General features: G+C 48.9%; 53 protein-coding genes and 3 tRNA genes (2 of these 56 running past the window's edge). 32 read left to right on the forward strand and 24 right to left on the reverse strand.

The annotated features are described in order from the left end of the window. The 19 genes from OEV59_04820 to pyrF form a co-directional block, all read left to right on the forward strand. A protein-coding gene (locus tag OEV59_04820) for a lipoprotein-releasing ABC transporter permease subunit (protein ID MDH4227061.1) crosses the window boundary here: on the forward strand, positions 1 to 388 show its 3' end. 887 nt of this gene lie to the left of the window's left edge; only the last 388 of its 1275 coding nucleotides appear in the window; its start codon lies off the left edge, out of view; its stop codon occupies positions 386 to 388. Between the two features lie 8 nt (positions 389 to 396). Beyond that, positions 397 to 1644, forward strand: a complete 1248-nt coding sequence (locus OEV59_04825) for a cyclic nucleotide-binding domain-containing protein (protein MDH4227062.1) — start codon at positions 397 to 399, stop codon at positions 1642 to 1644. Positions 1645 to 1647: 3 nt separating this feature from the next. After that, positions 1648 to 2337 (forward strand): ABC transporter ATP-binding protein, encoded by a 690-nt coding sequence (locus OEV59_04830; GenBank protein ID MDH4227063.1) that lies wholly within the window; start codon positions 1648 to 1650, stop codon positions 2335 to 2337. Between the two features lie 37 nt (positions 2338 to 2374). Then, positions 2375 to 5023, forward strand: a complete 2649-nt coding sequence (gene bamA / locus OEV59_04835) for an outer membrane protein assembly factor BamA (GenBank protein ID MDH4227064.1) — start codon at positions 2375 to 2377, stop codon at positions 5021 to 5023. Between the two features lie 23 nt (positions 5024 to 5046). Then, entirely contained in the window at positions 5047 to 5580 is a 534-nt protein-coding gene (locus OEV59_04840; protein MDH4227065.1) for an OmpH family outer membrane protein, read from the forward strand. 18 nt (positions 5581 to 5598) lie between these two features. Then, positions 5599 to 6621: a UDP-3-O-(3-hydroxymyristoyl)glucosamine N-acyltransferase gene (gene lpxD, locus OEV59_04845; protein MDH4227066.1), complete on the forward strand. Its 1023-nt coding sequence runs from the start codon at positions 5599 to 5601 to the stop codon at positions 6619 to 6621. A 46-nt stretch (positions 6622 to 6667) separates the two neighbouring features. Next, positions 6668 to 7126 carry a 3-hydroxyacyl-ACP dehydratase FabZ gene (gene fabZ, locus OEV59_04850; GenBank protein MDH4227067.1) on the forward strand — a complete coding sequence of 153 codons (459 nt, stop codon included), beginning with the start codon at positions 6668 to 6670 and terminating at the stop codon, positions 7124 to 7126. Next, positions 7123 to 7959: an acyl-ACP--UDP-N-acetylglucosamine O-acyltransferase gene (lpxA, locus tag OEV59_04855; GenBank protein MDH4227068.1), complete on the forward strand. Its 837-nt coding sequence runs from the start codon at positions 7123 to 7125 to the stop codon at positions 7957 to 7959. Before fabZ ends, lpxA begins: the two co-directional genes overlap by 4 nt. A gap of 6 nt (positions 7960 to 7965) precedes the next feature. Beyond that, a complete protein-coding gene (locus tag OEV59_04860) occupies positions 7966 to 8943 on the forward strand; it encodes a Gfo/Idh/MocA family oxidoreductase (GenBank protein MDH4227069.1) in 978 nt (325 codons plus the stop codon). 10 nt (positions 8944 to 8953) lie between these two features. Next, a complete protein-coding gene (gene lpxB, locus OEV59_04865) occupies positions 8954 to 10093 on the forward strand; it encodes a lipid-A-disaccharide synthase (GenBank protein MDH4227070.1) in 1140 nt (379 codons plus the stop codon). Positions 10094 to 10096: 3 nt separating this feature from the next. Continuing rightward, a complete protein-coding gene (locus tag OEV59_04870) occupies positions 10097 to 11863 on the forward strand; it encodes an ABC transporter transmembrane domain-containing protein (GenBank protein MDH4227071.1) in 1767 nt (588 codons plus the stop codon). 12 nt (positions 11864 to 11875) lie between these two features. Beyond that, positions 11876 to 12532: a lysophospholipid acyltransferase family protein gene (locus OEV59_04875; GenBank protein MDH4227072.1), complete on the forward strand. Its 657-nt coding sequence runs from the start codon at positions 11876 to 11878 to the stop codon at positions 12530 to 12532. A 12-nt stretch (positions 12533 to 12544) separates the two neighbouring features. Then, the gene (locus OEV59_04880) at positions 12545 to 13837 is read left to right on the forward strand and encodes a 3-deoxy-D-manno-octulosonic acid transferase (GenBank protein ID MDH4227073.1); all 1293 of its coding nucleotides are present in this window, start codon (positions 12545 to 12547) and stop codon (positions 13835 to 13837) included. Further along, positions 13827 to 14894 (forward strand): tetraacyldisaccharide 4'-kinase, encoded by a 1068-nt coding sequence (gene lpxK, locus OEV59_04885; protein ID MDH4227074.1) that lies wholly within the window; start codon positions 13827 to 13829, stop codon positions 14892 to 14894. Before OEV59_04880 ends, lpxK begins: the two co-directional genes overlap by 11 nt. An 83-nt stretch (positions 14895 to 14977) precedes the next feature. Continuing rightward, positions 14978 to 15074, forward strand: a tRNA-Sec gene (locus OEV59_04890). 204 nt (positions 15075 to 15278) lie between these two features. Continuing rightward, positions 15279 to 15557 carry a MerR family transcriptional regulator gene (locus tag OEV59_04895; protein ID MDH4227075.1) on the forward strand — a complete coding sequence of 93 codons (279 nt, stop codon included), beginning with the start codon at positions 15279 to 15281 and terminating at the stop codon, positions 15555 to 15557. Positions 15558 to 15567: 10 nt separating this feature from the next. After that, complete coding sequence (locus tag OEV59_04900) at positions 15568 to 16743, forward strand: KamA family radical SAM protein (GenBank protein ID MDH4227076.1); 1176 nt, start codon at positions 15568 to 15570, stop codon at positions 16741 to 16743. Between the two features lie 80 nt (positions 16744 to 16823). Next, entirely contained in the window at positions 16824 to 17393 is a 570-nt protein-coding gene (pyrE, locus tag OEV59_04905) for an orotate phosphoribosyltransferase (protein ID MDH4227077.1), read from the forward strand. A 1-nt stretch (position 17394) separates the two neighbouring features. Beyond that, the gene (gene pyrF, locus OEV59_04910) at positions 17395 to 18138 is read left to right on the forward strand and encodes an orotidine-5'-phosphate decarboxylase (protein ID MDH4227078.1); all 744 of its coding nucleotides are present in this window, start codon (positions 17395 to 17397) and stop codon (positions 18136 to 18138) included. Positions 18139 to 18145: 7 nt separating this feature from the next. Here the strand turns inward: pyrF and ubiG are convergent, their stop codons facing one another. The 11 genes from ubiG to OEV59_04965 all read right to left on the reverse strand — a co-directional run bounded on the left by ubiG (position 18146) and on the right by OEV59_04965 (position 29104). Beyond that, positions 18146 to 18841, reverse strand: coding sequence for a bifunctional 2-polyprenyl-6-hydroxyphenol methylase/3-demethylubiquinol 3-O-methyltransferase UbiG (ubiG, locus tag OEV59_04915; GenBank protein MDH4227079.1), 696 nt, complete (start codon positions 18839 to 18841; stop codon positions 18146 to 18148). Next, the gene (locus OEV59_04920; GenBank protein MDH4227080.1) at positions 18841 to 20307 is read right to left on the reverse strand and encodes a UbiD family decarboxylase; all 1467 of its coding nucleotides are present in this window, start codon (positions 20305 to 20307) and stop codon (positions 18841 to 18843) included. The genes ubiG and OEV59_04920 overlap by 1 nt, the downstream gene beginning before the upstream one ends. 12 nt (positions 20308 to 20319) lie before the next feature. After that, positions 20320 to 21198: a 4-hydroxybenzoate octaprenyltransferase gene (ubiA, locus tag OEV59_04925; protein MDH4227081.1), complete on the reverse strand. Its 879-nt coding sequence runs from the start codon at positions 21196 to 21198 to the stop codon at positions 20320 to 20322. 1 nt (position 21199) lies between these two features. Then, the gene (locus OEV59_04930) at positions 21200 to 21787 is read right to left on the reverse strand and encodes a chorismate pyruvate-lyase family protein (protein MDH4227082.1); all 588 of its coding nucleotides are present in this window, start codon (positions 21785 to 21787) and stop codon (positions 21200 to 21202) included. 67 nt (positions 21788 to 21854) lie between these two features. Continuing rightward, positions 21855 to 22325 carry a helix-turn-helix domain containing protein gene (locus tag OEV59_04935; protein ID MDH4227083.1) on the reverse strand — a complete coding sequence of 157 codons (471 nt, stop codon included), beginning with the start codon at positions 22323 to 22325 and terminating at the stop codon, positions 21855 to 21857. A 172-nt stretch (positions 22326 to 22497) separates the two neighbouring features. Next, positions 22498 to 23748 carry a phosphocholine cytidylyltransferase family protein gene (locus OEV59_04940; GenBank protein ID MDH4227084.1) on the reverse strand — a complete coding sequence of 417 codons (1251 nt, stop codon included), beginning with the start codon at positions 23746 to 23748 and terminating at the stop codon, positions 22498 to 22500. 27 nt (positions 23749 to 23775) lie between these two features. After that, entirely contained in the window at positions 23776 to 25521 is a 1746-nt protein-coding gene (locus tag OEV59_04945) for an ABC transporter ATP-binding protein/permease (GenBank protein ID MDH4227085.1), read from the reverse strand. A gap of 13 nt (positions 25522 to 25534) precedes the next feature. Beyond that, positions 25535 to 26698, reverse strand: coding sequence for a CDP-glycerol glycerophosphotransferase family protein (locus OEV59_04950; protein MDH4227086.1), 1164 nt, complete (start codon positions 26696 to 26698; stop codon positions 25535 to 25537). A gap of 33 nt (positions 26699 to 26731) precedes the next feature. Next, on the reverse strand, positions 26732 to 27967 hold the full coding sequence (locus OEV59_04955; protein MDH4227087.1) for a hypothetical protein: 1236 nt from the start codon (positions 27965 to 27967) through the stop codon (positions 26732 to 26734). A gap of 83 nt (positions 27968 to 28050) precedes the next feature. After that, positions 28051 to 28139 (reverse strand) — tRNA-Leu (locus tag OEV59_04960). A gap of 122 nt (positions 28140 to 28261) precedes the next feature. Continuing rightward, a complete protein-coding gene (locus OEV59_04965) occupies positions 28262 to 29104 on the reverse strand; it encodes a pirin family protein (GenBank protein MDH4227088.1) in 843 nt (280 codons plus the stop codon). 142 nt (positions 29105 to 29246) lie between these two features. Between OEV59_04965 and OEV59_04970 the strand changes: the two genes are divergently transcribed. From OEV59_04970 to OEV59_04985, 4 genes are read left to right on the forward strand one after another with little or no spacing between them, the layout of a single operon-like run. Further along, complete coding sequence (locus tag OEV59_04970; GenBank protein ID MDH4227089.1) at positions 29247 to 29906, forward strand: FmdE family protein; 660 nt, start codon at positions 29247 to 29249, stop codon at positions 29904 to 29906. A gap of 25 nt (positions 29907 to 29931) precedes the next feature. Further along, positions 29932 to 30912, forward strand: a complete 981-nt coding sequence (fbp, locus tag OEV59_04975) for a class 1 fructose-bisphosphatase (GenBank protein MDH4227090.1) — start codon at positions 29932 to 29934, stop codon at positions 30910 to 30912. Positions 30913 to 30956: 44 nt separating this feature from the next. Continuing rightward, a complete protein-coding gene (locus OEV59_04980; protein MDH4227091.1) occupies positions 30957 to 32699 on the forward strand; it encodes a hypothetical protein in 1743 nt (580 codons plus the stop codon). Between the two features lie 4 nt (positions 32700 to 32703). Next, positions 32704 to 33351 (forward strand): cation transporter, encoded by a 648-nt coding sequence (locus OEV59_04985; GenBank protein ID MDH4227092.1) that lies wholly within the window; start codon positions 32704 to 32706, stop codon positions 33349 to 33351. Between the two features lie 352 nt (positions 33352 to 33703). On the opposite strand, the gene OEV59_04990 is transcribed toward OEV59_04985, so the two are convergent. Beyond that, positions 33704 to 34045, reverse strand: a complete 342-nt coding sequence (locus OEV59_04990; GenBank protein MDH4227093.1) for a transcriptional regulator — start codon at positions 34043 to 34045, stop codon at positions 33704 to 33706. A 44-nt stretch (positions 34046 to 34089) separates the two neighbouring features. Here OEV59_04990 and deoC point away from each other — a divergent pair, with 44 nt between their 5' ends. The 3 genes from deoC (at position 34090) to OEV59_05005 (ending at position 38591) form a co-directional block, all read left to right on the forward strand. Further along, positions 34090 to 34770 carry a deoxyribose-phosphate aldolase gene (gene deoC, locus OEV59_04995; protein MDH4227094.1) on the forward strand — a complete coding sequence of 227 codons (681 nt, stop codon included), beginning with the start codon at positions 34090 to 34092 and terminating at the stop codon, positions 34768 to 34770. A gap of 834 nt (positions 34771 to 35604) precedes the next feature. Further along, positions 35605 to 37242, forward strand: a complete 1638-nt coding sequence (locus OEV59_05000; protein ID MDH4227095.1) for a DUF2339 domain-containing protein — start codon at positions 35605 to 35607, stop codon at positions 37240 to 37242. Further along, positions 37239 to 38591, forward strand: a complete 1353-nt coding sequence (locus OEV59_05005; GenBank protein MDH4227096.1) for a hypothetical protein — start codon at positions 37239 to 37241, stop codon at positions 38589 to 38591. The genes OEV59_05000 and OEV59_05005 overlap by 4 nt, the downstream gene beginning before the upstream one ends. Positions 38592 to 38612: 21 nt before the next feature. Here the strand turns inward: OEV59_05005 and mnmE are convergent, their stop codons facing one another. The 10 genes from mnmE to OEV59_05055 all read right to left on the reverse strand — a co-directional run bounded on the left by mnmE (position 38613) and on the right by OEV59_05055 (position 50537). Beyond that, entirely contained in the window at positions 38613 to 40022 is a 1410-nt protein-coding gene (mnmE, locus tag OEV59_05010; protein MDH4227097.1) for a tRNA uridine-5-carboxymethylaminomethyl(34) synthesis GTPase MnmE, read from the reverse strand. Positions 40023 to 40076: 54 nt separating this feature from the next. After that, positions 40077 to 41744, reverse strand: a complete 1668-nt coding sequence (yidC, locus tag OEV59_05015; GenBank protein MDH4227098.1) for a membrane protein insertase YidC — start codon at positions 41742 to 41744, stop codon at positions 40077 to 40079. A 47-nt stretch (positions 41745 to 41791) separates the two neighbouring features. Further along, positions 41792 to 42049, reverse strand: a complete 258-nt coding sequence (yidD, locus tag OEV59_05020; GenBank protein MDH4227099.1) for a membrane protein insertion efficiency factor YidD — start codon at positions 42047 to 42049, stop codon at positions 41792 to 41794. Positions 42050 to 42428: 379 nt separating this feature from the next. Continuing rightward, positions 42429 to 42581, reverse strand: a complete 153-nt coding sequence (gene rpmH, locus OEV59_05025) for a 50S ribosomal protein L34 (protein ID MDH4227100.1) — start codon at positions 42579 to 42581, stop codon at positions 42429 to 42431. 19 nt (positions 42582 to 42600) lie between these two features. Next, positions 42601 to 43701 (reverse strand): DNA polymerase III subunit beta, encoded by a 1101-nt coding sequence (gene dnaN / locus OEV59_05030; protein MDH4227101.1) that lies wholly within the window; start codon positions 43699 to 43701, stop codon positions 42601 to 42603. A gap of 235 nt (positions 43702 to 43936) precedes the next feature. Beyond that, a complete protein-coding gene (gene dnaA, locus OEV59_05035) occupies positions 43937 to 45274 on the reverse strand; it encodes a chromosomal replication initiator protein DnaA (protein ID MDH4227102.1) in 1338 nt (445 codons plus the stop codon). A 186-nt stretch (positions 45275 to 45460) separates the two neighbouring features. Further along, positions 45461 to 46711: a Glu/Leu/Phe/Val dehydrogenase gene (locus OEV59_05040; GenBank protein ID MDH4227103.1), complete on the reverse strand. Its 1251-nt coding sequence runs from the start codon at positions 46709 to 46711 to the stop codon at positions 45461 to 45463. An 80-nt stretch (positions 46712 to 46791) separates the two neighbouring features. Beyond that, positions 46792 to 49902: a bifunctional [glutamate--ammonia ligase]-adenylyl-L-tyrosine phosphorylase/[glutamate--ammonia-ligase] adenylyltransferase gene (glnE, locus tag OEV59_05045; protein ID MDH4227104.1), complete on the reverse strand. Its 3111-nt coding sequence runs from the start codon at positions 49900 to 49902 to the stop codon at positions 46792 to 46794. Positions 49903 to 50018: 116 nt separating this feature from the next. Beyond that, entirely contained in the window at positions 50019 to 50423 is a 405-nt protein-coding gene (locus OEV59_05050; GenBank protein ID MDH4227105.1) for a rhodanese-like domain-containing protein, read from the reverse strand. A 39-nt stretch (positions 50424 to 50462) separates the two neighbouring features. Beyond that, positions 50463 to 50537, reverse strand: a tRNA-Val gene (locus OEV59_05055). 96 nt (positions 50538 to 50633) lie between these two features. On the opposite strand from OEV59_05055, the gene ruvX reads away from it, so the two are divergent. Both ruvX and mltG read left to right on the forward strand, forming a co-directional pair. Next, positions 50634 to 51053: a Holliday junction resolvase RuvX gene (ruvX, locus tag OEV59_05060; GenBank protein ID MDH4227106.1), complete on the forward strand. Its 420-nt coding sequence runs from the start codon at positions 50634 to 50636 to the stop codon at positions 51051 to 51053. A gap of 42 nt (positions 51054 to 51095) precedes the next feature. Beyond that, entirely contained in the window at positions 51096 to 52151 is a 1056-nt protein-coding gene (gene mltG / locus OEV59_05065) for an endolytic transglycosylase MltG (protein MDH4227107.1), read from the forward strand. Between the two features lie 6 nt (positions 52152 to 52157). On the opposite strand, the gene OEV59_05070 is transcribed toward mltG, so the two are convergent. Together OEV59_05070 and OEV59_05075 are read right to left on the reverse strand one after the other, a co-directional pair. Continuing rightward, the gene (locus OEV59_05070) at positions 52158 to 53189 is read right to left on the reverse strand and encodes an FAD:protein FMN transferase (protein ID MDH4227108.1); all 1032 of its coding nucleotides are present in this window, start codon (positions 53187 to 53189) and stop codon (positions 52158 to 52160) included. A 38-nt stretch (positions 53190 to 53227) separates the two neighbouring features. Continuing rightward, positions 53228 to 53791: a TraR/DksA family transcriptional regulator gene (locus OEV59_05075; protein MDH4227109.1), complete on the reverse strand. Its 564-nt coding sequence runs from the start codon at positions 53789 to 53791 to the stop codon at positions 53228 to 53230. Positions 53792 to 53963: 172 nt separating this feature from the next. On the opposite strand from OEV59_05075, the gene mnmG reads away from it, so the two are divergent. The 4 genes from mnmG to OEV59_05095 all read left to right on the forward strand — a co-directional run. Further along, positions 53964 to 55853 carry a tRNA uridine-5-carboxymethylaminomethyl(34) synthesis enzyme MnmG gene (gene mnmG, locus OEV59_05080; protein MDH4227110.1) on the forward strand — a complete coding sequence of 630 codons (1890 nt, stop codon included), beginning with the start codon at positions 53964 to 53966 and terminating at the stop codon, positions 55851 to 55853. Position 55854: 1 nt separating this feature from the next. Further along, positions 55855 to 56511, forward strand: a complete 657-nt coding sequence (gene rsmG, locus OEV59_05085) for a 16S rRNA (guanine(527)-N(7))-methyltransferase RsmG (protein ID MDH4227111.1) — start codon at positions 55855 to 55857, stop codon at positions 56509 to 56511. A gap of 78 nt (positions 56512 to 56589) precedes the next feature. Continuing rightward, positions 56590 to 56970 (forward strand): hypothetical protein, encoded by a 381-nt coding sequence (locus tag OEV59_05090; protein MDH4227112.1) that lies wholly within the window; start codon positions 56590 to 56592, stop codon positions 56968 to 56970. Between the two features lie 338 nt (positions 56971 to 57308). Then, positions 57309 to 57671, forward strand: partial view of an AAA family ATPase gene (locus OEV59_05095; GenBank protein MDH4227113.1) — the 5' end (the start) only. It continues 411 nt past the right edge of the window; 363 of the gene's 774 nt are visible here — the first part of the coding sequence; it begins with the start codon at positions 57309 to 57311; its stop codon lies off the right edge, out of view.

The following is a 57671-nucleotide window of genomic DNA, read 5'->3' on the forward strand; positions in this document are numbered from 1 at the left end:
CATCATAAGCACGCTCATAATGACCGTTATGCAAAAGGGCAAGGAAATAGCCATACTCAAAAGCATAGGCGCTACATCAGGCGGGATAATGAAGATATTCATGATAGAAGGGGCGATAGTCGGCGTGATAGGGACGACTCTCGGGACGGTGCTCGGCATCCTTTGCGCAACGAACCTCGAGGCGATACTTCTCTTTCTAGAGAACACCTTCGGCTTTCGCATCCTGCAGCCAAGCGTATACTACATAGACCGGCTGCCGTCAAAGACCGAGCCGGAGTTTGTCATAGCAATAATCGCGATATCGCTCGCAATAAGCTTTCTCGCGACGATATATCCGTCATGGAAGGCATCCAGGCTTGACCCTGTCGAGGGACTAAGATACGAGTGAGGTGAATCATGACGCTTGATAACGACGCTCTTACAAAAATAAAAGACAAGGCCGAAAAGTATTTCTTGAAAGGCAACTTCAAGGACGCCTTCAAGACTTACGACGAAATCCGGACCTACGGCAAGAAAGACCCGCGAATACTGATACGCATCGCAGAGATAGCGAGAAAGATGGAAGATACCAAGGCAGCGGTCGCGGCGTACAAGGAAGCGGCCGACGCGTTCACCAAGCTCGGGTTCATAATCAAGGCCATAGCGGTATCGAAGATAATCATCCAGATAGACCCCTCGGACAAGGAAACGCAAAAACGCCTTGCCGAATCCTACGCCGAATCGACACATCCGGGAGGAAGCGAAATACCGCCGCCTGCCGCAGCTCCTGCCAGGCCGGCAGCCCCTGCAGCAGCGCCTGCGCCCAAACAGGAGATAAAACGCGAGTTCCCGAGAACCCCGCTATTCTCAGATTTCACGCGCGAGGAACTCACCGACGTTGTAAACAAAGTCAAGTTCCGTTCATTCAAAAAAGACGACGACGTAATAAAGTCCGGGGACGAAGGCTCTTCGATATTCATGATAGTGCAGGGCACGCTTGCCGTAATCGCCAAGGACTTTAGCGGCAACGAGATGACGGTCGCCACCCTCGATAAGGACAGCGCCTTCTTCGGCGAATTCGGGTTCTTCTCGAACGCGAAGAGAAAGAACACCGTCAGAGCGCTCGAAGACCTCGAACTCCTGGAGCTTACAAGGGCTGACCTCGACGCCATAATAGCCGCGCGTCCGCGCGTAAGCCAGGTGCTCTTCGACTTCTACAAGGAGCGCGTTGTCGAGAACCTCCTTGCCAGATCCCCGATATTCAATGTCGTAAACGAAAAGGACCGCAAGAGCTATTTAAAGGAACTCGAGCTCAGAAAATTCCACAACGGCGACTATGTCTGCAAGCAGGGCGAAAAAGGCGATGAAATGTTTTTGATAAAGAGCGGGCACGTCGGCGTGTGGATACAGGAAGGCAGTAACAAAAAAACGCTCGGCGAACTTTCCGAAGGCGACTTTATCGGAGAAATCGCGCTTGCGACCTCGAAGCCGCGCATCGCCAACGTCACGGCCATCGGCGAGGTCGAGGTACTGACCTTTACGCGTAACATCCTCAAATCCATGCTCGAAACATATCCGGCCATAAGAACCGCCTTTGAGGGCTTAATAAAAGAAAGGGTCACGGAGGCCATGAAGGCCAAGCAGGACGCCTCCGCAATGATATAGGGAATGCCGGGCATAAAGATAACCGGACTTAAAAAGACCTACGGAAACGGCAGAGAAGCGCTCGATGTCCTTAAGGGAATAGACGTGGAGTTTTTCGAGGCCGACACCGTTGCGCTGGTTGGCGCCTCGGGCGCTGGAAAATCCACGTTCTTAAACCTGCTCGGCGCTCTAGACAGACCATGCAGCGGCAAGGTCGAATACGGCGATACGGCTGTCTTCGATTTGAGCGACACAGCTCTTGCTGCATTTAGAAACTCGACCGTGGGCTTCGTGTTCCAATTCCACCATCTCCTGCCGGAATTCACGGCAATGGAGAACGTGATGCTGCCGGCACTTATAAACGGACAAAACAAGGCCGCGGCCAAAGAGCGCGCAAAAGAGCTTCTGGGCTCGGTCGGGCTTTCGAAAAGGCTCACGCACAGGCCGGGAGAGCTTTCGGGCGGGGAGCAGCAGCGCTGCTCCATAGTTAGGGCCCTCATGCAGCGCCCGAAGGTGGTGCTTGCCGACGAGCCTACCGGCAACCTGGACACCAGGACAGGCGACTCGGTCTTCGAAGTGCTTCTTAAGCTCAACGCGGCCGAGAAAACAACGCTCATCGTAGCAACGCATAACGAAGCGCTAGCTTCGAAGATGTCGAGGAAGCTGGAAATGATAGACGGAAAAATACACGAAAGGACGCTTTTAAAGGCTTAGCGTGTACATGTTCCGGTCTTTAGTTATCTTTGTTATTATGCTGGCGGCCCTGCTCTACGTAGCACAGGCCGTAGCCGACGACAAACGAGTATTCGGGGTGGTACTGATGCCGCTCGAAATGCACTCGACCACGGATATCTCCGGCGAACGAAGAGCGCTCATGGAGGCCGTTGCCAACGGGCTCTACGAGAACGGCGCCGAAATAAAAGGCCTTGATACCCTAAGGTCCATGTACGAGACCGGGCAGAAGACGTTTGACGAAGAGTCCGGTGTAACGCTTGCAAAATCCCAGGGGGCGGAGTTCGCCGTGGTCGGCGCTCTCGCGCTGCTTGGCAACACGTATACCGCAAACTGGAGGATAGTGGACGCAAAAAGCGGCACGCTCGTATATTTCTTCAACATAACCGCCGGCAGCGCCCAGGAGCTTTCCGAAAAGACCAAAGAGGCCTCGACCCTGATATTCGACAGAATGAAGGCCGCGCTGTACGCAAAACCCGCGGACAAAGAGGTCAATATCGCGCTAATTACCGTTTCCGGAAACGAGCGCGTCGACCAAACGGCCGTGCTGAAAAAGATAAAGAGCAAAACCGGCGCCCCGTACATGGAGGACGACGTGAACGACGACATACGCTCGATATACTCGATGGGCTATTTCGACGACATCGCCGTCGAACTAAGGCCGTCGCAAGGCGGACTCGAACTCGCCTTTCTCTTGAAGGAAAAACCGACGATAATCGGCATTAGCGTCTCAGGCAACAGCGAGATAAAAGACGAAAAAATGCAGGAACTGCTAACCGTCAAGCCTTCCTCCATACTGAACAAGACCGAGGTCAAGGAAACGGCCGAGAGAATAAAATACGCCTACGAGCAAAAAGGGTTTTATCTCACCGAGGTAACGCCGACAATCACGATAGAAGACAACGGCGCCCAGATAACCTTCAAGGTTAACGAAGGGCCGCAGGTAAAGGTGCGCAGCATTACATTCATCGGTAACGAGAAGTTTTCCGCAAGAAAACTCAAGAAGAAGATGAAAACCAAGAGAAAAGGGTTCTTCTCATTTATCACCGACTCGGGCAACTTCGACCACTTCACCTTCGACGAGGACATATACTCGCTTCAGAGTTTCTACCTCGACAACGGCCACATAAACAACGCCGTGCTCGGGCAAACCGTGCTGCTAAGCGAAGACAAACGCTGGTTCGACATCACCATCGTCGTTTCCGAAGGAGAGCGTTACTCGATTGGCGACATATCCTTTGCCGGCGACGTCATAACGACCTTCGAAGAGCTATTCGACAAACTCAAGATAGAAAAGGGCGACGTCTATAACCGCTCCAAGCTCACGCAGAGCATCGACGGGCTCGAAGACCTGTACGGCGACAAGGGCTATGCCTACGTGGACATATTCCCGAAGACCAAGATCAGCGAGGAAAACAAGAACGTAGACATAACCTTCGACATAACGAAGAACGAGCTTGTGTACATCGAAAGAGTGGACATACGCGGCAACACCAAGACCAAGGACAAGGTAATACGCCGCGAGGTGGAGCTTGCCGAAGGCGACCTTTACTCGTACACGGCGTTCAAGAGCAGCAAAAACAATCTGCGGCGCCTCGGGTACTTCGAGGACGTAAAGCTCGCCAAGAGCGAAGGCAGCGGCCCGAACAAAATGAAACTCGACGTAGAGGTAAAGGAACAGCCTACCGGACAGGTAACCTTCGGCCTCGGCTACAGTTCCTCGGACAAGCTCACGGCCACGGGTTCCATATCACAGGACAATTTCTACGGCACAGGCTTAAAGCTTGGGCTCTCGGCAACGCTTAGCGCAACGAGCTCTAACTACGTCTTTAGCGTGACCGAACCGTGGCTGTTTGACAAGCCCCTTAGCGCAGGCTTCGACGTCTACAACAGCTCGCGCGAATACGGCGACTTTAGCGAACATAAAAAAGGTTTCGACGTACGCCTTGGTTTTCCGCTCTACAAGCGCGTGCTTCGCGGATACGTCACCTACCGCCTGGAAGACGTCTGGATAAACGACGTCTCGCCAACGGCCTCGCAAAGCCTGCTTGGCATACTCGATGACTCGCGGCTTAGCAGCATGAACTTCACGGTGGCCTACGACACGCGCGACGATTTCTATTTTCCGCGCGAAGGCGCCAACGCATGGGCCTCGGTCGAAGTGGCCGGCGGGCCCCTTGGCGGCACGACCTACTTTACCAAATACGAGACCTCGGGTATCAAATACTTTCCCCTGCCGCTCGAGACAGCCGTATCCATACGCAGCACGTTCGGATACGTAGACGACTTCGGTGGCAAGGAAATTCCCATAAACGAACGGTATTTTCTCGGCGGCATGAACTCGGTGCGCGGATTCGAATCCAGCTCTCTTGGCCCGAAGGACCCGGTAACGGGCTACGAGTACGGCGGCATAACCAAGGCCGTTTTAAACATCGAATTCCTATTTCCGCTCATCACCGAACAGCGCGTAAAGGGCGTCTTGTTCTTCGATGCCGGAAACGCCTTCGACGGCCCGATAGACCTGGGGAACTTGAGAAAAGGCGCAGGCATAGGGCTTCGGTGGTTCTCTCCCATGGGCCCGCTAAGGCTCGAATGGGGACAAAACTTATTCAACAAAACGGGCGAGCGCAAATCAATGCTCGAATTTACCATAGGCGGAATGTTCTAAACACACAAAGGAGGAAATACAAAATGAAAAAAATGTCGGTATTCGTAATTGCTCTGTGCGCGGCGGTCTTTTTCTTTGCCGCAACACCGGGCACGGCAGATGCAAAGGAACCAAAGATAGCCATCGTAAACCTTGTAAAGGCCCTTAACGAAAGTGATGCCGGAATAAAGGCGAAAGAAGAGCTTAAGGGACAATACGATGCGAGAAACAAGGAACTCCAGAGCAAGGAAGAAGAACTCAAAAAGCTCAAGGAAGAGTACGACCAGAAGGCAAAGGTATGGAAAGCGGATGTCAAGGCTGCCAAAGAAAAAGAGCTTCGCGACAAGAGCATGGCCCTCGAAGAACAGCTTCGCAGATACAGCGACGAAATAAACAGAAGCAAGACCGAGCGCGAGAACGCCATTCTCATGGATATGAAGGAAGTCATCGAAAAGACCGCGAAGGAAGAAGGCTACGATTTCATATTCGATTCCTCGCTCGGCAATATTCCGTATTTCCAGAAATCGGCGGATATAACGGATAAGATAGTAAGCGACCTGAACAAAAAGAGGAAATAAGGCGCCGCACCCGATACGATGACGCTCAAGGAACTGGCAACAGCCATAGGTGCGCGGCTCCACGGCGACCCGGATACGAAGATACGCGGCGTTGCCGGCCTCGAAGAGGCTGGCAACGAAGAGATTTCGTTCGTCTCGAACCCGCGCTATCTAAGGCTCCTCGACTCGACCAAGGCGGCTGCCGCGATAGTTGCCGAAGGCACAGAGGCTTTGGCAGGGAAAAACCTGCTCTTTGCAAAAGACCCGTACCTTGCCTTTGCAAAAGCGCTCGCAGTGTTCAACCCCCCGTGCCATCCAAAGGCAGGCACGCACGAAAGCGCCGTAATAGATAAAGCCTCCGTCATCGGAAAGAACGTTTCAATCGGCGCGCACGTCGTAATAGAAGAAAACGTTTTCGTCGGCGACAACACGGTAATCTATCCAGGTGTATATATAGGAAGAAATTCAAATATCGGCGAATCCACGCTGATATATTCAAATGTCTCCGTACGCGAAGCATCCAAAATCGGCAAACGCGTCATCATACACTGCGGCAGCGTCATCGGAAGCGACGGCTTCGGCTTTGCAAAGGACTCAAAGGGCATGTTCAAGGTGCCACAGACAGGGAACGTGGTAATAGGCGACGACGTCGAGATAGGCGCGTGCGTTACAATAGACCGCGCAACCCTCGGCTCAACGGTCATAGGCAGCGGCACAAAGATAGACAACCTTGTGCAGATAGCGCACAACGTAAAAATAGGCGAAAACTCCATACTGGTTGCGCAGGTCGGCATATCGGGCTCGACAAAGATAGGCAACCGCGTCACCATAGCCGGGCAAAGCGGCGTTGCCGGCCATATATCCGTGGCAGACGACACGACTATCGGCGCAAAATCGGGCGTTACCGGCATTATAAAGGAAAAAGGCACCTACACCGGCTACCCGGCCATACCGCATAAGGAATGGCTCGTATTGCAGGGCACCATGGCGCGCCTTCCGGAACTGAAAAAGAAAATAAAAGAACTCGAGGCGCGGATAAAAGAGCTCGAAGGGAAAAAATAATTTCCGCCTTTTATAAAATTTTAAAAAAACAGCAAGGAGGTACAAGATGACTGAAGCAAAGCCCCCCTGTGTCGTGGACATAAACGAAATTCTAAAGATGCTGCCGCACCGCTACCCGTTTCTCCTGATAGACAAGATAATCGAGTTCGAGGCCGGGAAAAAAGCGGTCGGCGTAAAGAACGTGACCATAAACGAGCCGTTTTTCCAGGGACACTTCCCTGGGCATCCGATAATGCCGGGGGTCCTGATAATAGAGGCCATGGCGCAGGTCGGCGGCATACTGGCGTTCAAATCGGCAAACGTAGCCGACAAACTCGTGTACTTCATGGGCATAGACGGCGCAAGGTTTAGAAAGCCGGTGCTTCCGGGCGACGTGCTAACAATAACCCTTGAAGTCAAAAAATGCCGCGGCAACATCTGGACCTTCGGCGCCGAGGCGCACGTAGAGGGCAAGCTCGTTGCAAACGCGGAACTCATGGCAACCATAATGGAGAGAGAAAAATGAGCGGAAACAAAACCCAGGGCGTAACGATACATCCGACAGCTATAGTACACCCGTCCGCTGAATTCGACACAGGCGTTGAAATTGGCGCATACAGCATGGTCGGCGAGGACGTAAAGATAGGCAAAGATACCTGGATAGGGCCGCATGTGGTCATAGGCGACAGAACTACACTCGGCGCGAAATGCCGCGTGTTCCAGTTCGCATCGGTCGGCGCCCCGCCCCAGGACCTCGCGTACAAGGGCGAAAAAACTTCCACAATCATCGGCGACTCTAACACCATACGCGAGTTCGTCACCATACACAGGGGCACGGCAAAGGACAAGGGTTTGACAAGCTGCGGCAACAATAACCTCTTCATGAACTACGTGCACGTTGCGCACGATTGCATGGTAGGCAGTAACATCGTCTTTGCAAATGCCGCGACCCTTGCCGGCCACGTAAGCGTGGATAACCACGCCATAGTCGGCGGCCTCGTGGCCATACACCAGTTCGTGAGAATAGGCGCGTACTGCATAATCGGCGGCGCCTCTGCCGTGAGTAAGGACATCCCGCCCTATGTCATGGCAGTCGGCAACAGGGCCACACTCCACGGCTTGAATAAAATCGGGCTTCGCAGGCAAGGGTTCTCGAAAACAGAGATAGACGAGATAAAGAAGTCCTACGCAACCCTTTTTAAATCTTCTTTGCCGCTAAGGGAGGCCGTTACCAAACTCAAGGCCGAAATGCCCGACTCCGTGCACGCGAAACGCTACACGGACTTTATCGAAGGCTCGAAGCGCGGCGTTGCAAAGGAACGCTCCCATAAAGGCGCAGTAACCGAGATGGAGGATTAACCAACGATGTCCGGAAACAAAAAAATAAAGACCGGCGTTGTCGGCACAGGATATCTCGGCAGGTTCCACGCGCAAAAATATGCAGCGCTTGAGAACTCCGAGCTTATCGGCGTCTTCGATCTGGACAGTGAAAAGTGCGCTTCCGTTGCCGCAGAGACCAATTCCACCCCGCTCTCGGCTTATTCTGAGCTTTTTGGCAAGGCCGAGGCCGTAAGCATCGTAACGCCTACAAAAACGCACCATAAGGTGGCAAAGGAATTCCTCGAGCGCGGAATACACGTGCTGCTTGAAAAACCCATGACCGTCACGCTCGAAGAAGCGGACGATCTTATCGAGACGTCGAATAAATCAGGGGCAATTCTCCAGATAGGCCATCTCGAACGCTTCAACCCCGCGGTCCTTGCGCTAAAAGACCGGGTAACAGAACCTCTTTTCATAGAGGCGCACAGGCTTTCGCAATTTTCGCCGCGCGCCCTCGACGTGGACGTGGTGCTCGATCTGATGATACACGACATCGACATAATAATGAACTTTGTAAAGTCCGAAATCGAATCCGTGGAAGCGGCAGGCATACCGGTGATATCTGGCAAGGTCGACATAGCGAACGCTCGCATTACATTCAAGAACGGCTGTGTTGCCAATATCACGGCAAGCCGCATCTCCAAGGACAGAATGCGCAGAACCAGAATATTCCAGCGCGATACGTACATCGCAATCGACTACGCCACCCAGAAAATCGAGCTCCTCGCCTTAAAACGCGGCACCGGGCCGATGCCGGAAATAGTCGAAGAAAAACTCGACATCGAAAAAGGCGATTCACTCCTCGAGGAGATAAAGTCGTTTTTAAACTGTGTAGCCACAAAGACCGCGCCGCTTGTTGGCGCAAAAGACGGAAAGCGCGCGCTGCAGGTAGCAGCGCTTGTGCAAGAAAAAACAGAGCAGTCTCTTCAAAAAGCGGCGGGCCGCTTGAAAACGCTGTCTTAAACGGCAACTCATGGAGAAAAAACTCCTTATCGTAAGCGGCGAGGCCTCCGGCGATCTGCACGGAAGCGCGCTCATAAAGGAAATCAAGCGCCTGGCCCCGGATGCCGTCATAAAGGGCATGGGCGGCCCCAGGATGCTTGAGGCCGGGCTTTTGGGAATGGATTCGTCGAAAATAGCGGTCGTCGGGATATTCGAGGTATTAAAAAAATTCCCGGCCATAAAAAGCGCATTTAACGCGCTTGAACGCATGCTCGACTCCGAAAGGTTCGACTGCGTTGTTCTTATAGATTATCCCGACTTCAATCTGCGTTTCGCAAAGAAGGCGAAGAAACGCGGAATAAAGATAGTCTACTACATAAGCCCTCAGATCTGGGCCTGGCGCAAATCCAGGATTAACTATATCGCAAAGACAGTGGATAAAATGCTCGTGATTCTGCCGTTTGAAAAAGAACTGTATTCCAAGACCGGGCTTGATGTCGAGTACGTGGGACATCCGTTGACCGAAATAGCCGTATGCCGCCTTTCAAAGGAAGAAGCCAGGGAAGCGCTTGGCATTAAAAAAGACGAACTGCTTGTTACCCTGCTCCCAGGCAGCAGGACCGAGGAAATAGAACGGCTACTTGGGCCCATGAACGAGGCAATAAAAGTCCTCTCCAAAAGACTAGGCAGGCCCGTAAGGGCCGTACTTGCCGCGGCAGACAGTGTGTCGGATGAGCTTATAGACCGCGCGTCCGGCGAGACACGTAACTTTGTTGTCGTAAGAGGCAAAACATATGAGGCGCTGCGTGCAGCCGACTCGGCGGTGGTTGCCTCGGGCACGGCAACGCTCGAAACAGCGCTTCTTGGCACTCCAATGGTGATAGTATACAGGCTTTCGCCGCTCTCTTATCACATAGGTAAGCTCCTCATAGACTTAACGCATATCGGGCTGCCAAATATCATAGCTGGCGAAGAAGTGGTGCCGGAGCTTATACAAAACGCTGTAACGCCCGAAAACATCGCGCACGAACTGACGAGGCTCCTTACTGACAAGGCGGCGCAAAAACACGTTATGGACGGTTACGCAGCCATACGCAAAAAACTCGACAAGAGCTTTGCGCCGGAAAACGCGGCAAGGGCCGTCTTAAAAACAGCGGGCATGGCTATATAAATTATGAAACTCTATTTCAGGCTTTTACGCTACATATATCCCTACTGGCATGTCGTGCTCATAGCGATTTTGAGCATGCTCGCCTATGCAGGCATGAACAGCATGCTCGCCTTCCTTTTTGGCCCGGCAATAAAGGTGCTGTTTGTCCCTGATGCCAGCGACATCAAGCTTCTGCCCTTTGATATCGTCACCCTAAAGCCCGAGAACGCCATTTCGTTCGTAATCTGGAGCATCCTTATAGTTGCTGCCATAAAGGGTATAACCTCCTATATAAACAACTTCTGCCTTGGGTACGTAGCGCAAAGAATAATACACGACATAAGAAACGACCTTTTCCGCCATATTCTTAAACTTCCGCAGAGCTACTTCACGGCAAACGCCTCCGGCATTATAGCCTCGCGCGTTACCGGCGACGTTGCGCTCATCCAGAAGCTCGCGACCGACACGGTCATAACGTCGTTAAAGCACTTTTTTACGCTCTTTGCCCTTATCGGCGTGGTGTTCATGCTCGACTGGAAGCTCGCGCTTATTTCGTTCTTCGCCTTTCCGCTCACCATATTCCCGGCGATAGAGCTCGGCAAGCGCATACGCAGGTTCACGTACAAAGGCCAGGCCTCCATCGCCACGATGCTGTCTCTCTTGCACGAGGCGTTCTCGGGCATAAGGATAATAAAGGCCTTCGGCTCCTACAACTACGAAAGCAACCGCTTCGAAATAACGAACGCGCACTTCACAAAGCAGCTTTTAAAGACGGTGCGGATCCGCGCCCTGAACACGCCCCTTATGGAGACCATAGCCGCGTTTGCGATAGCAATCACCATATACTACGCGCATAACCGCATAACGGATAATTCCCTTGCGCCGGAGCACGTCATATCGTTTTTCGGCGCGCTTGTCATGCTCTACCAGCCGATAAAGGCCCTTAACGGAATAAACCTGAACATACAGCAGGGCATGGCAGCGGCGGAGCGCGTCTTCGAGGTCTTTGATACAAAGACAGAGCCCGATGGCGGCGAAGGAACAAAATCTCTCTCTGATTTCAGGAATTCGATAAAATTCGAAAATATAATTTTCTCTTATAACGAAAAACCCGTGCTAAACGGCGTGAACATCGAGGTAAAAAAGGGCGAAAAGGTAGCAATTGTCGGCTCGAGCGGTTCGGGCAAATCAACACTTGTGTCGCTTTTACCCAGGTTCTACGACCCGCAACGCGGCGCGATAATCATAGACGGCGTGGACACGCGCGAATACACCCTTGAATCCCTAAGATCCCGCATGGCCCTCATATCGCAGGACATCATACTTTTCGACGATTCTGTCGAGAGAAACATCGCCTACGGCGACACATCCAAAACCAAGGCCGAAATAGAAGCGGCGGCGGCAGCGGCCAATGCGCGCGAATTCATTGCCAGATTGCCGGACGGATATAATACCGTCATAGGAGAGCGCGGCATAAGGCTCTCTGGCGGAGAAAAACAGCGCATCTCGATTGCAAGGGCCATCCTGAAGGACGCGCCCATTCTTATAATGGACGAGGCAACGTCGTCGCTCGATACCGAGTCCGAACAGCTCGTGCAACGAGGCATCGACAATCTCATGACCGGAAGAACGGCCGTCATCATAGCCCACAGGCTCTCGACGGTGCAAAACGCCGACCGCATAGTGGTTCTAAAGAACGGAACTGTCGTAGAGAGCGGCCGCCACGAAGAGCTTCTTAAACTAAACGGCGAGTACTCGCGGCTTCACTCCGTACAGTTTAAAGACAGCTAAGGTGAGCGCCGGATGGCCGTTAAACTCAAACATCGCATTGCCGCAGCCGTTGTGCCGTTTGTCGCCGGTTTACTGATACGGTTTCTCCATCTCACGATGCGCATAGAGCGCGTGAATTTTTCGGGGCTTAAAGAACGCCTTGACTCCGGCGGCCAGATAATACTCGCCTTCTGGCACGGCAGGCTTCTCATGATGCCATACTCGTACCCGGGAAATAAAATTTCGGTCCTCGTAAGCCAGCACCGCGATGGAGAGCTTATCGCAAGAACAGTTGCGAAATTCGGCATCGGCTGCATACGGGGCTCGACGACCCGCGGGTGGATGGCAGGGGTAAAGGGTATTTTCAAGGCCATAAAGGACGGCCGCGACATAGCCATAACCCCGGACGGCCCAAAGGGGCCGCGCGCCAGAGTCCAGGCCGGCGTTGTTCATATCGCGGCAAAAACAGGGCTTCCAATATACCCGGTGACCTTCGATACGCACCAAAGAAAGGTCTTTAATACCTGGGACGGCTTTCTGCTGCCCTGGCCCTTTACAAAAGGTGTTTTTCTCTACGCAGACCCTATGACAATACCGAAAGACGCCGATGAAGATACCCTCGAGGAAAAGCGCCTTGAGCTTGAAAAGAAAATGAACGACCTGGACGAAGCCGTAAAAAAATATCTTTGATTGCCAGAATAAATGCTCCGGATACTCTACGACATACTGCTTCACGCGGCCTTTGTAGTCACGCTGCCCTACTTTACGTACAAGGCGTTCACCGCCGGCAAGTACAGACAGGGCATCAAGGAACGCTTCGGCTTTATAAGCGAAAAAAAACTCGGCGCCCTGCGTAACTCGAGGTTTGTCTGGATGCATGCGGTAAGTGTCGGAGAGACCAGGGCCGTGCTGCCGCTCCTGAAACTGTTCAAGGAGCGCCATCCGGAGTTTAAAATACTTTTTTCAACGGTCACGATGACCGGCAATGCCGTGGCAAAGACAGAGGGCGCGGCCATCATAGACGTTTTGATATATTATCCTTTTGATTTCTTCTGGGTAATATCGAGGGTGCTTGGCAAGGCGCGGCCCGAGGCCTTTATCGTGGCGGAAAAGGAAATATGGCCCAACATGATCGCCGCGCTAAAATGCCGCAATATACCAATAATGGTCATAAACGGCTCCATTTCGGAAAGGTCGTTTAAACGGTATAAATTTTTCGGATTCTTTTTAAGACGCGCATTCGAATCCCTCTCGCTATTTTCAGCGCAAACCGGGCTCGACGCGCAAAGGGCAATAGAACTTGGCGCCCCTCAAAAAAACACATTTGCCACCGGAAATATAAAGTTCGACATGAAACCAAAGGCCGCCAACCGGGCGCGTGAGGAAGAAATTATGCGCTCTCTTGGCATAGCTGCCGGCGATATCGTGCTTACGGCAGGCAGCACGCATCCGGGCGAGGAAAAACTGATATTGCAGGCCCACGAGACATTGAAGCGCGAATTCCCCGAGCTAAAGCTCATAATCGCGCCGCGCCATCCGGAGAGATTTTCAGAGGTAGCATCGCTCCTTAGCGCAGGCAAAATTCCTTTCGCACGGCGAAGCCGCGGCGTTGGCAGCGAAAAACCCTCTATTTCCCTGCTCGATACGCTTGGAGAGCTTGGGATTGTCTACAGCTTTTCAACAATCGCTTTTGTCGGCGGCTCGCTTGTAAACATCGGCGGACATAACCTGCTTGAGCCGGCGTTTTTTTCAAGACCGGTTATTTTCGGGCCGTACGTAAAAAGCTATAAACAGATGGCAGAGGAGCTTGCCGGCTCCGGCGGGGGCTTTCTTGTAAACACCATCGACGACCTTATTGCCATTGCCGGACAACTGCTTCGCGATAAAGCCCTTTACGACAAGGCCGGCAAGGCAGCACACGACTTTGTCGTTGCCAACTCAGGAACAGCGACAAAGACCCTTGACCTTATGGACAAACTGATAAATGGTAAGTAGGATAATAAAATACGTAGAAGCTTCCTTATATAAAACCAACATCAATCCGCTCTTTGGCGCGGTTTTGCGCGTCCTGTCGTTTTTCTACGGCCTTGGCGTAAGGCTTCGGCTTTTTCTCTATTCATCAGGGATATTAAAGAGCACGCGCGTACCTGTTCCCGTTATCTCCATAGGCAACTTAACGGTTGGCGGAAGCGGCAAAACGCCGCTTACAGTCTACATAGCCTCCCTTTTAAACGGCCGCGGGAAAAAGACCGCTATCCTCACGCGCGGCTACAAGCGAAAGAGCGGCGATATTTGCGTCATAAACAATGCGGACTTGAAAAATCATCTGAAGGAACCGGAACTCTACGGCGACGAACCGCTAACGCTTGCGCTAAGACTAAAGGACACACCTGTAATTATTTCGCCTGACCGCATCGCTAGCGCCAAGCTTGCCGTCAAAAAATATTCTCCGGATGTCTTGCTCTTAGACGACGGTTTTCAGCATCTAAGGCTCGCGCGTAACATTAACTTTGCTCTCTTCGATTCCGCAAGAGGCACAGGCAGCGGCGCTCTTCTTCCGCGCGGCCCGCTAAGGGAGCCTATGAGCTCGCTTCAAAGAGCTGATGCGATAATATTAAAAGGCAGCAGTGATGTGCCTGGCATCGGGTTTGCCGGAAAACCGGTATTTCGTTTTTCGCTAAACCCAACGGCGCTTAAAACCATTGACGGAAAAACTACGGCGCTCGATTACGCAAACGGCAAGCGCGCATTCGTGTTTTCGGCAATATCGAACCCAGCGTCCTTTAGAAAAACAGTTGAATCGCTTGGCGCTACCATCGTAACGTCTCTCTCATACACGGACCATCACTGGTTTAATGCCGAAGATCTTGCCGATATAAAACGCAACGCTTCTGAAGCCGACCTAACTCTCACGACCGAGAAAGACCTCGTGCGCCTTGGCGCGTACGACATTTCAGCGCTTAATATTTTCGCCGTCTCAGTTGACGCCGTGCCTGAAAACAAAACAGCGTTTGACGATTTCATATTCGCTCGTATTTGGCCCGGTAAATAATGTTGCGCCGTTGTTTTAGCCTGTGTTAAAATAACGGTTCTTTGCCGCTATTATCGCCAGGTAATACGCGGTCAAAACGATGCGGAGGGGTAAAGGGTCCGGTGGCCCTGCTGGTCTTCAAAACCGGTTGGCCGTCGCTTTGCGAGGGCTGGAGGGTTCGACTCCCTCACCCTTCCGCCATTTTTTACTGCTGTTGGTAACTCTGTTCCTTTCCTCTTAATTAAGCCGCCAAATTTTTTATTATCAGTAAGTTCCGGACTTATGCACAAAAACTCTTGACAAGTTTTATTTTAATGCTATTATAAATTTAAACTCATAACAAACTTATGCTGCCAATTTGCAACACATACGAGCACTCAAAGCCAGGATAAGAGCACGGCCAAAATGAGAACCCCCGAACTCTTAAGCAAAATAGATATTCCAAGACAAAAACTCTACTACCTTGAGCAAAAGGGGTACATAAATCCAAGCAAGACCGTAATCGGCGAAAAAGAATTCAGGGACTACAACGAAGAAGACATAAAGAAAATAGAGTGCATCTGGAAGTATCTGAAAAAAGGTTTCAAGTACAAGATAGCTTTTGAAAAGGCGATAGAGGAACTCTCGAACCCTCAAATGACGCTGATAAAGAACGATAGCGGCTCCACGAAAACTCAGCGATAGATTATTCATAATGCCGAGATCTTTGTCCTACATACACGAGAACCGAACGCCGGAAAGCGGCGCAGAGCAATTACCTTTAAATAAAATTCTGGACAACCCGCACTCCTTCCCCGATTTCCTCGATTGGAAGTGGCAGATAAAAAACCGCATCACCGACTTCGAAACACTTAGCAGCCTCATAAAGCTCACGCCGGCGGAAAAGGCCGGGTTCAAGAAATCGCAGGGGCGCCTGGCAATGGCCATCACGCCCTATTTTTTCAACTTAATCGACAAAACAAACCCCAACTGCCCAATCAGAAAACAGGCAATACCTAGAATAGAGGAATTCACCGTGTCCCCGGGCGAGCTCGTTGACCCGTGCGGCGAGGATGCACACTCCCCTGTGCCCGGGCTCGTGCACAGGTACCCGGACAGGGTGCTGCTTATCGTAACGGATTCCTGCGCAATGTATTGCCGCTACTGCACGAGAAACAGGATGGTTGGCGAGGAAAAGCCTCCGATGAGCCTCGAGAACTTCGAGGACGCATTCAGATACATCAAATCGCATAAGACCATACGCGACGTGCTCATTTCCGGCGGTGACCCTCTCATGATGACCACAAAGCACCTCGAGTATTATCTTGAGCGGCTAAGGTCCATCAACCACGTCGAGTTCCTAAGGATCGGCACGCGCGTTCCGGTAACGCTTCCCATGCGCGTTGACAAGACCCTCGTTGCCATGCTGAAAAAATACCACCCTCTCTACTTAAGCCTGCATTTCTCGCACCCAAAGGAGATAACCCCGGAGGTAAAGGCGGCCTGCACCCTGCTCGCGGATGCCGGCATACCGCTTGGCAGCCAGACGGTGCTACTTAAGGGCGTAAACGACAAGCCTTCCATAATGAAAAAGCTCACGCACGAGCTTTTAAAGATACGCGTAAGGCCCTATTACCTCTACCAGTGCGACCAGGCGGTCGGCACCTCGCACTTTAGAACGCCTGTGGCCGACGGCATCGAGATAATAGAGAACATGCGCGGCCACACGACCGGGTACGCGGTTCCGACATTCGTAATAGACGCCCCGGGCGGCGGCGGAAAGATTCCCATAGGCCCGGACTATACCATTTCCAACTCAAGGGGCAAGGTAAGGCTAAGAAACTACGAAGGCAAGAACTACGAGTACCTTGACGGAACGTCCGAGGAGTGATACCCTTTTTAAGGGTGGCTACGGGCATCACAACGTAAAACCTTCCCATAAAGCCCAAAAATCAAATAAAGGATTCGACAGTGGCCAACGAAAAACTTCTTAAGCTGCTTTATAGAAATTCGTTCAAATACGACCCAGATAAGGGATTTACCCTCTCTTCCGGAAAGAAAAGCGACATCTACGTGGACGCGAAAAAGACCGTGCTCACGGCCGAGGGAATCGTGCTAACAGGCCAGGCGCTCTATGAAAAGATAAAGAACGACGACGTGCAGGGAATAGGCGGCCTCACTCTCGGCGCAGACCCGCTTGCGTACGCCGCAGCGCTCACAAGCAACATCCAGGGCAAGCCCATGGACGTGTTCATCGTCAGAAAAGAGCCCAAGAAACACGGCACGCAGCGCTGGATAGAAGGCTCCCTTAAAGAGGGCGCCAAAGTCGTTGTCGTCGACGACGTGGTAACGACCGGCGCCTCCACCATAAAGGCAATCGAAGCGGCAAAGGAAGCAGGGTTTGACGTCGTAAAGGCCCTCGTGCTGCTCGACAGAGAAGAGGAAAACGGCAGAACGAGCATAGAAAAATACTGCCCGTTCGAAGCCCTCTTTACAAGAACCGACCTCATGGCAATACGCGAAAAACTCGGCGCGAAATAACGTGGGCAGAGCGCATAACATACAGACCGTGTCTCCGGTAGAAAGAATTATTTTTCCGCTCGATGTGCCAAGCGGCGAAGAGGCTGTGCGCCTTGTTGGGATACTGAAAAATCACGTCGGCGTATATAAGATAGGGCTCGAGCTTTTCGTAAAAGAAGGCCCGTCCATTATCGAGGCGGTCAGGAAAGAATCCCCTTCCTCTAAAATATTTCTCGACATGAAGTTCCACGACATACCTGAAACGGTAAAACGCGCGGAGCGTTCGGCTGTATCGCTTGGCGTGGATTTCATAACCGTGCACTGCGAAGGCGGGGCAGAGCTCCTGAGAGCCGCTGCAAAGGAAGCGGGCAATACGGTAATACTTGGCGTAACTGTGCTTACAAGTTCATCAAGAGAAGACCTCCTTGCAATGGGTATGCGTGAAGAACTCGCTGACCCTGAAAAGCTGGTACTCCATAAAGCAAAGATGGCAAAGGATGCCGGGCTTGGCGGCGTTGTATGCTCAGGGCTCGAGGTTAAAAAGGTAAAGCAGGCCTTTGGCTCGTCGCTTATAACAGTGACCCCGGGCATACGTTTTGCCGACGTAAATGTCGCCTCAGACGACCAGAAAAGAATAGTAACGCCCTTTGACGCCATTCGCGACGGCGCGGACTATATAGTGGTTGGCCGGCCAATCAGGGACGCAAAAGATCCTATCGAGGCTGCTGACAAAGTAAAGACCGAAATAGCAAAAGCCCTCGCCTGATATTCCTCTATTTTCTTCCGTACCCGAGATAATTAACTGACAAATCGTTGGAAAGCTTGAAGGAACGGCTAAGAAGATTAAGGCTTAGGCCTTTTAAGTCCTCGATTGTTACCGAGTTCTCCCTTAAAAGACGCGCAAGCTCCGAAGGCCTGACAAAACGCTCTGTATCGTGCGTGCCCGGAGGAAGAAGCCCGAGTACATCCTCTGCAACAAAACCAACAAGGAACCTTGCCTTTAGCGTCCTGTTGATGGTGCTAAAAAAGAAAAGCCCGCCCTTTGAAAGCGCAGAAGCTGCATCACGGACAAAGACAGGCAAATCATCCACGTGCTCGACAACCTCTGTTACAGACACAATATCGAATGTCCCGGTATTTTCTTTCAGGATACCGGCAATGGAGGCAACACGGTAATCTATCGTAAGCCCGCTTTCCTTTGCGTGTTCCTTTGCAGCATCTATTGACGCGGGCGACAGATCTATGCCCGTGACCTTTGCCCCTGCCTTTGCGTATTCCTCAGAAAGCACGCCGCCGCCGCAGCCTATATCGAGGATTCGTTTTCCCTCAAGGCCGCCGCTTGTTTTATCGGCAACATCCCTGAAATATTCAAACCGCTGACGGTTGATAAGATGAATGGACTTAAGGCGGCCTTTTTCGCCCCACCAATCGTCCTTGGTAAGTGTGCCAAAAACCTCGCTGCCTGCCATTACAGTCCGTAGTCCTTCCATTTGCCGCTAACGAGCTTCACTATCTCCTCGCTCATCTCCATCTTCTCACCCCACTTGCGCTCTGTTTCGGGACGCACCTTGTTTGTCGCGTCTATGCCAAGCTTGCTGCCAAGGCCGTCCTTTGGAGAAGAAAAGTCGAGGTAGTCGATAGGCGTGTCGTCTATAAAGGTGGTATCGCGTCTCGGGTCAACTCTGGTTGCAAGCGCCCATAGGACGTCGTTCCAATTTCTTACGTCTATATCATCGTCGACTACTATTATGTATTTAACGTAGAGAAACTGTTTAAGCACGCCCCAGAGCCCCATCATAATGCGCTTTGCATGTCCTGGGTATTCCTTTTTTATCGAAACAACCGCGATCCTGTACGACACGGCCTCCATCGGAAGCGCAAAATTCACGATTTCAGGAAACGTAAGACGAAGTGTCGGCAGATAGAGGGTGTTTAGCACCGTGCCTATTACAGCATCTTCTTTAGGCGGCCTTCCGGTTATTGTCGTAAGGTAATACGGGTTCTTCCTGTGCGTAATGGCCTTCAAATGAAATACGGGGAATTTTTCCTCGGCGTTATAATAACCGGTATGGTCGCCAAACGGCCCCTCGGTTGCGACGTCGCCGTGGCGTATCTCTCCCTCAAGAACTATCTCAGCTGTTGCAGGGACCTTTAGCGGCACGGTCTTGCAGTCTACAAGCTCTATGGCCTTTTTCCTAAGCACCCCGGCAAATTGGAACTCGCTTACGTCCTCTGGAAGAGGCGTTACCGCTGCTATGGTTGTCGCAGGCTCGCACCCTATGGCAACTGCAACGGGCATGGGCTTGCCGGTCTTTTCCCAGAGCATCTGGTGCTTTGCCCCTCCGCGCTGCTTAAGCCAGCGCATGATGGCCTTATCAGGGCCAAGCACCTGCATCCTGTATACGCCGACATTATAAAGATTATTCTCATTATTTTCCGACGGCGCTTTTGTAATGACAAGCGGCCATGTTATAAGCGGCGCAATATCCTTTGGCCAACACTTTAGGATCGGCAGCTTCGTAAAGTCGGCCTTCGAGCCTTCAAGTATAACCTCCTGGCACGCTCCGCTGCCAACTGTCTTTGGCCCGAGGGTAAGCATCTTTGCAAAGAACGGCAACTTCTTTATCGCCTCCCACATGCCTTCCGGCGGCTTTGGCCTTTGAAGGTAAGCAATGAACTCGCCTATCTCGCCGAACTCGGCCTCTGTAACGCCAAGCCCTGCGGCAACCCTCTCTCTTGTGCCGTAGAGATTGGAAATAACGGGCATGGAGAAACCCTTTACGTTCTCGAAGATAACGGCCGCGCCGCCGCTCTTTACAAGACGGTCGGTTATCTCGGCAATTTCGAGCTCGGTAGATACTTCCGTCTTTATCCTCTTAAGAAGCCCTCTTGATTCGAGCTCCTTTAGAAACTCCCGTAGATCCTCGAAAAGCATCTTGGTTCCTTTCTATAAAGAAACGTGAAAATCGATTATAATTGCAAAAAGTATGAAACCGCCTGCCCACGCATTAGCTATAAAACCGTTGAAAGCTCGTTTTGGCTCGGGATTTTTTCTTATCCCGTATACTATAAAGCAAAGCGCGGCTGTGGTCATTATAACGCCAAGATAATAAACAACGCCAAGCCCTGCAAGAATACCGGCGCCAACAAGACACGCTGCCATCAGAAAATAAAATACATAAAGCGCAGCCCAGACGCGGCTTCCAAAAAATATGGCCGTTGACTTGACCCCGGCCTTTTTATCGTCCTCCATGTCCATCAGAGCATAGATTGTATCATACGCTGTCGAATAAAATATATTAGCAATAAATATCAAAAGTGCCGCTATGGCGATTTCCTCGTGCACTGCCGCCCATGCCATTACAGCGCCCCAGCCAAAGGCCACGCCCAAGACCACCTGCGGGAAAAAACTGATTCTTTTTACAAAGGGATAGACTATCGCAAGGGTAAGCCCCGCTGCCGCTAGTTTTACGGTAAAAAAGTTAAGCCTCAATACCAGAAAAAGCGCGATAAGCGACAAAACAGCGAACACTGCAAGCGATTCCTTTACCCCGAGCCTGCCGTCGGCAACCGGACGCGTCTTCGTGCGCTCGACATGTTTATCTATGTTCCTGTCGGCAACGTCGTTAATCGCGCACCCTGCGCTTCGCATAAGAAATGAGCCAACAAGAAATATCAAGACATGCTCAACAGACGGCCTTCCGGCGGATGCTATGACAAGTGACCACATGGCAGGTAGAGCGAGAAGCGCTGTGCCGTACTGCTTACGAAGCCGTATCAAGTCGGAAACAGCCGTTATTTTTTCCGCTATAGCGCTTGCCTGCATTTTAACCCTTCTCGCCTGGCCTGCCGCCAGAAACGCAGCGCTCCGTAAGCTCCCTTGAAAAGACCTCTGTTACAAATGCGTTTATCTTCGGCCCCTGTGCCCCGGCATTCACGAGCCTGAAACTTCTTGCGTTGAGCGGAGCGCCGTGCATGCCGAGCATCCTTACTTCGTTTTCATCGTCCATGACGCCGCTTTGCATATCGAGCTTTTCATACACAGCCTTTAGAGCCTCAAGGAGCTTCCCAAGCGGCTCGCTCACTGCCCTAAGCGCTTCGACAAGCCCTTTCTCCGTTGCGCTGCAATCAACGAGCGTCAGGGCATAAACAAGCCTTTCTCCCCTGACCTTAAGCCATACCTCGCGCACGAGGATTTTTTCGCCTGTGTTTATATTCAAGGAAGCTGCCGCGTCTTTATCTGCCTCCGAGAAAAACCCCCTTATGAGCTCCGCCTCTACCAAAGCGCCGTAGATACGCTCTATGGCGAGCGTAAGCGAGCCTTCTATTGCAATAAGCCCGGCTTTGGCAGCTTCGACGCCTCCGGCACCTGCCGCATGTACCGGCAGTTTAGAGCGTTTTTGAACTATCTTCATTTTATGAAAATAACACAGCTTTGGCGCGTGGTCAACGCAAGAGATGGCGGGTGATGAAAAACCGGAATTAATTCTCCGGCTCTTTTTTCTCGTCCGGACGAACGGACTTGTAAAAGGCGTCTATGTTGAACTTCATCGCGGTCGAGGTGGTGCTGTTTTGCGCCCTCAAGATGGTAAGAAGTTTCCCGACGTATATCAGTTCTTCGGGCGCAAGCGGAGAGACCTCGATAACCCTGGCAAGCTCCTGCTGCCTCTGGCCATAGGGTTTCTTATCCTCGGCAACGCCGATATACCTCTCTGACCTGGGACCGCCGCCGCCGCCAAGATAAGCATCCCCCTTGCCGGTAAGAAGCCAGTCAACGGACAGCCCGTAAAGCCCTGCAAAATCTATGACAAGGTGGCTCGGTATCCTGCTTTTCTTTTTATAATTGGAGAGCGCCTGGGGGGTGATATTTAGGGTCTTGGCAACCGCGGAGTCGTTCTTCAGACCCGAAGAGTACTTCATCCTGCCGACTATTTCCAGGTAGTCGAGTTCCATAAATAATCCTATGTAAAAATATTCCCTGCCGATTATTTCGAGTACAAGGCAACTTTAGCATATAACCTTATTAAATTGCAAGTGTTATGATTGCCGGGCGATTTGCTAAGCCTGGTTTTTACGCAATATTGCTAACACATGGATTGTATTGACTTTTTACCTCTGATTTGATTTACTGCTCATTGTCATCGGCTGTATCCGGCTCCGGATACCTTATCCTTACCAGAAAATCGTTACTCGTGGAGGCTGCCAGATCAACTCTTACAGAATGCTTACCCTGGGGTAAATCCATAAGAACACGGTCCCTGTCACCGACAACGGTCTTTGAATCCCCTGGTATGGATGCATCTTTATCCGGCGTTGCCTTAAGGCTTTCCCAGGAGTGCAGCTTGCCGTCGACTTTGACTTCGACAACATAGCGCCCGTCACCGGAAACGGCTACCGGCATCAAAAGCCTTGTCTCTATTCTAAGCGTTGTCGGGCCCTTTATGGTAACATCCACCGGATGCCCTGCCGAAGACTTCCACCACTTCTGATAACCGTCGACTAATTTCAAATCCATCTCTTTGCCGGTAGAAGGCACGCCGTTTGTCCAGGTAATCTCCTTTTTGTCGGAATAAGAACCAAAAAACAGGCCAATTGAAAAAAGCAGGACAATAACAGCAAAAGCGACTGCGTACTTCGACCATTGCCAGCGAACGGTCTTTTTCCACCGCCCTTTGCGTATCGCCGGCCAAACCTCGCGCTTTGCTCTTTCGTAATCGTTTGGAAAATCTATCTCCACCCACGGCATGCCGGCTATGTTATAGGCCTTGAGCTCTATCTCCGTGCACACGGACCTTATGCCTTCCATGACCCAGCTTTTCTTCCCGCCGTCGTTAACGAGCGCGCCTATACGCGAAAAAAGCGCGTGCGTTGCAGCTGCGTCAAAGTAAAGCATGCCAAGGCTCTCGCCCCTTGCCATTATCGGAGAAACGTCCTTGCCTATGTCCACAACGCGGCCTTCCTTGATAACGACCTTTGTCTGCTCCTTGCCCATGGAAGACGTCGAATCGAACACAAGGGCATTCGGGCCCTTGCCAATAAGATAGTGAAGTATCGAAGGGTCGAACAGGAGATCGCAGTTAAGGAGAACAAACGGCCCCTTTATCCAGTCCCTGGCAAGCCAGAGGGAATAAAGACTGTTTGTGATGTCATAGATGGGATTATCGACATACTCGACCCTGTGCCCGAGCACACGCTTAACCTCCATGGCCTTATGCCCGACTACAACAAGCACCTTGCCAACCCCTGCGTCATGAAGCGCCTCGAGCTGGTGCTCTATAAGAGGGCGCCCGTCTATCTCGATAAGGCACTTTGGAGCACCGCCGGAAACCTTCTCAAGCCTGCTTCCGGTTCCTGCCGCGAGTATTACGGCCTGCATACTTAGGGTAACCGCCTTTTCTGTATTTTATTCATCCTCGCCGCCCGCCTCTTTCGTAACGCCTGCGTCGGCCTCCTGCCTTCTTTTCCATTCATCCGGCGTGCCGTCGAAATCGACCTTGCAATTTCTCATAAAAATAACCCTGTCGAACTTTTCCAGGGCAACGGGCCTGGACAGGGCCGCAACAACCGTTTTGGCCCCGGCCCTCTTTATTATTTCCTCAACGCAGCGCGCGCTTCTTTGCTTGCTGAACCCTCCGACCGGATCATCGAGAAACCAGATTCCCGGAGTTACTCCCACAAGTATCGACGCAAGGCGAAGCGTCCTTGCCTCGCTCCTCGTAACCTTTACCGAATCGACTTTGCTCTCGAGGCCTTGAGGAAAATCATTTATGACATTCCATGCCTTTGTGAGCCTTAAAACCTCTTCTTCGCCTGACAAATCGGCGTTTGGCCCCTGAAGCCTCAAGACCTTCCATAAAACGCTCGAGGGAAGCACCGGGTCGCTCGAAAGAAAGGCCGAGACCGACATGAAAAACGCCCTGTCGCCGCTTGCCTCCATGCCGCCAAAACCGACACTGCCTTCTTCCGGTATCTCGACACCGGCAAGCACCTCTATAAAACTCGTCTTACCGGAGCCGGTTTTGCCGAGTACAGCGACCTTTTCCCCGGGCCCTATGGAAAGCGATTCGACCTTTAGCCTGTAGCCGCCGCCCTTGCCTCTATAAGAACCGAGCCTGACATTATCTAATGTTATGGCAACCGCCTTTTGGCTTTCGGCATTGAAGCGCACGGTCTCGGTGACTTCCCTGCCTTTTAAAAACCCGGAAACGCTTTCTACGCTCGCAGCCACCTTGCCTGTGCGCGCAAGCTGCCGGCCGACCTGCACCATGCGCCTGTGCACCGTTAGCGCGTACGCTATAAAAAGAAAGAGCTCTCCCGGCCGTATGGAGCCGGAGTTTACGCCCTGATACCCTATCCACAAAGCAACACCTACCGAAATGGCAAGCACTACGTGCACATAAAACGAAGACACGGCGATTATCTTCGTTGTGCGGACCTCGCGCTGCGCTTCGTCGGCATCGACGTCTTCCGGCCCTTCAGCCTGATCGCCGTAATCGAGCCATTCCTGAAGCGCTGCGGCATAGCCGGTTTCCTTACGCCTTGTTTTGCCAGATGTCCTGGCAACGGGCTTTGACGTGTAAAGCCCTATGATTATCGCAATAAGCCCGGCGATAAAAAACACCAGCCCGAGCTCAATCGAAACAACGAGCATCACTATGCAGACCACGGCAAAGAGAAGCCCGTTTTGCAGGCCGTGAACGAGTATGCCTGCTATGCCGCTCTTTATTCGGCCGATATCGCCTACAACCCGCGCTATGATATCGCCCGAAGACGCGCGCTTTGTCGAATCAAGAGCAGCAAAGCCCTTCACTGCCGCGCTTCTTAGATCGTTTGCCGTAAAAGAGGCAAACCTCATGAGATTTACGCGCTGTATGAGTTCGGCAAAACCAAGCCCCGCGCCAAGGAGCACATATAAAACAGCGAACCATGCGACCGGATGACCAGAAGACGGCAGATACGCCAGAATACTGTCGGCATGGCCTCCGGGGAATACCATCTCTATGACCCATTTAAGGGGCCACGGTATGGCAAGCCTGAAGAATACGACAAGACATGCCCCTACAGCGCCGCGCCAAAACCATCTCGAATGCGACTTGCCGTAAGTAACAACGGTATTTAACGCGCTGCTGCTTTTTTTCCCGTTTGTCATTCTGATTTACAGGTTAACGGCCATCGGCGTCTTTTAAAGAAACAGCCTTGTCATCCGGTGCCAGTTCCTCGACACCTCTCGGCAACGAATCTCCAACCCCTGCCGCGTACGAAACAACCCCCGCAACCCTTTCAACGGCCTTGCCCGGCTCGTAAAAAACATCCGTTGCCATTTTTCTCCTGAGCCCTGCATCATCGCCTTCCCCTGGTTTTGCCGAAAGCCCGGCCTCTATGGCAGAAGTAAGCTCATCCGGACTTTTGACGATACGGCCGATTTTACGGCCATAGGTATCGAGGTCAAGGGCAGGCGCTCTTTCGATAAGCTTCTTAAAGAGCTTTGGCACATCCATAAATATTATCGGCCTGTCCATAAGCGTATATTCAACCGCTACCGAAGACGCGTCCGTTATAAGAAGGTCCGAGGCAAAGAGATACGGCTCTATGTCGATATCGCGCACAAGGTGCACGCCGCTTTTTTCGTATACAGCAAGTTCCTTGAACCAATCTATCTGCTTTTTCGGGTGGTCGTGCGGCTTTACAAGCAGATTCCATTTCGCACCACCGCTTACGGCCTTTACTATCTCGTGTCCCATTGTGTCGAGGGCGTTATTTTTCTCGCCCGTGGGAGCAAAGAGTACGGTCTTACGGGCAGGGTCAGCTCCTATGGCCTTTAGAACGGCATTTCTATCGAGCCCTCCGGCCACCAGGGAATCGGTCTTTGGAAAACCGGTAAGGAAGCAGCGCGAGCCGTCCTTGCGTATAAGACCGTTTTTACGGTACAGCTCGGCATGATAACGGCCCGGCAGGCAAAGCATGTCGAAGCGAAGGGCCTTTTCCCTTACAGCAAGGTTCTTAAACGACACACCGTGGAATATCTGCACGGTCTTTCCAACGGAGCCGGGAAAAAGCGTATCGGATAGATGCGCGGACACAAGAACATCGAAATGCTCGTTGCGTATATTTTCTAGCGACAACACATTTTCCCTGTTGACTGGGAAAGGGTCGTAGAATCCTTTTTCCTCAAACGTTACCTCTTCGCCCTCTTTACGGCGAAAACCGCCGGAGAGATACACCTCGACATCCGGATTTTCCATGAGCCGCTTATACACCGGCAGAAAGCACACGAAGTGCACCTGCGCATAGCCTGTAAACAGTATTTTCTTTTTTCCCATTGTCATTTTGCCTGTCTTTCTCTGTTTTGTGCCGCTATATTATATCTTATACAAAAGCGAAACCGCATAAACGGTGTTCTTGTACGCCTTTTCATCGGCCGGGTCTATCAACTGTACCCCTTTTCTGTCGGCATCCTCGGATATCTTCGTCCATTCGACGGCAAGACGCAAATCCTTTATTATTTCTTTTTCAACCCCAAGCCCGAAGGAATCGAGGGTATCTTCTCTATCCTTGTGCGTAAAATCATATTTTTCCTTGGACGTATATGTCTGCGTGCTGTGCTTAAGTTTAACAAACCAATTCCAGTTTGACGGGAATTCGACGTCCACTTTAAGGGAGAATGTATTGTCATTATGTGCTCTGTCGATATTCTGCATTGTTTTTGCCTTGGTTTGCGCTATACCGCCAACGCCGTTTAGATCAACGCCGAGAATGGTTTCGTCGAGTATCATTATCTCGGCCTTGACAGGGGTTGTTGCCTGCTCGCGAAGATACGCGCCCCTTACAGAGATGTTGCCCTTGAAATCGAACTTCACACCGGCGCCTATCTTTAAAACGTCCTCGCTCCTGGCGGCAAACGGCGCATCGTATTCCTTATATTCAACGCCAAGCAGGACATCTGCGGATATTTTTTCGAAGATAGGGCCGATCCCGTCTGTTTTCATGGTTTTCCAGAGGTTCTGGCCGTAAATTATGTCGACAAGCGTATCGGTATAATAAGCGCCCTTATATATCTTCTCGCTCGAACTTATATTGTTGTTCGCGTTTTGATCGACCGCGTCCGCAAGGTAGTTCTTCTTGAACACGTTCGTCATGTACTCTGTCTCTAACGCAAGAAATTTATCGCCGGAAAATCCTTTTTTCACCTTTATATCAAAGACCGGATGGCTTTTTTCGGAATTGTCTGTAAACATATGGTACGTAAGCCTTGGCCGTATTTCTATATCCGAGTCCCCGGGGGTCTTGAATATAGCGAATATGGACGGAGAAAATATCAGATCGTCTACGGATTCCATGTTCTTAAAACGCCCACTGGCAACGTCATTCGGTGCGTTAATGTCAAGGTCATCGGCTGCTTTGCTGGTAAGGTTATAAATGTTGCTTTCCTTGGTCAGCTCAACGCCGAGCACAAGGCTGCCCTTCCATGAGTCTGCCTTGTTATCATTCTTATCTGCCGCACTGGATTGTGGCTCGGCTGCGAACGAAAAACCAGCCGACAAAAATATCACTGCCGCAACAATTACCGGAATTCCAAAACATTTTTTATTACGCATCGTAAACAACTCTCCTTTGCGAGTTTATGGTTAAAACCTTTTAAAATATAACAACGGGAACTTGGCGGAGTGTAAATAATTTATGGTGCCCGAGGCCGGGATCGAACCGGCACGTCCCTTTCGGAACTCGGGATTTTAAGTCCCGTGCGTCTGCCAATTCCGCCACTCGGGCAGCCAGCTTACTTTTTATCAGAATAGCAGGGATTAGTCAATAAAAGCAGGCGAAAATATCGGTTTTTTATGAAAAAACCGCCAAAAAGAAGTCTATTTTGCCAAAAAAAGCATCTTTTGGGATTACCCTATGAGCCCGCTCTCGTAATCCTCGAATGCCTGCCTTATCTCGTCACGCGTGTTCATGACAAAAGGCCCTCCCCTTGCAATCGGCTCGTTATTCGGGGAAGCGGCAAAATACAGAAACCCCGCCTTTTTGCCGTTTGACGTGAATTCGACATCAAAGCCTGCAGGAAGCTCTGCAAGGGTCTTTTCGCTGACAATATCTTCTTCCTTACCCGACCTGACCAGCACTTCCCCTGTATGAACATATATAAAACAGCTCATGCCTTTTCTGATTTTTATTTCCATTGCCGCGTTTTTATCAAGCGACACGTCGAAGTAATCCGCGCTAAGTATATTTTTTGCCGGGCCTGTTGCGTTGCCGTATTTTCCTGATATTACCTTTACCACGACGCCGTCTTTTTCAACTGCCGGTATCATGTCCGGGGAAATGTGCTGGTACCCGGGTTCGGTCATCTTATCCTTCGCAGCAAGGTTTAGCCAGAGCTGGTAACCCCATAGCTCGCCCTTTGTTTCCTCGGGCATTTCGCTATGAAGAATGCCCTTTCCTGCCGTCATCCACTGCACGCAGCCGTCGGTAAGCAAACCGCCGCCGCCCCTCGAATCTTTATGACGAAAACTGCCGTGTATCATATACGTAATCGTTTCTATGCCGCGGTGCGGGTGCGTCGGGAACCCGGCAACATAATCGTCCGGCTTGGAACTTCGTATCTCGTCCAACAAAACAAACGGATCTATGTGGCTTAGCGCGTTTGTGCCTATTATACGGTTTATCTTCACCCCTGCGCCGTCCACCACGTGCACGCCCTTTGCAAGGCGCAGTACCTTGAATTTATCGGTCATATAAACCTCCTTCTCCATTATAGCAGAAAACCGATGGATTCAAACCGCGCTTACCTATTATATGTTGTTAAAGAAACCGGTGTATTTTGTTGAAGAAACCCGCTTTTTCTGATATTTTAAGGTGTGCATAAGGAGGCTTAAGATGTCAAAAGACTCAACCGCCTGGAAACAAAAATTCTACGACGAGGTAGAGACCATCTCTCTTAAAGAGCCGCTTGCGTATGTGCTGGGCTCACAGGAAAAGGACAGCCTCTGCCATTTTACCTTTCACGACGCCATAAAGATGGCCGGGCACGCATGTCCTGCCGTAAGCAGCGCATATAAAGTAACGGCCCTTGCCTTAAAGGCCCTGTACGGAACGGAAACACCTGTAAGGGGCGAAATATTAGTGCTTATAAAGGGCGGGGCAACGCAACTCGCCTACGGCCCGCAGTCACAGGTGATAACGCTCATCACCGGGGCAAGCGGCATAACCGGGTTCAAGGGGCTTGGCGGCAAGTACTCGCGCTTTAATAAACTCGTTTTCGACGAAGACGATTTTCAATTTTGCACATACATATTCCAGAGAGCGGACACAGGAAAGGCCGTTCGCGTAATCTATGACCCGGGGAAACTCCCGGAAGACCCGGCCATGGCCGAGCTCTCGCCAAAGGTCATAAAAGGGGGCGCAACACCGGAAGAACACGCAAGGTTCATTTCTCTCTGGCAGGATAAAGTCAAAAAGATACTTCTTGAATCGAATAAGCTTCCGGGGCTTTTTACGGTGGAAGAGCTAAAAGACTTCGAATTTCCTGCGGCATAAACGCCTTTAAGAAAGGAAAACCGCCATGTCCGACAAAATAGGAATGCCGCTTACGAAATTCCTTCTTGAAGAACAAAGAAACCGCTCGTCCTCGACAGGGAACTTTACTTCGCTTCTCTCCGACCTGACACTCGCAACAAAGATAATATCGAGAGAAGTGAACAAGGCCGGGCTCGTAAACGTGCTCGGCTCTGCCGGAAAAACGAACGTGCAGGGCGAGGAAGTCCAGAAACTCGACGAATACGCCAATTCGACCCTCATACGCACCATGGAGTACGGCGGCCACCTCGCTGCCATGGGCTCCGAGGAAAACGACGGCATCATAAACATCTGCTGCGATTACCCGAGAGGGGACTACCTTCTGCTCTTCGACCCGCTGGATGGCAGTTCCAATATAGACGTGAACATAAGTGTCGGCACCATATTTTCCATTCTAAGGAAAAGGCCGGGCGGCGATGCAGCTGAAAAAGATTTTCTCCAACCCGGCACCGAGCAGGTCTGCAGCGGATACGTCATTTACGGCCCCTCTACCATGCTCGTGTACACCACGGGCCACGGCGTGCACGGCTTTACGCTCGACCCGAGTGTCGGGGAGTTCCTTCTCTCGCACGAAGACATGAAGATCCCGGAAAAGGGCAAAATCTACAGCATAAACGAGGGAAATACAAAACACTGGCACGGCTGGACGCATAAGTACGTCGAAAAAATAAAGAACAACGGCATGAACGCGAGGTACGTGGGCTCGCTTGTTGTCGACTTCCACAGAAACCTTCTAAAGGGCGGCGTGTTTCTCTACCCAACCGACAACAAAAGCCCCAAAGGAAAGCTTCGCCTGATGTATGAAGCAAACCCGCTTGCCTTCATAGTGGAACAGGCAGGAGGAGCGGCTACCGACGGCAAAATGCGCATAATGGACATAAAACCATCGGAACTCCACCAGAGGACGGCTCTTATAATCGGCAGTAAAATTGATGTAGAAGAAGCAACCGGGTTCGCAAAGGCGTAATAGTTCCCATTAAATCTTTTACGGCTGTTAGATAAGGAGCCGTCTTGCTGCCATCCGCCTTAAAAAGAACGATTATCTCGACCATTCTATTTGCGCTTGTTGGAGCGGAAATAGGTATTCTTCTCTTGATTTATCTCATCGATATACTTTTGGAAACGGAATCCGTTATTCTACCAAAAACCGTTTTTGAGGAAATGACCGCCTTAAGGGAAACTTTCAACTTCTGGTTTCTGGACACCGATATTCACGGTTATATTATTATTGCATCTTTCTTGGTCTTTCCGCTTCTTATCGGTCTTATGAACAGGGATATTTTTCGCGCAATAAAACAAAGGCCTGTCATTTCTCTTTTTATTATTCTCATGACTCCAGTAAGTATGTGCCTTGCACTATATTTTCATATAGAACAGGACGCTTCAAGAGGTCTCTTCTTGCTTCTCTTCTTTTCATTCATGCTGCTTTACATGCTTATTCATGCTGAAGAAGGCGTTCTTTCTAAACTTGCCGGAGAAAAGTACATGTCTTCCCGCAAGGCTGCGCTTCTGAGCATAGCAACCGTCGTATGCTCCTGTGTAGTGGGTACCGTATTTACTTGGACCGTTGCAAACATAGTGACTCAAATTTCGGATTATGCCATACCCGATATGGAAATAAAGAATTCTGGTTTCTATATTATTATTGGAACATTATTTTTTTCCATGTCCTTTGCCCTTTTTGCGGCAACGATAATGAACCTGGCGCTTCGTGCCAAAAGCAAGAATGAACGATGGCGCATGGCGGCAACCGCCGTTATTCCATTGCTCATCATCCTTATTACCGCCTACGCTTTCTATCTTAACAACTTGAAATTATACGGCAACGGCGACAAAACATTAAATGACGCTGCCGGACTTACCTTTCTTGCAGCACCGCCCAAGCCACGCACGGTGCTCTGGTTGAAACCCCAAAGCGAGACAATGGGAATGCCAGCGCCTCTTCGTATTGAATCGCGAAGCAAAGACCCGTTTTTCCATAAATATAAGACCTTTAATATCGACTATCTGCCTGAAAATCTGGAAAAACTCAACCGATATATAGCTTCAAAACAAGAGGATCCCGCGGTATTTTACGCAGACGCACGGCGCATACGTGCACAAATAGCTCGCATACATTGGTTTATTGAAGATTATAGGAAATTATCTGCGGCGAACGGACGCGAAAATTCCGACTTTCTCTATTTGCTGAATTTAGCTTTCTCGCTTCGCTATGCTCCGGTAACCGCAGATAACATAAGTCTGCTTGAATATCTCAGCAATGAGGAACATTTTATTATTGGAAGCCGCCGCAGTAGGTCTGTCGCGGATACCTGGTTGGCATACGGAAACATAGAAAAAGCGAAACATTTTTATCAAAAAGCGGGACTTAAAAAAGAAAAAGACTATGATAAAATAATAACTGCTCTCGAATCCGGCAAAAAAACCTTTATAACAGGTGTTGTCAAAGGCCGTATAAACGGAAAAATAAGTAAAGGAACCCGGATAGGACTTCAATCTACTAATATTTTTTATTTTGGCAAAGAACACTTCTTCACCCTAGCGATGACTGGTGCACAAGAACTAAGTAACGACGGTAGATTCTCCTTTAGTAACTTACAGGAAGGAAAATACATCTTACTCCTTCTTTTGCCAAGCGGCGAAGAGGGCCCCTTTAAAATTGAAGGGGGCGGCGAGTTCGAGGTAAACGCCAAAAATCCGGTTGTCGTTAAAAACATAAACGTGGTAAAATCAGACAAAGGCGGGAAAAACTAAATTCATGTCCTCCACCTGCACAGATAACTGTGAAGACTTGGCAAAGAGCCAAAACCGCTCAAAAGCGCTTATGCTCGAGTATTTTACAGTCGGGTATAACGTATTCGAGGGCATTGCCTCTATTGCCGCCGGCATACTTGCCGGAAGCATCGCGCTCATAGGGTTTGGCCTGGATAGCGCAATAGAATCCGCATCCGGAGGAGTGCTCATCTGGCGGCTTTTAAAGCACGGAAAAATACCACCGGAAGAAGAGGAAAAGGTCGAAAAAAAGGCCGTGCGTCTGGTTGCGTACAGTTTTTTCCTGCTTGCGGCCTATGTTACCTATGAATCAATTGAAAAGCTATACCTTCATGAAGCGCCCGAACCTTCGCTCTTTGGCATGATAATCGCGGTTCTTTCAATCATTATCATGCCGTTTCTTGCGTACGCAAAATGGAAGCAGGGCAAGAAAATGGGGCTTCGCTCGCTTATTGCGGACAGCAAACAAACGCTGATTTGCTCGATGCTCTCTGTGGCACTCCTTATCGGCCTTGGGCTTAATTATCTCTACGGCCTTTGGTGGGCTGACCCTGTAAGCGCGCTTGTCATCGTGGTGCTCATTTTAAAGGAAGGCTTCAAAGCGTTAAAAGAAGAAAAACTCTGCACGTGCTGAAAAACATATGCGATTAAAATATTTTTTTGGTATTATCGCGGTATTATTTTGCTTTTTTTTGCTAGGCTATCTAACCCCTAAATCCATTTATTTTATTCCCGTATTCATCGGCGAAGTAATTCTTGTTATTCTTCTTAATCTATATATTTATAAAATCCGTTGTCCAAATTGCACAAAACTTTTGTTATGGAAAAAGGGGCTAGAAATCGCCGGATTTCCCGTGTTTGGTTTTTGGAGATTATTTATTCCTAAAAAATGTCCGCACTGCGGTATCAATATTACATAACACCTGTTTGTCAGTTAATCTTAAATATCAAGAGCCAAATCGAATTACTTTTGTCACTTTTATACATTACTTCTTCTCTATCGAAAACACCGGCGCCGAAATTGAACTTCCCTTGCACTCCGGGCATCTGCCAGGTTTCGTAAGCCTGGTCCTGTCCTCGAACTCATAGCCGCACCTGTTGCATTCGCTTGGCGTCATCTTAAGCCGCTTTACGCTCTTTTCAAAGCTCTTCTCGATGTGTTCGAGATGTTCGTAAACATCTTTTTCCTTGATACTGCAAAGAGCGGATAGATCCTTCGCGGTTAGACCAAACTCGCTTTGCTCAAGCTGTTCGATTATCAACTGCCGTATGGTCTTTGAACGTTCTTTCGGGACCGTTGGTTTTTTAATTTTTCGTGTTTTTTCCATTTTGACCACTTGTATAAGGATAACATTTCTGCTATGGTCTTACCATGGCAACCCTCGATGTGTTCAGCCTGGCAGAAAAGATAGACTATACGCTCCTTCGGCCAAACGCAACGCTTACGGACTTTACGGCAATGCTCGAAAGGGCTCGCTTATACCCGTTTGCCTCGGTGTGCGTGCCGCCAAGCATAGTCGAGTTCGCCAAGGCTACGCTAAAGAGCGAAAAAACCCCCATAACAACAGTCATAGGCTTCCCGCTCGGGTTCCAGACCCTTCCGGTAAAAATGCTCGAAGCGCGGGAAGCGCTGATAAACGGCGCAACCGAGCTCGACATCGTTATGAACATAACCTATTTCAAGTCCGGGGATTATAAATACGTAAGGAATGAACTAAAAGCCATTACCGCCTCTGTGCCTGAAATAAAAACAAAAATAATCATCGAGACCTCGATGCTCACAAAGGACGAAATAAAAGAAGCCGTGGAGCTTATAGCCGCTTCCGGCGCCAGGTTCGTAAAAACATCCACTGGATTCGGTTCTGCATCTGCGACTACACCGGAGGACATAAGGCTTTTAAAGGAACTCTGCGGTTCAAGACTTTTAATAAAGGCTTCCGGCGGAATAAAGACCCTGCAAAACGCAATGGACATGCTTAATGCTGGCGCGGATAGGCTCGGGGTAAGCAGCGCCGTTGAAATACTTGCGGAACTCAAGGGAAAAGCCTCTTAAAAAAGGATTAAAACTAATTTAACATCCGTTTTTCTGCTTTTCAAACCGTTTTTTTGACCTTATAATTATAATCAGATAATTGATATACGCGCGGCGAACCAAATTTTTGGATACAAGCCGCAAATAAAGCGACGCCGGACAAAAAGCCCTCCCCCTTCTTGCCGGCGTCGTTTTTTAAGCAAAATAAGTTATAAATAAAAAACTGTTCTCGTTTCGTCTTACTTACTCTCTTAACTGTTTGCCGCTACCGCAATATTGACTTGCAACATGGTACTGTATAGAATGATATCTTAAAAAGGAGTTTTGCCTCCGATTGCTTAAAATAAGGTAACCAACCGGGATATTATGATAAAATGTCCAAGATGTGCTGCCGAAGTAAAGCAATTTTCCAGAACCTGCGAAACCTGCAAGACCGAATTTTCCCAAAAGACATACGATAAGATAAGCGAATATTTCCTGTTAAAAGAAGAATTGGTGCGAGCCAGAGCCAGCGCAACGGCGCTTACCTCCAGTATTTTCAGCATCACAAAAAGCATCGAGCTCCTGGCATTTAGAATCAATCAGGAATTATCCACGGAGCATAAGAATATTTCCGCTTCTACTAGGCCTGCGGCTACGGAGCCGTTCGCATTCGAGACCTCGGCTGCGCCGGATCAGCAGCCACCGGAACCTGCCAAAGACAAGGAACCGCCCCGGGTTACGCCGCAAAAACCTTCTACCCCGGCACAAGAACCGTCCTTTGCGCAAAAAACCCCGGCCCCAACGCAGGCCCCGGCCAGGAATCTACCACCACCTTCTACTTTCCGGGCTCAAAAAACCGCCGAACCGCCTCAAATGCAATTCGGTTCATGGGGAGAAATAAACGTCGGGCAAAAACTTCTCTTGATTGCCGGAATCGTTACGATGGTTTTTGGCATCGGCTTTTTCCTGAAATACTCCTTTGACCAGGGCTGGATAGGCCCTGCAGGGCGCGTGGCGCTGGCATACCTCTGGGGCGCTGCCTTTCTCGCGCTTGGCAACACTCTGGACAAACGCGGTTATAACACCTATGGAAGATGCCTTGTGGGCGGCTCGATAGCCGTTTTATACTTTGCCACCTATGCAGGTTTTCAAATATACCATCTCTTTCCGCAAACCGCGGCGTTCTTTCTTATGCTCATCACCACGGCCTTTGCCGCGCTCCTTGCCCTGAAATACAACACACAGTGGCTGGCGATACTTACCACCATCGGCGGCTTTTTCACCCCCATACTGCTCTCAACAGGCGTTGACAACCAGAACATATTAATGACCTACATGCTGATATTGAATGTTGGCGTTCTGGTAATGGCCTCTGTAAAAAATTGGCGAAGCCTGTTTGTCCTGGCTTTTGTCTTCACGTATCTATTGTATCTGGGCTGGTATAGCGAATTTTATTCTGCGGAAAAATTCTGGCCTTCGATAATTTTCCTGAATCTATTCTTCATAATATATGCCGTAATACCATATCTGCATCTGTACAGGACAAATAGCGAGACTGATATCGACGAAATAAGCACCTATAACACCGTTCTTATATTATTTTTCAATTCCCTCATAACCGGCATATTCAGCTTTATCATGATAAAAGGCCGTTACTCCTATGAATGGATGAGCGTGCTGACTATCTCATATGCCGCCCTGTTTACAATGCTGGCCGCCATTACGATGGCGCGACGCCCAAAACTCAAATGGCCTGCTGCTTTTTTAATAGCAAAGGCTATGCTTTTTATTATTCTTACCGTGCCATGCCTTTTTTCGAAACATATCATAACGGTCTTATGGGCCGCCCAGGCCGCGGTGCTCTGCTGGCTTGGCTCAAGGACCATGAAAAAACAGTTTTTGGTCTGGGCCTATATCGTGCTTCTGCTGGCTATCGTAAAATTCTTCTTTTACGATTACTTCCAGGTCTTCCATTTATCCCTGTTTAGCCTGTATTTTACCGAATCATACGCTTATCTGTTGCCGGAAAGATTATTTACGGCATTATTTATCCCCGTCATTCTTTTCTGGTTTTCGCGCAGGGCAAAAACACGCGCCCTTGAAATCTTTAATGGTAATTCTCTTCCTGATTCGGCGATTTTAATGGTTTTCTTCTGGATAACGCTGTTTATCACGTTAAATATCGAGACTGCCGCGTTTTTCCACGAATACCTGCCTGGCGCAAGGTTCGCGGCCATATCGGTCCTATGGTCGGTATTCGCCACAATTCTTATGCTATTGGGCTTTAGATACAGAAGCAGCGGATTAAGAAACTGCTCTCTTTTGCTTTTTCTTATAACCATAATAAAGGTTTTTTTCGTGGATATAGCAAAACTGAGCACGCCATACCGAATTGTTTCCTTTATTATTCTCGGATTGGTCTTGATAGGTGTTTCATACCTGTACCATAAATACAAAAAGGAACTCGAAGACGCCCTTGCCGCAAACAAGACGGAGAAAAAATCAGTATGAAGAGAAATCTGATACTGTTATTCGTGGTCATATGCCTTTTGACGGCAGCGGGCCGGGCCTTTTCCGCTTCTCCTGAAAATTCCGCTTACCTTGGCGAAATATCCGGAAGCGGCGCGCCGGATTCGCTTTTTTCGATACACATTGATTCCGATATTCTTTCAAAATGCGCGCCCGGCTGCCCTGACCTTCGTCTTTACTCCGCCAAAAGCAGGGAAATCCCTTACGCGCTGATAGAAAGCAAATCCAAACAACCGTTGGCAATAACAAGTTACGAATTAAAGGCGCTGGAATACAGCGAGAATAAGGACGGGTCTTCTACTGTCATATTCAAGGCACCGGAAGGCGCTATAGCGATAAACGCCATGGAAATATCATCAGCGAACAGAAACTTTAAAAAGGCAGCAACGCTTTTGGGCAGTAACGACAGGCTTTCCTGGAAATTTATCGCAAACGGGGCTTTTTACGATTTTTCTTCGAAACTCGATTTACGAAATACGCGACTCGAGTGGACAACACCGTCGAACTACGCCTATTATAAACTTTCGCTTGCCGATTCCTCGGCCGGCAAAGATAAAGAACCATCCATCACCCTTACGTACAAAGAACTTTCTTTTTCAACCGAGACGGTCGCAGCCAACAATCTCAGGATCGACAAAATATCCGTTTTTTCTAAACCAACAAACGTTCCGAAAAGCTTCGATTTTATGATGGTAAGCGGTTTTTCCTCAATGCAAGACGAGGCCGGCAACACGGTTATTATTTTCAAGCCGCATGTGCCTATCGAAACAATCTCTTTCGACGTCATGTGGCCGGCATATTACTATCGAAACGTTAAAATTTACTCGACCGATTCAACAAAACCGGAAAACTTCAGTCTAAACAGTTCTACGGCAATCTATAATTTTCCGCTTTTCGAAGGCCAAAGCACTCAGAAATCCGTGCCGTTAAACGGTTTATGGCGCCGCTATCTGAAAATAGTCATAGAAAACGGCGATAACCCGCCGCTTTCGATAAACGCGCTGCGAGTCGGCTGGACAGGGCGTAATCTTTATTTTTTCGCGGATTCACCGTCTTTTACATATAAATTCGGGGTCGGTGGCGAAGGATTCAAAAAACCCGTCTACGAAACCGAGAAAATGATCAACAGCGACAATATCGATTCGTTACATCCAATAGAGCTCGAACTGTCAACGCTTACAAAAAATACCGCATATTCCGCCATAACTCCGGCTGCGGCCTTTCGCGAGTCTTATGAGAAAACAATCTTAACTGTTATTATTGCGATACTGCTTATCGTGATTACCGGCTGGATATACAGGATAATAAAGCACTCTAATCCCCGTTCATAAGTTAAACCCGTAGCCGCTCTTTTATTTTCCGATACAAAAGTTGGAGAATATGTTATCTAATATTTCTTCCGGCGTTGTCTCGCCGGTTATCTCACCTAGCGCGTCCAGCGCTGCCTTTATCTCGAACGCAATAAGCTCGGTAGCGCCGTTATCGTCAATGAGTTTTAGAGCCCTTGAAAGCGCTGCCATTGCTTTTTCAACGGCTGTCTTCTCCCTTAACGTTGTTATGACCTCTCCGGCCTCTGCCTCAAAAAACATCTCGCCGCCCTGCCCTGCGGCCGCGCATATTGCGTCCTCGAGTTCCTTTAATCCCTCATTCTTTGTTGCCGACAGAAGAACTATCTTATCGGTTATTTTCCCAAATACCATTTGCCCGTCTTGAAGACATTTTCTCTTATCGCCTATTGTGTCCACCTTATTCAAGATAACGATTGTCCTGCCTTCTGTTTTTAACGACTTTATGGTTTCCGTATCTTTTGCAAACTCTGTTGCATCGGCACTGCCGTCCGTTACGTAAAGAATTATACCGGCATTCTTTGCTTTTTCTTTTGCCCGCTCTATACCAACCGACTCGACCTTGCCTGCTCCTTCGCGTATCCCTGCCGTATCCGCAAGCCGTATGCCAATGCCGCGTATAACGACCATTTCCTCGATAACGTCCCTTGTGGTCCCTGGTTCTGCCGTAACAATAGCTCTTTCTTCCCTCAAAAGAAGATTCAAAAGGCTCGATTTCCCGGCATTAGGCCTGCCGAGTATGACGGTCCTCACGCCTTCTTTTAGCGCAACCCCTGCCTTATACCCAAGCGTTATATATTCAAGATTTTTTTCTATGCTCTTAATGGATTTTTCGAGTTCAACCTTGTTTATTTCCCTTACATCCCCTTCATCCGGAAAATCAAGCTCAGCATCGAGCCTGCTAATAACGTCAATTAACGGGCCCTTGGCCAAATTTATCTTTCTTGAGAGCCCGCCCTCGAGCCTTCCCCTGGCATTTCTCAAAGCAGCCACGGAAGACGCATTTATCAGGTCGCTTACAGCTGCAGCCTGCCCAAGGTCGATTCGATTATTAAGGAATGCCCGCTTGGTGAACTCCCCAGGCAAAGCAAGCCTTGCGCCCTGCTTTAATACCGCTTCGAGCGCAAGCCTGACTATCAGCACGCCACCGTGGCAGTGAAACTCAACCGTATCTTCGCCCGTATATGTCTTAGGGCCTTTCAGGTAAACAAAAAATACGTCGTCGATAGTCTCGCCTTTTTCCGAGACCATGCGGCCGTAATACATCTTCGCATGTTCGTATGTCTGGATTTTACTCTGGGAACAAAAAACCCCGGAACCTATGTCCAGGGCATTTGGGCCGCTTATCCTTATAATTGCAACACCGGCGCTACCTGGCGCCGTTGCAATAGCGGCTATTGTGTCTTCGATTGGCATTGCGTTATCTTCGAAAGCAAAAAAACAGCGCCGGTTTTATCGTCATTTCCAAGCTTATGCGGGTTTCGGTTTTTTCTTGAATAACGTTATTTCATCCTTATACAGATGGTACTGCTGGGCAATGGAAAGAAGATTGTTTATGAACCAGTAGAGAACGAGGCCGGATGGCATCTTTAAAAATACAAAGGTCAATACTATGGGCAAAAACAGCATGATTTTTTCCTGCATCGGTTCCATGACCGTTGGCGTAAGTTTTTGCAAAACAAACATGCTAAGACCCATAAGTACAGGGGTCACATAATAAGGGTCGTGCACCGAAAGGTCCTGCAGCCACAGAGCAAACGGCGCCTGCCTCAATTCTATGGCCACGTACAAAACCTCATAAAGCGCGATGAATACCGGTATCTGCAAAAGCATGGGCAGACATCCGCCGGCCGGACTAAGCGGGCTCATCTTATGGCGTTTATAGAGTTCCATTATTTCGGCGTTCAGCTTGACCTTATCGTTCTTGAATTTTTCCCTTATGGCCATCATTTCCGGATGCATGCGTTTCATGTCTTTCATGGAATTCATGCTTATCTTGGTAAGCGGATAGAAAAGTATCTTTATTATTACCGTAAGCACTATGATGGCGAGACCGTAATTCTTGAGATATTTCTCGAAAAAGTTCAAAACCGCGAGCGCGGGCTTTGCCATAAACGAAAACATGCCGAATTCGATTGCATCGTCAAGAAGCCGTTTTTCGTCGGCAAGCATGTTAAATTCCTTGGGCCCGACGTATAACCTGGATGTAAACGTTACTGCGGTCGAAGGATTAAGCTCCAGATTGGACCCTATGGTAAGCCGCGCCTGGCCTGCCATCGGTATGGTGCTTCTCCAAAACCGCTTTTCGCCCTTTTCCGGGAGAAGAGCGGAGAGAAAATACTTTTCCTCTATTCCTATCCAATCGAGCGAATCAACGCCTTTTAAATCAGCTTCCTTACTTTCATGTATATCCTGTCTTACAACTTCATTGTTTATCATCCAGAGCGGGCCTTGATGAAAATACGGTTTTTCCTCGGCCTCGTATGTTCCGGAAAACTCCGTAAAATAACCGCCACTTATAATTCCTTTGCCGGTGTTTGTTATGGTAGATTTTATGTCTGCCGTATATGTATCGCCAAAAAACGTTATTATTCTTTCGACCTTTACTCCGGAAGACGTTATGGCCTTTAAAATTATTTCTTTTGTCTCATTTTGTTCAAGTACCAGTTTTTCCGTCGACAAAGTAAACACCAGTGTTTCGAACTTGTCGTTTATTACCAGTTCTTCGCTAAGATGAGGTCTGCGACCAAAGGACTTGGCAATTTCCACGGCTTCGCTGGAACCATCATTTCTTTTGGTAGAATATGTTTTCAGCTTCCAGCTCTTGATAGCGCCATTGACATTGCTTATAACAGCCGTATATAACGGCGTTTCGATAGTTGTAAGAACTTCTTTTATGGTTGGCGCCTGAGGTGTTGCCTGCGCCGGTTTTTGTATTGCACCACCTGGTTCCGTGGACACAATACTTTTTTCTTTTGTGGAGACCGCGGCATTCGGCGTTTCTGTTGTTGCAACAGGCGCTTCCTGGGCCGGCTTTGCGTATTGCGGGAAAAATTTGGCAAGAATAATGGGATATAAAATCAAAATACCCAATCCAAGCACTATGGCGAGTATAAATCTTTTGGTTTCCGGTTGCATTAGATTCCGTTTCCTTTTTTATAGGAACTTTTCTATGGTTCCTATTTTTATTTTTTTATTCTTACGGCAATTTTTTCGGGCACGGGATCCGGGCCTCCGGCTGCAAACGGATTGCAGCGCAGAATGCGCCACAAACCAAGCGCTGAGCCTATTAACGGTCCGTGCTTTTCGACCGCTTCGTCCGTATAACACGAACAGGACGGATGATATTTACACGCGCCGCCAAGATATGGAGATAACAGGGCCTTATACAAAAAAATTCCGGCCTTTATGGAAAATGCCGCCGGATACGCGATAAACCGCATCGTCATGCTTATTTCAGTTTTCTTTGGCACGCAATTTTTCAAATGGCTTTTTCTCGAGGAAAACCGCATTGATTTCGTCGAGGTTTTGAACGCATTTTCTGGCGACTATCAGTATATCCGTTGTTTCCGGAAAAACCGTTTTGTGCGTCCTGAAAAATTCACGTAATATCCGTTTGGTTTTATTTCTTTTTGCAGCAGAACCAAGATGTTTTCCGACTGCCAAACCGAGCCGCTTGATACCGATATCGTTTTTAAGAACGTATAGGGTAAGCGGCTCTACGGAGATTTTTTTTCCCGTCTTGCGTACCTTTAGAAATTCCGCGTTTTTACGAAGCCGTTCTTCCTTTGTAAAAGTTTGCGCGGACACGTTTATGAAAAGCTACTTATTTTTGCTGACTGTTACGGATAAGCGCTTTCTTCCCTTGGTACGTCTTCTCTTGATGACTTTTTTACCGCCGGCCGTGGCCATTCTTTTTAAAAAGCCGTGGGTTCTCTTTCTCTTCTTTTTTCCGGGTTTATATGTCGGTTGCATTTTTTCTTTTCCTTCCTTGTTATAGCCTCATGGGCATTATTATACAGAGATAATCTTTGTTTTCCGCACCGCAAAGCGTTGCCGGGCTTAATGCGTCTTTCAGGGTTATTTCGACCAGTTCTTCGTTTATGGCGCCAAGGGCGTCTACAAAATATTTTGCATTAAATGCTATTTCTATATCCTGGGCGCCGTACTCTGCCTCGAGCTCTTCTGTCGCATCGCCGAATTCCTGACTTGAAGAATTTAAAATAAGTTTGTTTGAAGAAAAAACAAATTTAACGCCTTTTATTTTTTCCGATGATACCAGTGAAACGCGTTTTAATGCTTCTAAAAAAGTATTTTTATTGATTTTGATTTTTTTATCGTTGTCCTTTGGAATGACCTGTTTATAATCCGGAAACTCTCCTTCTATGAGACGGACATTTATTATGGTTGTATTATTCTTTGCCGTTGCGCTTTTTTTGCCAACATGAAAAGTAAACTCCCCTTCGTTTTCATCGAGAAGTTTTCTGAATTCTCCGACACCCTTTTTCGGCAATATCGCCGGGTTTTCTATGTTTCCTATGTTTTCGCTCTTTTTATCTATTAACGCAAGACGATGACCGTCTGTTGTAACCATCTTTATCGTATCGCCATTTTTTTCTATATAAAATCCGTTGATATTATATCGTGTTTCGTCGGTCGATACCGCAAAAACGGTTTTTTCTATCATGTCTTTAAAAACATCTTTTTCGGTCTTTTTAAGCTTTGTTTCTTCTATTGCCGGAAATGCCGGAAATTCTTTTGCCGGCAAACCCATTATATTATATTTCGACTTCTGACATTTTATGGTAAGTTTTTCCCCTTCTTTTGCCGAGATATCTATATTTTCACCGGGAAGCTCTTTTATTATATCGTACAGCTTCCTCGCGTTTATTGTTATCGCTCCATCTTTTTTTGCTTTTACCTTGCAACAATCTTTTATAAATATTTCGAGATCCGTTGCCAGCGCATTCATCTGATTATTTTTTACTTCCAAAAGCACATTGGCCAGAATAGGCATGGTATTGCGCTTTTCTACTATACCCTGGACACGTTGGAGGATTTTTATAAAATCTTCTTTTGCTATAGTAAATTCCATTTTACCTCCCTTTGGTTCTTTCTTCTTTTATTATATATATATAAATATAAGAAAAGTAGTCGTCGTAGTATGCCCTGTCTATATGTTTATAACAGGGTAAAGTATAAAATATTTTTACTGTTTTTGCTATAAAAAAGTCTTAAGAACCTTTTTTTAAGCTGTTTAAAACAACCTTCGTTTTCTTATCAAAAAATAAAATCTTCTAAAAAGAAGATATCAAACACCTTTTCAACACCTAATTCACCCCGAGCTTGTTGGTAATTATTTGGATTTTTTCCTTAAGCTCGTGATTGTTGGAAAGCTCTTTTTCTATTTTTTTTACGGCATGAATCGCCGTTGAATGGTCCTTGCCGCCAAACGATTCTCCTATTTCCGGATAAGAATATTTTCCGAATTGTCTTGCAATATACATAGCCAACTGCCGCGGTAGCGCTATGTTTTTGTGCCGTCTTTTGCTCTTCAGGTCCGTGTTTTTAAGATTATATATTTCAGCCACGGCCTTTTGAATTTCTTCTATTGTAACGTTTTTTACGCCGCGTTCCCTGGTCAGGTTTTTAAGCGCTTCTTTGGCCATTATGAGGCTGATTTCCTGTCCCGTAAGGCTCGAAACGGCAATGACCCTGTTAAGATATCCTTCAAGTTCTCTTATGTTGGAGCTGGAAACAGAAGCAAGCCAGGTTGCTACATCGTTTGGCAAATCCACGGCTTCGGCCAAAGATTTATTTTTTAAAATAGCGATTTTGGTTTCCATATCCGGCGGCTGGATGTCGGCGATAAGCCCCCATTCGAAGCGGCTTCTCAACCGTTCTTCCATACCATCTATTTCCTTTGGAAACTTATCGCAAGTTACGACAATCTGCTTGTGCGCTTCATATAGTTCGTTAAACGTATGAAAAAATTCTTCCTGCGTACGTTCTTTTCCGCCCCAGAACTGAACGTCGTCTATCAAAAGGACGTCGATATTCCTGAATTTTTTCCTGAAATCGTCCATCTTGTTGCGGCTTACATAATTTATGAATTCATTCATAAACCGCTCGGAAGTATAATAACAGACATTTGTCGGTGTTTGCGCTTCCGCGATCTTATTTCCTATTGCCTGCAATAAATGTGTCTTGCCAAGTCCAACGCCGCCATATATGAAGAGCGGGTTATATTTGCTGCCGGGGTTCTTTGTGACAGCAAGGCACGCGGCGTGCGCGAATTCGTTCTTGGCGCCGACGATAAAGTTATCAAAGGTATATTTGGAGGAAACGCCGCTTTCGGTTGTCTTTTTCTTTGTTGCGGCACGCGGGGTCTGTTTTTGCTGTTCTACCTCGGGAACCTTGCCGTCATTGGAGATCTTCCACGCAATGGAATAATCCTGCGAGGTTACTTTTCTTATGACATCGGAGATTAGCGAAAGATAGTGTTCTTTTATCCATTCGAGGAAAAATTTATTAGGAACTTCGAGCTCGATGGTTGTATCGTCTGCGCCAAGGAATTTTATCGGCTTAAACCAGGTGGCGAAATGCTGGGCGCTGATATGCCCGGTAATCCCATCCAAACAGCTTTTCCAAACATTCGTTGCTTGCATTTATCTAAATCCAATTAAATCGGGATATTCACAGGGTTGTCCACAGCTGTTGATAGCTGTGTTGTGTGCCTATGGAGACCGTTAGAGTATCAAACTTGGTTCTGTTTGGCAAGAGATTTCTTGCCCAAAAAAGAAAAAATATTTGGACTTACCCACAGACAAGAAAGAAGAAAAAAGCTAATAAAATTAAGGAAATACGCCGCGAGCCTCTATAGCCTTGGCTACCCTGCTTACCCCGAGTATCATGGCTGCCATTCGAAGGTCGACCTTCTTATGCTCCTTTATATATATGACCTCGGCAAAGGCCTTTTTCATGATATGTTCGAGTTTTTGGTTTATCTCGGATTCATCCCAGAAAAAGTGCTGTAAATCCTGTACCCACTCGAAATAACTCACAAGCACCCCGCCTGAATTTGCCAGAATGTCAGGGATAACGAGCGTATCTTTGCCGTTTAGTATGCTTTCAGCCTCGAGGGTGGTCGGGCTGTTCGCGCCCTCGACGATTATAGAGGCCTTTATCTTTGCCGCGTTCTTTTCGTTGATCTGGCCTTCGAGTGCAGCCGGTATCAGCACGTCGGCCTTCTGGGCTAAAAGCTCTTCGCCGTTCATTGCCTGGGCCTTATTGAAGCCCGTAACCCCGCCTGTCTCTTCCTTGTGCTTTAAAAGGGAAAATATGTCCAGGCCTTTTTCGTTATATACAGCGCCTTTTGAATCGGAAACGCCGACGACCTGTATTCCCTTTTCGGCAAAAAGTTTGGCGCATCCGGCGCCGACCTTGCCAAATCCCTGAAGTATTACTTTTGCGTTCGAAGGATTCATTTCGCGTATTTTCATTGCCTCGAGCAGGGTCACAAGGACGCCGCGCGATGTTGAAAGCGGTTTGCCAAGAGAACCGCCAAGACAAAGCGGTTTGCCGGTGACAACGCCCGGCACGGAATATCCTTTCATCATTGAATAGGTATCCATCATCCATGCCATCATGCGCTCGTCGGTGTACATGTCGGGCGCCGGAATGTCGGATTCGGGCGAGATGACAAAGGCAAGTTCGTAGGTATATCTTCTGGTAAGACGTTCTATTTCCTTTATGCTCATCTTGGTTGTGTCGCACGCAACGCCGCCCTTTGCCCCTCCAAACGGAAGGTCCACGATCGCACACTTCCACGACATGAGGAACGCGAGCGCGGAAAGTTCGTTAAGCGCGACACTTGGATGGTACCGGATGCCGCCCTTGGACGGGCCCCTGGCTATCGAGTGCTGCACCCTGTAGCCGGTGAAGAACTCAACACGGCCATCGTCCATGGTAACCGGCACCGAGAGGATAAACGAACGCCGCGGGTGCTTTAGACGGTCGTATACGTCTTTTGGCAGATTGAGATGCTCGTTGGCTTTTTCGAGCCTGTAGAGCGCTTCTTTAAAGGAATCCGCGACCATAGGCATATGCCCCCTTAGTTGCAAAATTTGCCGTGTTAAAGACAGATAGGGAAAGTTTAAATCCGCTTGTCTGACAAGTCAAGACTTTAAGTTTTGAGACCGTTTAACATATCAAGATAGATTTTCCTGACACGGGTTGTTTTTTCGACGTAATCGCCAAGAAGCTTTTCTCCGGCATCGTTGTCGTTATAGTAGCCGTTCTTTTTCGCAAGCACTTCCGTTTCCGCGCTCCCGCGTTTCAAAACGCAGGCCGAGGTGTCGTGTATTATCCTTAGCCCTGTTTCGAGGCGCCTGAAAAACCAATATGCTTCAGTGAGGATTTTATAATTATCGGATAAAAGTTTTCCTGAATTCTCGAGTGCGCGTAGCGCCGAAAGCGTATCCGCTGCTTTTAAGCCCTTGTCAGCATTTCCGTATTTAAGCTGAAGCGCCTGGGTAAGGAATTCTATGTCAACAAGCCCGCCCTTGCCTGTTTTTATGTCAAAGGTATCGTTGTCTTCTTTTGCAAGCTCGGTCTCCATGCGCGCCCTGATGCGAAGCATTTCGTCGATGTCGGCATTGGAAAGCCCTTTTTTATATGTAATGTCGCGAAGTTTTTCGACCGTATCGCTGCCAAAAGCCGCATTACCGGCTACAGGACGGGCCTTGGTTGCGGCCTGCCGTTCCCAGATGCTTGCCTTGTCCAGGTGGTAGGAAAAAAGCGCGTCTTTTAAAATAACAAGCGGCCCGGAGCTCCCGGAGGGCCTAAGACGCGTATCGATGCTGAACACTATGCCGGCGTTGGTCCTTACAGAGAGAACGCTTATTATGCGCTGCGCAAGTTTGGCAAAGTATTCGTGGACAGATATGATCTTTGGCCCGCTAGTGTTTTCTTCTCCGGCGCTGTTGTCGTAGATAAAGATAATATCAAGGTCAGAGCCGTAGATAAGTTCCCCTCCCCCGAGCTTACCCATGCCGAGGACAAAGAACGAGTCGGTGCCCGGCAAGCCGTATTTCTTTCGAACTTCGCGAGAGGCTATTTTTATAGAGGCCTCGAGTACTGTTTCGGCAACGAGTGTTATCTGTCCGGATACGTCGTCTAAGGTCTTTAGCGTGTCGTTGATGCCGATTCTGAAAAATTCCTGGCTCTTAAAGCGTCTTAGAACGTAGAGTTCTTCTTCGTAATCAACGGCATTGTCGAGCATCGAGGAAAGTTCCGTCTGCATTTCCAGAGCGGTCTTTATGGGCCGCGACATTTCTCTTGAGAGAAGTATGTCGAGGTTTTCCGGATGCTCGGTTATAAAGTTCGAAAGAAATGCGCTTGAGCCGAATATTTTCAAGAGTTCCGCTATCAGCGGCGGATTTTCCGCGAGCATCGCGTATATACTCGTTCTTCCGCTTATTGCCGAGAGAAAACGTTCCATGTTCATAAGCGCCATGTCCGGGTCCGCTGTTTTGGAGGCGTTTGTGAGTATATGCGGCGCGATACGGTTTAGTATTTCGCTTATGCGCGCCGGCATTTTCTGCAGCGCGCCCTGTTCCCTCAGTATCCTTATGCTGTTCGATACAGCGCCGGTCTTTTTGAACCCGAGTTTTTTAAGTATCGAGTTTACCTCTGCTTCCGGAGTTTCTTCGTTTAATGCCACAAGTGCGTCAGGGGATGCGGTTTTTACGAGTTCGTCAGTTGAGGCGTAGAAAAGCGTTTTATATACCGATTGCACCTCGGTGGTCCGCTTTTCGTATTCCTTCCAGAATTCCTGTTCGGGGGTTTTTTTCTTACCAAAGCCCGACATACGGGCTATTCTAGAAAGTTCTTTTGTTTTTGCCGGAATGACCTGGGTTTGCTTGCATTCGACTATCTGTATCCTGTGCTCGAGATTTCTAAGAAATATATAATTTTCCGTAAGCGTTCTTGCTTCATCCGATGTTACGAGCTCAGCGGTAAGGAGCTTTTGTATTGCTTTAAGAGAGTTGTTTTCGCGCACCTCGGTCTTTTTGCCGCCGTGTATGAGCTGGAGCGCCTGGCAAAAGAACTCTATCTCGCGTATGCCGCCCTTACCGAGCTTTACGTCCACGGCATCGGGTTTTTGTCTTAATAGATGCACGTCGATCTTTTCTTTCATGTTCTTTATTTCTTCTATGGCTGCAAAATCCAGGTACTTCCTGTATACAAACGGGGATATCATCCGAAGAAATTCTTTTCCAAGCTCTGCATCCCCGGCAACAGGCCGCGCCTTTATCATCGCGCTTCTTTCCCATGTCCGGCCCCAGCTTTCGTAGTAAGTCTCGAGGCTTCGAAGCGAATTTGCGAGCTCGCCGCTCTTGCCCTCGGGCCTTAGGTCGAGGTCTACTCTGTAGACAAATCCTTCGCCCGTAGCTTCCCCTATCAGCTTTGTCACGCGCTCGGCAAGCTTTACGAAAAACGCGTGCAGGCTTATGCGGCTCGAATCTTTTTGGCCAATCCCCGCGGTTTCCCCTTCGGCAGAGGTATAGATGTACATTATGTCTATGTCAGAGGAAAAATTGAGCTCTCTTCCGCCGAGCTTTCCAAGCCCTAATACGCAAAAACTGGCCTCTTTCAGAGAACCGTCTTCCGTTGTACATAACGGCGTTCCGTAAGTTTCCTTGAGTTTTCTTGTTGTAAACGAAACAGCTACCTCGAGGCTTGCGGAGGCAAGGTCAGATACCTCTCTTGCGGTTTCCTGCATCGGAGCAAGGCCAAGAAGATCGCGGCTGCCTATTCTAAGGTATTCCTTATTTCTGTATTTTCTGAGAATATTGCCGAGTTCTTCGTGAGAATCCGCCGCAGTTGCCCAAACAGACAGCTCGGAGAGGAAAATATCGGTGTCTTTTACTATGGATAATTCGTTTTCGATAAAAAGTTTTTCGAGGTATACGGGATTTGCCGAAAGCATATGCGACAGGAATTCAGAAGAGCCGCAAAGCGTTGTCAGGCGTTCAAGATGTTTTTCCGTTTTGGCAAGTTCCTCGACGGCCGCGCTATCGGATACGCTGATTATCCTTTCGAGGTTTACGATGCAGTCGTCGGGTGAAGAAGAAAGCGAGGCAAGCTCGGTTATCCTGTCCAGTTTGTCCTTTAGCGCTGTTTGGTAAAGCGATTTCAGGTCTTTAAATATTTTTGCCGTATCGCCAAACCCGGCGGCTCTTAGCAGTTTTTCCGCTTCTTTTTCGTCGAGTTTTGTAATGCTGCTTGTCATATCGAAATATTAAACACCTTTTGGCGAAAAAAGGCAATATCGAGGCAAGGCGGCTTTTTTATCGCTGTAATCTGATATGCAATTATGGCGTGTCGGCAGAGCGTGTTACGGCGCGGTTATTTAAGCGGCACGTTATTGCTTCTCCATGCGTTCATGCCGCCGGAGACGTTTATTACCTTTTTGAACCCGAGACTAAGCATTACTTCCTGTGCCCCTTTGCTCCTTTTTCCGCTTCTGCACACAAGGAGATAGGTTTTTGTCTTGTCGAGTTTCGAGACCTTGTCCTTAAAATCCGAAGCAAGATAATCCACGTTAACCGCGTTTTCAACGTGGCCTTCGTTAAATTCCGCGGGTGTCCTTACGTCCAGGAGCACTGTGGAAGAATTTTTTTTCATGAGCTCGTATGCTTTTGCCGGGGTCATGTCGCTATCTTCGGCAAGGCCGCTACCCGGTATCGTTGCAATTACGGCAAAGGCCGCGGCGAATAACAGGCCAAAAAGGATTTTTCTTACTACCGTCATATTCAAAAATCTCCTGTTTAGAGATTATCCGGAAATCGATGGTGGGCGGTGCAGGGTTTGAACCTGCGACTTCCACCGTGTGAGGATGGCACTCTACCGCTGAGTTAACCGCCCGTATTTTATCCATATAGTATGCCTACTCCGTGCTTTGGTGTCAAGCCAATGTTTTTACATATTGCCAAAAAGCGGCGGTGCGGTTATAATTTTTTTATGCGCATATTAGGGCTGGATGTGGGCAACAAAAGGATAGGGGTGGCGCTTAGCGACCCCGGCGGCCTTATAGCCCAACCCTGTCTTGTCATAACAAGGCGCGGACTCGATGCGGATGTTGCCGAGGTGCTAAAGGCCGCTACGTTAAACGATGTCGAGAAAATAGTGGTCGGTCTCCCATACTCACTTGACGGCACGCTAGGGCCGCAGGGAGAAAAAGTATTAAAATTTATCGAAGCGCTCAAAAAAGCAACTTCGCTCGATATAGAGACATGGGATGAGAGGTTTTCCACTGCCGCTGTCGAGAGAACTCTTATAGAAGGAGATGTTTCGCGCGCCGACAGAAAAGGCGTGGTCGATAAGGTCGCGGCAGCTTTTATTTTGCAGGGTTATCTTGACTCAAAAGGCCCGAGGGAGTAGTATATGGGCCTTATCTTGGAATAGCGCGACAAAGAAGAGGATATGAAACTAGATAGAATCAAACTCATTACCATAGCCGCTTTTGCGGCAACGGCGGCAGCTGTTGCTGCCGTATATTTTTATGCATTGATTTTTATTCCTTTAAGCGGCGCCTCGGATATTCCGGCCGCAAAGACCGTGTTTATTCCAAAGGGCGCGAGCTTTCGGCAAATCGCCAATATCCTTGTAAAAGAAGGTCTTATAAAAAGTTCCAAAGGCTTTGATTACGCGGCCTCTATCAAAGGCGCGAAAAAGAGCCTGCAGGCAGGAGAGTATGAGCTCTCGAGCAACATGAGCCCCTACTCTATTTTATCGGTGATGGCTGCCGGAAAGGTAAAGCGCTACGCCGTTACCATACCCGAAGGCTTTAATATGTATGACGTGGCAGCAGCGGTTGCGAAGACAGGCCTTTTTAGCGCCGAAGAGTTTCTTAATAAGGCAACGGACAAAAAATTCATAGAAACATTCGGCATAGACGGCAAGGCAGGCGCCGGGTATTCCCTCGAGGGCTATCTCTATCCGGATACGTATTGGTTTACCAGGACCATGACAGTCGAGGACGCAATAAGGAAGATGGTTGGTCGGTTTAACGAGGTCTTTGATAATGACTTGCGCCGTAAGGCCAAGGAGCGTGGGTATACGTTAAAAGAGGCTGTTACCCTCGCCTCTATCATCGAGAAAGAAACGGGTGTTGTTTCCGACATGCCGCTTATATCCGCGGTGTTCACGAACAGGCTCTTAAAGGGTTACCGTCTGGAGAGCGACCCTACCACCATATACGGTATAAAGAATTTCAACGGTAATCTTCGTAAAAAGGATTTACAGGAGAAAACGCCTTATAATACATATTCCATCTTTGGCCTTCCCGCTGGCCCCATAGCCAACCCCGGAAAACAGGCGCTTATTGCAGCACTCGAGCCGGCAAAAGAGTCTTATCTTTACTTTGTCTCCAGAAATGACGGCACGCACCAGTTCTCGCGCACTCTTACAGAGCACAATAAGGCCGTCAACACCTATCAGAAGGAATACTTCAGAAAAAAGAAGAACAGCGGGCAGTAAACTTATTTAAAGCAGGTCGAGCTTTCCGGCAAGCCCTTTGCTAGAATGCACCTTACCCTCGAGGTCGACCACTATGACGTTTACGCCGCTAAACGACTCCGCAAGCTTCATGCCCTTTTCCTTACCAAGCACGAATACTGCTGTTGAGAGCGCATCGCCAAGGAGCGGGTCTTCGGAGACAATGGTTACGGCGTGGCATTTATCGGCCGGGAAGCCGGTTGCCGGGTCGAGTATATGGTGGTAGCGCTTGCCGTCCTTTTCAAAGAACCTCTCGTAATCGCCGGAGGTCGAGATGGCGCCGGCCGTTACCTTTAGCGTTCCGATAAGCTTGTCCGTTGCAAGCGGGTTCTTGACGCCAATCTTGAAGGGCTCCATCATTCTGCTGTCTTGATAAAGGTACATATCTCCGCCGGCATGCACTATGGCCCACTTGACCCCGGACTTTTTGAGTACGGTGAATGCCCTGCCCACGATGTAACCTTTTGCGACACCGCCGAGGTTTAGCACCATGCCGCGGTTCTTCAGTTCTATTGTAGAGGCAGCTTCGTTGATTTTTACATTTTTATAATTGACGAGGGGTAGAAGTTTTTTGATTTCCTCTTCATCCGGCACGGTCTTTGTTTCTCCGGAAAAGCCCCAGAGCTTTGCCAGAGCCCCGATGGTCGGATCGAACGCGCCGTTACTTTTTTCAGCAACCAGCAACGCGGTCTTTACGACCTCTATTGTTTCGGCAGACACCTTTACGGGCCCCTTGCCGGCGTTTGACGATACCTTCGATACGTCGCTCGAAGCTATATAGCTGCTGAGCAGTTTTTCAAGCCTGTCTATTTCTGCAAAGGCCTTGTCAGCCGCAACCAGGTTCTCGTCCTTCAGATCTATCTGAACGAGCGTGCCCATCTGCATGCGGGAGTAGGATTTTGTCTCCGTTCCTTTGCCGGAGAAAAGCACTATGGCCGCAAGCGTCATTATGGCCGCGGCAACGGCAAGTACGATTATTGCCGCTACTATTTTTTTCGTGGTCGAGTTTTTGTTGGCCATTAATAATGTGGGTATCCGGCAACGGGCCGGATGCGCGGTCAGTAAAGGTCTTCTTCGCCTTCGGTCTTTTCGAGTATGCCGAGAGGAGGCTCTTCCTCGTAGCGGCCTTTCATGAAGGAAGTTCTCTCGTTCTTGGTCTTGCATTCGACGCAAACCTTGGTAAACGGCAGTGCGCGAAGCCTCTCTTCGCCGATGGGTTCGCTGCATTCTTCGCAAAGTCCATAGTCAGGGTCGTTTAGATGGTCTATGGCGTCTTCTATTTCAAGAAGCCGTTCCCTCTCCCTGTCGCCAAGCGTAAGGGTGAGCTCGCGCTCTCTCTCATTGCTTGCGATGTCGTAAATGTCGCCGATTTCGAATTTGTCGGTATCGCTCTCGCTTCTCATCTTTAGGGCGAGCTCGTGTAAGAGCCTCGTTTTCTGGTTCTCGAGCTTCTTTAACATTTCCTTTTTAAAGGAACTCTTTTTTATAGGGGTCGGCTTTTTCGTGGCAATTGTTTTCTTTGCCGGTGCGGCCTTTTTTGGGGCAGAAACGCTCTTTTTCGGCAGAGCCTTCTTTTTGGCTGTTGGTTTGGTCTTCTTTTGGGTTTTCTTTTTGGCGGCCATAGAATTAAGAAGTATACTTTATTTGGCGCAGTTGTCAATAAATTTTTACCGCTTTTCCGGGTTTTTGTAACTCTTTTATCCGCCTCCCCCTGTTCCGGTTTTTTTCGGATTTTACCGGCCTCGTTGACATGGCTTTGGCCGTTACTATAGAATGTAGGTTCTCCTGTAACGTATGAGAAAATACGATGTCATAGTCATAGGCGCCGGACATGCGGGGTGCGAGGCCTCGCTTGCAGCGGCAAGGACGGGGCTTAAGACCCTTGTGCTTACCATCAGCCGCTCTACCATCGGCCAGATGTCTTGCAATCCCGCCATAGGCGGCATAGCAAAAGGGCATCTTGTAAAGGAGATAGACGCGCTTGGCGGCGAGATGGGCCGCGCCATAGACGACGCTTCCATACAATATCGCACGCTTAACGCCAGTAAGGGCATGGCCGTCAGGGCCACCAGGGCGCAGGCTGACCGTGCTCTTTATAGGGAGCGCATGAGAAAGGCGCTTGAGGCAGAGCCCGGCATAGAGATTGTCGAGGGCCTTGCCGAGGCGCTTATTATAGAGAGTTCCCCTCGCCTAAAGGTAACAGGTGTAGAAACCAACATTGGCGAATCTTTTTTTGCCAAGACCGTTATCATAACCGCAGGCACCTTCCTAAACGGCCTTATGCATATCGGCGCCAATAAAACACTTGGCGGCAGGGCCGGCGACATATCGAGCATAAAACTTTCCGAAAGTCTCCGTTTGCTTGGCCTTTCCATGGGCAGGTTAAAGACAGGCACCTGCGCAAGGCTCGATAGGAATTCAATCGATTATTCTATTCTCGAGGCGCAGCCCGGAGAAGTTGATGCAACTCCGTTTTCTTTTTCAAATGCCAAGGTGATAGAGGACCAGCTCCCCTGTCATATTACTTATACGAACGAAAGAACGCACCAGGTTATAAGGGAGAACATGAAGTTCTCGCCTTTATACAGCGGCGAGATAAAAGGCATAGGACCGCGTTATTGTCCTTCCATCGAAGATAAGATAGTTAAGTTTCCGGACAGAGCCAGGCACCAGATATTTCTTGAGCCAGAGGGCCGCGGTACCATAGAGGTCTATCCAAACGGGCTTTCAACGAGCCTTCCAGAGGAGATACAGCTTAAATTCATCAATACAATCAAAGGGTTAGAGAGCGCAAAGATACTTCGCCCCGGGTATGCCGTTGAATATGATTATGTGAACCCAACGGAACTTAAGCCAACGCTAGAGACAAAGGCCATAGACGGGCTTTATCTTGCCGGACAGATAAACGGAACGTCGGGGTATGAGGAGGCTGCTTCGCAGGGCCTTATGGCAGGGCTTAATGCGTCGCTAAAAATACGAAACCTCCCTCCCCTCATCCTCGATAGGAGCGAGGCGTATATAGGAGTGATGATAGATGACCTTGTGACAAAGGGCACGGCAGAACCTTACAGGCTTTTTACCTCAAGGGCTGAGTACAGGTTGCTTCTAAGAGAAGACAATGCGGACGCAAGGCTTACTGAAAAAGGCTTTAAGGCCGGGCTTGAGGGAAAAGAAGCATACGGTGCTTTTATAGAAAAAAGAAAACTGATAGAAGAAGGACTCCGCTTTCTAGAGACGGAAAAGATTTCCCCCGACACCCTCACCCTCGAACTTTTAAAAAAGCACGGGCTTGGGGAGGTAAAAAAGACGACTTCTTTAAAGGAGCTTCTAAGGCGCCCTGGAGTTTCGCCGGAAATGATAATCGGGTTTTATAAGGAAAGAAACCCCGTGTCCGATGCGTTGGCAAAGAATAAAGTGGTGCTTCGCTCAATAGAGGTCGAGACAAAGTACGAGGGCTACATAGCGCACGAGGCAGAGGCAGCGCGGTATTTCAAGCGCGACGAGGCCGTTACAATTCCAAACGACATTGCCTATGATTTAGTTCCGGGGCTTTCCCGTGAGATACGTGATAAGCTAAAGAGCATAAGGCCGGTATCGATTGGCCAGGCCGCAAGGGTTCCGGGCGTTACTCCTGCGGCAGTGTCCATGCTCATGGTGCATCTTAAGAAAACAGGGATGATATGACATGACAAGAACCGAGGCAAAACAGATTTTAAAAAGAGGTCTCGAAGAACTCGATATAAATGGCAGCGAAGATGTTTTGGAAAAATTTCTTGTCTATCTCGACGAGCTCAAGAAGTGGAACAAGAAAATCAACCTTACCTCTATAGAGGGCGACGAGGAGATAATAAAGAGGCATTTCCTTGATTCCCTTACGCCGTACCCTCTTATAAAGGAGGCATCGAGCCTTTTGGATATCGGGAGCGGGGGAGGGTTTCCGGGGCTGCCTTTGAAAATAGTCCTGCCGCACCTAAAGGTAACGCTCGTTGATTCAGTTGAGAAGAAGGTATTCTTTTTAAAGCACGCGATCCGCACCCTTGGTCTTGCTAATATCGAGGCGCTAAAATTACGCGCAGGAGATGAAGAATCAAAGGATATGTTCGGGTCTTTTGATTGTGTCATATCACGGGCCCTGACCAGCCTTTACGACTACTATCAAATTGGGCATCTTTATGCTAAGACCGCAGGAACGGTCATTGCCATGAAAGGACCCTTGGACAAGAAGCTTTCGGAGGAAATTAAAATTGTGCCTGAGCGGAATAAGTTTGAGGTCATTGAGAGTAAAACCCCGCTCTCGAGCATTAAAACCACCATTATAGTCTTTCGCCCACCCTTAATATAATCAAACGAGAATATATGGGTATAGTATTCCGAACTCTTTGTGTATAAGTATTGGAAAAAAGAATAGGAGAGCATAATTATGGGAGACAGGGCTCAAATAGCAATAAAATCTCAATATGAAAAAAACGGCGCAAAGGTTTATCTATATGGACATTGGATTGGCGTGAGGATTTATGACGTTCTTAAAACTGTAATCAAACGAGGCGCACAGCTTGACGATGCAGAATATCTTGCTCGAATCATCTTTTGCGAAATGATAAAAGGCGAAGAAGATACGGAAACCGGCTATGGTATTTCTACAAGCGCACACGGCGATATTGAGCATCCAATTCCCGTCTTGGATTGTGGAAAGCAAGAAATAACCTTTGAACCGGCACCGGATGGAGAAGAAAACCCCCCGGAAGGCTTTGTAATCACATTTAAGGATTTTATAAATTTTAATATTCCGCATAACTGGTAAAAAAGTCGATTCTCTTCTATGCAATGACAAAAGGAACCTAAATCTTCAGATGTTCCACGTGGAACATTTGGCCGTGGGTTGCTACCAAGGGCCGCCTTCTGCTGTATTATATTTCCGGGAATCCTAAATAAAGAATCAATAGCCCATAACCCTCTGTATTGCCATTAGCCCGGTTGGTCTTTGGCAGATGTTCCACGTGGAACATCTGACCGGAATTGTGGAAGTTTGATAATTGGTGCTCTTCTCTGTGCCTAAAAGACCTTGAAATAAGATATGGGTATGATAAACTACGGCCTGCGTTAAATTATGCGGCACATAGCCGGTCTTGGGTAAGGTGAATGGGAAAAATAATAGCTGTTGCTAACCAAAAAGGCGGGGTTGGAAAGACCACCACTGCCGTAAACCTTGCCGCAACCCTGGCTGTTGCGGAAAAGAAGGTCCTGCTTGTTGACTTCGATCCTCAGGGCAATGCCTCGAGCGGAGTAGGCGCAAAGGCAAATGGCAATGGCACGCCAGGCATATATGATGCCATTGTGAACGGCGAGGATGTTAGGACGCTTCTTAAGGATACCGAGATTTCGTATCTGAAGGTCGTGCCCTCTACCATAGACTTAATAGGCGCTGAGATAGAGCTGGTCGAAGATGAGGAGCGCGATGTAAAGCTCAAGAACTCGCTTGCGGAGATAAAGGCCGAGTTCGAC

The sequence above is a fragment of the Deltaproteobacteria bacterium genome (assembly GCA_029858205.1).
Taxonomy (GTDB): domain Bacteria; phylum Desulfobacterota; class GWC2-55-46; order GWC2-55-46; family DRQE01; genus JAOUFM01.

Excerpts from the sequence above, each read along its gene's own strand:
- OEV59_04825 (MDH4227062.1), top strand. The coding sequence starts at position 397 with ATGACGCTTGATAACGACGCTCTTACAAAAATAAAAGACAAGGCCGAA.
- OEV59_04830 (MDH4227063.1), top strand. The coding sequence starts at position 1,648 with ATGCCGGGCATAAAGATAACCGGACTTAAAAAGACCTACGGAAACGGC.
- bamA (MDH4227064.1), top strand. The coding sequence starts at position 2,375 with ATGCTGGCGGCCCTGCTCTACGTAGCACAGGCCGTAGCCGACGACAAA.
- OEV59_04840 (MDH4227065.1), top strand. The coding sequence starts at position 5,047 with ATGAAAAAAATGTCGGTATTCGTAATTGCTCTGTGCGCGGCGGTCTTT.
- lpxD (MDH4227066.1), top strand. The coding sequence starts at position 5,599 with ATGACGCTCAAGGAACTGGCAACAGCCATAGGTGCGCGGCTCCACGGC.
- fabZ (MDH4227067.1), top strand. The coding sequence starts at position 6,668 with ATGACTGAAGCAAAGCCCCCCTGTGTCGTGGACATAAACGAAATTCTA.
- lpxA (MDH4227068.1), top strand. The coding sequence starts at position 7,123 with ATGAGCGGAAACAAAACCCAGGGCGTAACGATACATCCGACAGCTATA.
- OEV59_04860 (MDH4227069.1), top strand. The coding sequence starts at position 7,966 with ATGTCCGGAAACAAAAAAATAAAGACCGGCGTTGTCGGCACAGGATAT.
- lpxB (MDH4227070.1), top strand. The coding sequence starts at position 8,954 with ATGGAGAAAAAACTCCTTATCGTAAGCGGCGAGGCCTCCGGCGATCTG.
- OEV59_04870 (MDH4227071.1), top strand. The coding sequence starts at position 10,097 with ATGAAACTCTATTTCAGGCTTTTACGCTACATATATCCCTACTGGCAT.
- OEV59_04875 (MDH4227072.1), top strand. The coding sequence starts at position 11,876 with ATGGCCGTTAAACTCAAACATCGCATTGCCGCAGCCGTTGTGCCGTTT.
- OEV59_04880 (MDH4227073.1), top strand. The coding sequence starts at position 12,545 with ATGCTCCGGATACTCTACGACATACTGCTTCACGCGGCCTTTGTAGTC.
- lpxK (MDH4227074.1), top strand. The coding sequence starts at position 13,827 with ATGGTAAGTAGGATAATAAAATACGTAGAAGCTTCCTTATATAAAACC.
- OEV59_04895 (MDH4227075.1), top strand. The coding sequence starts at position 15,279 with ATGAGAACCCCCGAACTCTTAAGCAAAATAGATATTCCAAGACAAAAA.
- OEV59_04900 (MDH4227076.1), top strand. The coding sequence starts at position 15,568 with ATGCCGAGATCTTTGTCCTACATACACGAGAACCGAACGCCGGAAAGC.
- ubiG (MDH4227079.1), bottom strand. The coding sequence starts at position 18,841 with ATGGCAGGCAGCGAGGTTTTTGGCACACTTACCAAGGACGATTGGTGG.
- OEV59_04920 (MDH4227080.1), bottom strand. The coding sequence starts at position 20,307 with ATGCTTTTCGAGGATCTACGGGAGTTTCTAAAGGAGCTCGAATCAAGA.
- ubiA (MDH4227081.1), bottom strand. The coding sequence starts at position 21,198 with ATGCAGGCAAGCGCTATAGCGGAAAAAATAACGGCTGTTTCCGACTTG.
- OEV59_04930 (MDH4227082.1), bottom strand. The coding sequence starts at position 21,787 with ATGAAGATAGTTCAAAAACGCTCTAAACTGCCGGTACATGCGGCAGGT.
- OEV59_04935 (MDH4227083.1), bottom strand. The coding sequence starts at position 22,325 with ATGGAACTCGACTACCTGGAAATAGTCGGCAGGATGAAGTACTCTTCG.
- OEV59_04940 (MDH4227084.1), bottom strand. The coding sequence starts at position 23,748 with ATGCAGGCCGTAATACTCGCGGCAGGAACCGGAAGCAGGCTTGAGAAG.
- OEV59_04945 (MDH4227085.1), bottom strand. The coding sequence starts at position 25,521 with ATGACAAACGGGAAAAAAAGCAGCAGCGCGTTAAATACCGTTGTTACT.
- OEV59_04950 (MDH4227086.1), bottom strand. The coding sequence starts at position 26,698 with ATGACAATGGGAAAAAAGAAAATACTGTTTACAGGCTATGCGCAGGTG.
- OEV59_04955 (MDH4227087.1), bottom strand. The coding sequence starts at position 27,967 with ATGCGTAATAAAAAATGTTTTGGAATTCCGGTAATTGTTGCGGCAGTG.
- OEV59_04965 (MDH4227088.1), bottom strand. The coding sequence starts at position 29,104 with ATGACCGATAAATTCAAGGTACTGCGCCTTGCAAAGGGCGTGCACGTG.
- OEV59_04970 (MDH4227089.1), top strand. The coding sequence starts at position 29,247 with ATGTCAAAAGACTCAACCGCCTGGAAACAAAAATTCTACGACGAGGTA.
- fbp (MDH4227090.1), top strand. The coding sequence starts at position 29,932 with ATGTCCGACAAAATAGGAATGCCGCTTACGAAATTCCTTCTTGAAGAA.
- OEV59_04985 (MDH4227092.1), top strand. The coding sequence starts at position 32,704 with ATGTCCTCCACCTGCACAGATAACTGTGAAGACTTGGCAAAGAGCCAA.
- OEV59_04990 (MDH4227093.1), bottom strand. The coding sequence starts at position 34,045 with ATGGAAAAAACACGAAAAATTAAAAAACCAACGGTCCCGAAAGAACGT.
- deoC (MDH4227094.1), top strand. The coding sequence starts at position 34,090 with ATGGCAACCCTCGATGTGTTCAGCCTGGCAGAAAAGATAGACTATACG.
- OEV59_05000 (MDH4227095.1), top strand. The coding sequence starts at position 35,605 with ATGCAATTCGGTTCATGGGGAGAAATAAACGTCGGGCAAAAACTTCTC.
- OEV59_05005 (MDH4227096.1), top strand. The coding sequence starts at position 37,239 with ATGAAGAGAAATCTGATACTGTTATTCGTGGTCATATGCCTTTTGACG.
- mnmE (MDH4227097.1), bottom strand. The coding sequence starts at position 40,022 with ATGCCAATCGAAGACACAATAGCCGCTATTGCAACGGCGCCAGGTAGC.
- yidC (MDH4227098.1), bottom strand. The coding sequence starts at position 41,744 with ATGCAACCGGAAACCAAAAGATTTATACTCGCCATAGTGCTTGGATTG.
- yidD (MDH4227099.1), bottom strand. The coding sequence starts at position 42,049 with ATGCGGTTTATCGCGTATCCGGCGGCATTTTCCATAAAGGCCGGAATT.
- rpmH (MDH4227100.1), bottom strand. The coding sequence starts at position 42,581 with ATGCAACCGACATATAAACCCGGAAAAAAGAAGAGAAAGAGAACCCAC.
- dnaN (MDH4227101.1), bottom strand. The coding sequence starts at position 43,701 with ATGGAATTTACTATAGCAAAAGAAGATTTTATAAAAATCCTCCAACGT.
- dnaA (MDH4227102.1), bottom strand. The coding sequence starts at position 45,274 with ATGCAAGCAACGAATGTTTGGAAAAGCTGTTTGGATGGGATTACCGGG.
- OEV59_05040 (MDH4227103.1), bottom strand. The coding sequence starts at position 46,711 with ATGCCTATGGTCGCGGATTCCTTTAAAGAAGCGCTCTACAGGCTCGAA.
- glnE (MDH4227104.1), bottom strand. The coding sequence starts at position 49,902 with ATGACAAGCAGCATTACAAAACTCGACGAAAAAGAAGCGGAAAAACTG.
- OEV59_05050 (MDH4227105.1), bottom strand. The coding sequence starts at position 50,423 with ATGACGGTAGTAAGAAAAATCCTTTTTGGCCTGTTATTCGCCGCGGCC.
- ruvX (MDH4227106.1), top strand. The coding sequence starts at position 50,634 with ATGCGCATATTAGGGCTGGATGTGGGCAACAAAAGGATAGGGGTGGCG.
- mltG (MDH4227107.1), top strand. The coding sequence starts at position 51,096 with ATGAAACTAGATAGAATCAAACTCATTACCATAGCCGCTTTTGCGGCA.
- OEV59_05070 (MDH4227108.1), bottom strand. The coding sequence starts at position 53,189 with ATGGCCAACAAAAACTCGACCACGAAAAAAATAGTAGCGGCAATAATC.
- OEV59_05075 (MDH4227109.1), bottom strand. The coding sequence starts at position 53,791 with ATGGCCGCCAAAAAGAAAACCCAAAAGAAGACCAAACCAACAGCCAAA.
- mnmG (MDH4227110.1), top strand. The coding sequence starts at position 53,964 with ATGAGAAAATACGATGTCATAGTCATAGGCGCCGGACATGCGGGGTGC.
- rsmG (MDH4227111.1), top strand. The coding sequence starts at position 55,855 with ATGACAAGAACCGAGGCAAAACAGATTTTAAAAAGAGGTCTCGAAGAA.
- OEV59_05090 (MDH4227112.1), top strand. The coding sequence starts at position 56,590 with ATGGGAGACAGGGCTCAAATAGCAATAAAATCTCAATATGAAAAAAAC.